Annotated in this window: 48 protein-coding genes (1 of these 48 running past the window's edge); 30 read left to right on the plus strand and 18 right to left on the minus strand. The window is 65.6% G+C overall.

Going from position 1 to position 57,671, the window contains the following annotated elements:
- Positions 1-112: 112 nt before the first annotated feature.
- From A5724_RS22525 to fabG, 4 genes are read right to left on the minus strand one after another with little or no spacing between them, the layout of a single operon-like run.
- Entirely contained in the window at positions 113-781 is a 669-nt protein-coding gene (locus A5724_RS22525) for a GntR family transcriptional regulator (RefSeq protein ID WP_067807445.1), read from the minus strand.
- A 2-nt stretch (positions 782-783) separates the two neighbouring features.
- Positions 784-1,977 carry an acyl-CoA dehydrogenase family protein gene (locus A5724_RS22530; protein WP_067807448.1) on the minus strand — a complete coding sequence of 398 codons (1,194 nt, stop codon included), beginning with the start codon at positions 1,975-1,977 and terminating at the stop codon, positions 784-786.
- Positions 1,974-3,188, minus strand: a complete 1,215-nt coding sequence (locus A5724_RS22535; RefSeq protein ID WP_067807451.1) for an acetyl-CoA C-acetyltransferase — start codon at positions 3,186-3,188, stop codon at positions 1,974-1,976. Before A5724_RS22535 ends, A5724_RS22530 begins: the two co-directional genes overlap by 4 nt.
- On the minus strand, positions 3,188-3,928 hold the full coding sequence (gene fabG / locus A5724_RS22540) for a 3-oxoacyl-ACP reductase FabG (RefSeq protein WP_067807455.1): 741 nt from the start codon (positions 3,926-3,928) through the stop codon (positions 3,188-3,190). The genes A5724_RS22535 and fabG overlap by 1 nt, the downstream gene beginning before the upstream one ends.
- Positions 3,929-4,104: 176 nt before the next feature.
- Here fabG and A5724_RS22545 point away from each other — a divergent pair, with 176 nt between their 5' ends.
- Both A5724_RS22545 and A5724_RS22550 read left to right on the plus strand, forming a co-directional pair.
- Entirely contained in the window at positions 4,105-5,271 is a 1,167-nt protein-coding gene (locus A5724_RS22545) for an acyl-CoA dehydrogenase family protein (protein WP_067807458.1), read from the plus strand.
- The gene (locus A5724_RS22550) at positions 5,268-6,089 is read left to right on the plus strand and encodes a mycofactocin-coupled SDR family oxidoreductase (RefSeq protein WP_067807461.1); all 822 of its coding nucleotides are present in this window, start codon (positions 5,268-5,270) and stop codon (positions 6,087-6,089) included. Before A5724_RS22545 ends, A5724_RS22550 begins: the two co-directional genes overlap by 4 nt.
- 41 nt (positions 6,090-6,130) lie before the next feature.
- Here the strand turns inward: A5724_RS22550 and A5724_RS22555 are convergent, their stop codons facing one another.
- Entirely contained in the window at positions 6,131-6,583 is a 453-nt protein-coding gene (locus A5724_RS22555; protein WP_067807657.1) for a MaoC family dehydratase, read from the minus strand.
- Positions 6,584-6,602: 19 nt separating this feature from the next.
- Positions 6,603-7,508: a formyltetrahydrofolate deformylase gene (gene purU, locus A5724_RS22560; RefSeq protein ID WP_369830657.1), complete on the minus strand. Its 906-nt coding sequence runs from the start codon at positions 7,506-7,508 to the stop codon at positions 6,603-6,605.
- Positions 7,509-8,008: 500 nt separating this feature from the next.
- Between purU and A5724_RS22565 the strand changes: the two genes are divergently transcribed.
- The 3 genes from A5724_RS22565 to A5724_RS22575 are packed head-to-tail and all read left to right on the plus strand — an operon-like array spanning position 8,009 to position 12,748.
- Positions 8,009-8,746 carry a hypothetical protein gene (locus A5724_RS22565; protein WP_067807464.1) on the plus strand — a complete coding sequence of 246 codons (738 nt, stop codon included), beginning with the start codon at positions 8,009-8,011 and terminating at the stop codon, positions 8,744-8,746.
- Positions 8,746-10,881 (plus strand): Rv1355c family protein, encoded by a 2,136-nt coding sequence (locus A5724_RS22570; RefSeq protein WP_067807467.1) that lies wholly within the window; start codon positions 8,746-8,748, stop codon positions 10,879-10,881. The genes A5724_RS22565 and A5724_RS22570 overlap by 1 nt, the downstream gene beginning before the upstream one ends.
- Positions 10,882-10,918: 37 nt before the next feature.
- A complete protein-coding gene (locus A5724_RS22575) occupies positions 10,919-12,748 on the plus strand; it encodes a bifunctional diguanylate cyclase/phosphodiesterase (protein ID WP_067807664.1) in 1,830 nt (609 codons plus the stop codon).
- Here the strand turns inward: A5724_RS22575 and A5724_RS22580 are convergent.
- Positions 12,695-13,624: an FAD-binding protein gene (locus A5724_RS22580; RefSeq protein ID WP_067807471.1), complete on the minus strand. Its 930-nt coding sequence runs from the start codon at positions 13,622-13,624 to the stop codon at positions 12,695-12,697. The genes A5724_RS22575 and A5724_RS22580 overlap by 54 nt on opposite strands.
- Before the next feature lie 566 nt (positions 13,625-14,190).
- Between A5724_RS22580 and A5724_RS22585 the strand changes: the two genes are divergently transcribed.
- Positions 14,191-14,871 carry a TetR/AcrR family transcriptional regulator gene (locus A5724_RS22585; RefSeq protein WP_067807475.1) on the plus strand — a complete coding sequence of 227 codons (681 nt, stop codon included), beginning with the start codon at positions 14,191-14,193 and terminating at the stop codon, positions 14,869-14,871.
- A gap of 59 nt (positions 14,872-14,930) precedes the next feature.
- Complete coding sequence (locus tag A5724_RS22590; RefSeq protein ID WP_067807479.1) at positions 14,931-15,590, plus strand: ScbR family autoregulator-binding transcription factor; 660 nt, start codon at positions 14,931-14,933, stop codon at positions 15,588-15,590.
- On the opposite strand, the gene A5724_RS22595 is transcribed toward A5724_RS22590, so the two are convergent.
- Entirely contained in the window at positions 15,591-15,953 is a 363-nt protein-coding gene (locus tag A5724_RS22595; RefSeq protein WP_156752415.1) for a PAS domain-containing protein, read from the minus strand.
- Positions 15,954-16,228: 275 nt separating this feature from the next.
- Here A5724_RS22595 and A5724_RS22600 point away from each other — a divergent pair, with 275 nt between their 5' ends.
- Positions 16,229-17,461 carry an acyl-CoA dehydrogenase family protein gene (locus A5724_RS22600; RefSeq protein ID WP_067807482.1) on the plus strand — a complete coding sequence of 411 codons (1,233 nt, stop codon included), beginning with the start codon at positions 16,229-16,231 and terminating at the stop codon, positions 17,459-17,461.
- Entirely contained in the window at positions 17,462-18,571 is a 1,110-nt protein-coding gene (locus A5724_RS22605; protein ID WP_067807486.1) for an acyl-CoA dehydrogenase family protein, read from the plus strand.
- A 69-nt stretch (positions 18,572-18,640) separates the two neighbouring features.
- Here A5724_RS22605 and A5724_RS22610 read toward each other — a convergent pair whose 3' ends face one another.
- Positions 18,641-19,105: a YbaK/EbsC family protein gene (locus A5724_RS22610; RefSeq protein WP_232004938.1), complete on the minus strand. Its 465-nt coding sequence runs from the start codon at positions 19,103-19,105 to the stop codon at positions 18,641-18,643.
- A gap of 18 nt (positions 19,106-19,123) precedes the next feature.
- Between A5724_RS22610 and A5724_RS22615 the strand changes: the two genes are divergently transcribed.
- The 4 genes from A5724_RS22615 to A5724_RS22630 all read left to right on the plus strand — a co-directional run bounded on the left by A5724_RS22615 (position 19,124) and on the right by A5724_RS22630 (position 23,766).
- Positions 19,124-20,017 carry a DMT family transporter gene (locus A5724_RS22615; protein WP_067807489.1) on the plus strand — a complete coding sequence of 298 codons (894 nt, stop codon included), beginning with the start codon at positions 19,124-19,126 and terminating at the stop codon, positions 20,015-20,017.
- Between the two features lie 101 nt (positions 20,018-20,118).
- Positions 20,119-20,985: a xanthine dehydrogenase family protein subunit M gene (locus A5724_RS22620; RefSeq protein WP_067807492.1), complete on the plus strand. Its 867-nt coding sequence runs from the start codon at positions 20,119-20,121 to the stop codon at positions 20,983-20,985.
- A complete protein-coding gene (locus tag A5724_RS22625) occupies positions 20,978-21,457 on the plus strand; it encodes a (2Fe-2S)-binding protein (protein ID WP_067807495.1) in 480 nt (159 codons plus the stop codon). The genes A5724_RS22620 and A5724_RS22625 overlap by 8 nt, the downstream gene beginning before the upstream one ends.
- Complete coding sequence (locus A5724_RS22630) at positions 21,454-23,766, plus strand: xanthine dehydrogenase family protein molybdopterin-binding subunit (protein WP_067807498.1); 2,313 nt, start codon at positions 21,454-21,456, stop codon at positions 23,764-23,766. The genes A5724_RS22625 and A5724_RS22630 overlap by 4 nt, the downstream gene beginning before the upstream one ends.
- Positions 23,767-23,776: 10 nt before the next feature.
- Here A5724_RS22630 and A5724_RS22635 read toward each other — a convergent pair whose 3' ends face one another.
- Positions 23,777-24,940: an LLM class flavin-dependent oxidoreductase gene (locus A5724_RS22635; protein WP_067807500.1), complete on the minus strand. Its 1,164-nt coding sequence runs from the start codon at positions 24,938-24,940 to the stop codon at positions 23,777-23,779.
- A 78-nt stretch (positions 24,941-25,018) separates the two neighbouring features.
- Here A5724_RS22635 and A5724_RS22640 point away from each other — a divergent pair, with 78 nt between their 5' ends.
- Positions 25,019-26,497 carry an NAD(P)/FAD-dependent oxidoreductase gene (locus A5724_RS22640; protein WP_067807503.1) on the plus strand — a complete coding sequence of 493 codons (1,479 nt, stop codon included), beginning with the start codon at positions 25,019-25,021 and terminating at the stop codon, positions 26,495-26,497.
- A gap of 131 nt (positions 26,498-26,628) precedes the next feature.
- Positions 26,629-28,158 (plus strand): PE-PPE domain-containing protein, encoded by a 1,530-nt coding sequence (locus tag A5724_RS22645; RefSeq protein ID WP_197518757.1) that lies wholly within the window; start codon positions 26,629-26,631, stop codon positions 28,156-28,158.
- Positions 28,159-28,161: 3 nt separating this feature from the next.
- Here A5724_RS22645 and A5724_RS22650 read toward each other — a convergent pair whose 3' ends face one another.
- Positions 28,162-30,513, minus strand: coding sequence for a CaiB/BaiF CoA-transferase family protein (locus A5724_RS22650; protein ID WP_156752416.1), 2,352 nt, complete (start codon positions 30,511-30,513; stop codon positions 28,162-28,164).
- A gap of 191 nt (positions 30,514-30,704) precedes the next feature.
- Between A5724_RS22650 and A5724_RS22655 the strand changes: the two genes are divergently transcribed.
- Genes A5724_RS22655 through A5724_RS22690 form a run of 8 tightly spaced genes read left to right on the plus strand, consistent with a single transcriptional unit; the run spans position 30,705 to position 37,355 of the window.
- Positions 30,705-31,868, plus strand: coding sequence for a cytochrome P450 (locus A5724_RS22655; protein ID WP_197518759.1), 1,164 nt, complete (start codon positions 30,705-30,707; stop codon positions 31,866-31,868).
- 2 nt (positions 31,869-31,870) lie between these two features.
- On the plus strand, positions 31,871-33,067 hold the full coding sequence (locus A5724_RS22660; protein ID WP_067807512.1) for an acyl-CoA dehydrogenase family protein: 1,197 nt from the start codon (positions 31,871-31,873) through the stop codon (positions 33,065-33,067).
- Positions 33,064-33,600: a MaoC family dehydratase N-terminal domain-containing protein gene (locus A5724_RS22665; RefSeq protein ID WP_067807515.1), complete on the plus strand. Its 537-nt coding sequence runs from the start codon at positions 33,064-33,066 to the stop codon at positions 33,598-33,600. The genes A5724_RS22660 and A5724_RS22665 overlap by 4 nt, the downstream gene beginning before the upstream one ends.
- A complete protein-coding gene (locus tag A5724_RS22670) occupies positions 33,600-34,010 on the plus strand; it encodes a Zn-ribbon domain-containing OB-fold protein (protein ID WP_067807517.1) in 411 nt (136 codons plus the stop codon). Before A5724_RS22665 ends, A5724_RS22670 begins: the two co-directional genes overlap by 1 nt.
- 9 nt (positions 34,011-34,019) lie before the next feature.
- Positions 34,020-35,123, plus strand: a complete 1,104-nt coding sequence (locus tag A5724_RS22675; RefSeq protein ID WP_067807521.1) for an acyl-CoA dehydrogenase family protein — start codon at positions 34,020-34,022, stop codon at positions 35,121-35,123.
- A 12-nt stretch (positions 35,124-35,135) separates the two neighbouring features.
- A complete protein-coding gene (locus A5724_RS22680) occupies positions 35,136-35,576 on the plus strand; it encodes a MaoC family dehydratase (RefSeq protein WP_067807524.1) in 441 nt (146 codons plus the stop codon).
- Positions 35,573-36,748, plus strand: a complete 1,176-nt coding sequence (locus A5724_RS22685; RefSeq protein WP_067807527.1) for a lipid-transfer protein — start codon at positions 35,573-35,575, stop codon at positions 36,746-36,748. Before A5724_RS22680 ends, A5724_RS22685 begins: the two co-directional genes overlap by 4 nt.
- 4 nt (positions 36,749-36,752) lie before the next feature.
- Entirely contained in the window at positions 36,753-37,355 is a 603-nt protein-coding gene (locus A5724_RS22690) for a TetR/AcrR family transcriptional regulator (protein WP_067807530.1), read from the plus strand.
- On the opposite strand, the gene A5724_RS22695 is transcribed toward A5724_RS22690, so the two are convergent.
- The 3 genes from A5724_RS22695 to A5724_RS22705 all read right to left on the minus strand — a co-directional run bounded on the left by A5724_RS22695 (position 37,356) and on the right by A5724_RS22705 (position 42,140).
- Positions 37,356-39,110, minus strand: a complete 1,755-nt coding sequence (locus tag A5724_RS22695; protein WP_232004939.1) for an endo-1,4-beta-xylanase — start codon at positions 39,108-39,110, stop codon at positions 37,356-37,358.
- Between the two features lie 195 nt (positions 39,111-39,305).
- Positions 39,306-40,655, minus strand: coding sequence for a hypothetical protein (locus tag A5724_RS22700; protein WP_067807536.1), 1,350 nt, complete (start codon positions 40,653-40,655; stop codon positions 39,306-39,308).
- Positions 40,656-40,685: 30 nt separating this feature from the next.
- Positions 40,686-42,140, minus strand: a complete 1,455-nt coding sequence (locus A5724_RS22705; RefSeq protein ID WP_067807539.1) for a condensation domain-containing protein — start codon at positions 42,138-42,140, stop codon at positions 40,686-40,688.
- Positions 42,141-42,434: 294 nt separating this feature from the next.
- Here A5724_RS22705 and A5724_RS22710 point away from each other — a divergent pair, with 294 nt between their 5' ends.
- Positions 42,435-45,374: an RND family transporter gene (locus A5724_RS22710; protein WP_067807676.1), complete on the plus strand. Its 2,940-nt coding sequence runs from the start codon at positions 42,435-42,437 to the stop codon at positions 45,372-45,374.
- A gap of 68 nt (positions 45,375-45,442) precedes the next feature.
- On the opposite strand, the gene A5724_RS22715 is transcribed toward A5724_RS22710, so the two are convergent.
- The 3 genes from A5724_RS22715 to A5724_RS22725 all read right to left on the minus strand — a co-directional run bounded on the left by A5724_RS22715 (position 45,443) and on the right by A5724_RS22725 (position 47,875).
- Positions 45,443-45,703, minus strand: a complete 261-nt coding sequence (locus tag A5724_RS22715) for a hypothetical protein (RefSeq protein WP_067807542.1) — start codon at positions 45,701-45,703, stop codon at positions 45,443-45,445.
- A gap of 79 nt (positions 45,704-45,782) precedes the next feature.
- Positions 45,783-46,721 carry an alpha/beta fold hydrolase gene (locus tag A5724_RS22720; RefSeq protein WP_369830655.1) on the minus strand — a complete coding sequence of 313 codons (939 nt, stop codon included), beginning with the start codon at positions 46,719-46,721 and terminating at the stop codon, positions 45,783-45,785.
- 134 nt (positions 46,722-46,855) lie between these two features.
- Positions 46,856-47,875: an alpha/beta fold hydrolase gene (locus A5724_RS22725; RefSeq protein WP_067807544.1), complete on the minus strand. Its 1,020-nt coding sequence runs from the start codon at positions 47,873-47,875 to the stop codon at positions 46,856-46,858.
- A gap of 295 nt (positions 47,876-48,170) precedes the next feature.
- On the opposite strand from A5724_RS22725, the gene A5724_RS22730 reads away from it, so the two are divergent.
- From A5724_RS22730 to A5724_RS22750, 5 genes are all read left to right on the plus strand, one after another.
- Positions 48,171-49,172 (plus strand): MFS transporter, encoded by a 1,002-nt coding sequence (locus tag A5724_RS22730; RefSeq protein WP_082965209.1) that lies wholly within the window; start codon positions 48,171-48,173, stop codon positions 49,170-49,172.
- A gap of 44 nt (positions 49,173-49,216) precedes the next feature.
- The gene (locus tag A5724_RS22735; protein WP_082965210.1) at positions 49,217-50,905 is read left to right on the plus strand and encodes a sensor histidine kinase; all 1,689 of its coding nucleotides are present in this window, start codon (positions 49,217-49,219) and stop codon (positions 50,903-50,905) included.
- Entirely contained in the window at positions 50,887-51,570 is a 684-nt protein-coding gene (locus A5724_RS22740) for a response regulator (protein WP_067807546.1), read from the plus strand. Before A5724_RS22735 ends, A5724_RS22740 begins: the two co-directional genes overlap by 19 nt.
- A gap of 52 nt (positions 51,571-51,622) precedes the next feature.
- Complete coding sequence (locus A5724_RS22745; RefSeq protein WP_082965211.1) at positions 51,623-53,539, plus strand: serine/threonine-protein kinase; 1,917 nt, start codon at positions 51,623-51,625, stop codon at positions 53,537-53,539.
- 66 nt (positions 53,540-53,605) lie between these two features.
- The gene (locus tag A5724_RS22750; RefSeq protein ID WP_067807550.1) at positions 53,606-55,495 is read left to right on the plus strand and encodes a serine/threonine-protein kinase; all 1,890 of its coding nucleotides are present in this window, start codon (positions 53,606-53,608) and stop codon (positions 55,493-55,495) included.
- 4 nt (positions 55,496-55,499) lie between these two features.
- On the opposite strand, the gene A5724_RS22755 is transcribed toward A5724_RS22750, so the two are convergent.
- Positions 55,500-57,176: a serine/threonine-protein kinase gene (locus A5724_RS22755; protein ID WP_067807553.1), complete on the minus strand. Its 1,677-nt coding sequence runs from the start codon at positions 57,174-57,176 to the stop codon at positions 55,500-55,502.
- Between the two features lie 279 nt (positions 57,177-57,455).
- On the opposite strand from A5724_RS22755, the gene A5724_RS22760 reads away from it, so the two are divergent.
- Positions 57,456-57,671, plus strand: the 5' end (the start) of a protein-coding gene (locus tag A5724_RS22760) for an MmpS family transport accessory protein (protein ID WP_067807556.1). The gene runs 228 nt beyond the window's last position; 216 of the gene's 444 nt are visible here — the first part of the coding sequence; its start codon is at positions 57,456-57,458; the stop codon falls past the right edge of the window.

Consider the following 57,671-nt stretch of genomic DNA (forward strand, 5'->3'; position numbering starts at 1 on the left):
ACCCGCCGAAGTCCTCGACGAACTACTCTCAGAACCACCCAAACCACCCACTGTTGCAATCACCGCGTGAAACCGCCGGCACAAAAGGGCAGTTTTGCGTCTGCTCACCGGGTTAATTGACCACGCCGCGGTGCGTGAGGTGCTCGATCAACGGTGCCGCACCGGCGGCGAGATGTTCGGACATCGCGGTACGCGCGAGGGTCTCGTCGTGTGCCTCCAGCGCGGCCAACAACTTCCGGTGATGTTCGGTCGACTGTTCCGGCCAGCCGGCGATGGTCGGGAACACCGACTCGGGCGCGTAGCGGGTGATCTGTGACATCAACTGGGCGAGCTTGGGCGAATCGGCCGCCACGTTGATCGCCTTGTGGAACTCGTGGTTGAGCCGAACGGCGCGCTCGTCGTCGTCGGCGATGTAGGCGTCTTCCAGTTCGGTCTGGATCTTCTCCAGTTCTCTGATCTGCGCCTCGGTGATGTTCGCGGCGGCCCGCGCGGCGAGTTCACCGCCGATGTGGGCCTGCACCTTCGCAACGTCAGCGAGATCCCGAGCGGTCACCGGGACCACCACGAAGCCGCGCCGGGGCTGCTGGGCGAGCAGGCCTTCCGCGCTCAGTACGAAGAGCGCCTCGCGCACCGGCGTGACGCTGACACCAAGTTCTGCGGCCAACTGATCCAGCCGGATGTATTGCCCCGCAGCATATGTGCCGTCGAAGATGCGCCTGCGGACATAGCGCGCGACGTCCTCGGCCAGCTGCGGCCGGAACGCGAACTCGGGTGCGGACATGGTCAGATCCGGTAGTCGGCGAGCAGTCGCTTGCTGATGATGTTCTTCTGGATCTCGCTGGTGCCCTCGCCGATCAACAGGAACGGCGCGTCGCGCATCAACCGCTCGATCTCATACTCTTTCGAGTAGCCGTAGCCGCCGTGGATGCGGAAGCTCTGCTGAGTGACCTCGGCGCAGAACTCGCTCGCCAGGTATTTCGCCATTCCCGCCGCGACGTCGTTGCGCTCCCCGGAGTCCTTGAGCCGGGCCGCGTTGACCATCATCAGGTGCGCGGCCTCGATTTTCGTTGCCATCTCCGCCAATTGGAACGCGATGGCCTGGTGGTCGGCGATCGGCTTGCCGAACGTCTGGCGTTGCTGCGCATAGCGCACCGCGAGTTCGAAGGCGCGGATGCCGACGCCACACGCCCTGGCCGAAACGTTGACGCGGCCCACCTCGATGCCGTCCATCATCTGGAAGAAGCCCTGGCCGGGTGCTTCACCGAGGATGTCGTCGGCGCTCGCCACGTAGCCGTCGAAGATCAACTCGGTCGTGTCGATGCCCTTGTAGCCAAGCTTGTCGATCCTGCCCGGAATCGTCAACCCTGGTGCGACTTCGCCGAAGCCGGTGGGCTTTTCGATCAGGAATGCGGTCAGATTGCGGTGCGGTTTGTCGGCGCCTTCGTCGGTGCGCACCAGCACGGCGACCAAGGTCGAGCTGCCGCCGTTGGTCAACCACATCTTCTGGCCGTCGATGGTGTAGGTGCCGTCGGCGTTGCGGGTGGCCCTGGTGCGGATCGCCGCGACGTCGGAGCCGAGTTCCGGTTCGGACATCGAGAATGCACCGCGGGTCTCGCCGGTGGCCATCCGGGGTAGGTAATGCTGTTTCTGACGATCGGTGCCGTGCTGACGGATCATGTACGCCACGATGAAGTGTGTGTTGATCACACCCGAGATGCTCATCCAGCCGCGGGCGAGCTCTTCGACACACAGCGCGTAGGTGAGCAGCGACTCCCCCAGCCCGCCGTACTCCTCGGGGATCATCAACCCGAACAGCCCCATCTCCTTCATCGCGTCGACGATGGCCTGCGGGTAGGTGTCGGTGTGCTCGAGTTCCTGTGCGGTCGGGATGATCTCTTTGTCGACGAATTGCCGGACCGTCGCGACGATCTCGGTCTGGAACTCCGTGAGCCCCAGCGTCTGCGCCAATCGCGTCATGGGCCGACCCTCTCGAACACGGCCGCCAGGCCCTGCCCGCCGCCGATGCACATGGTTTCCAGGCCGTAGCGGGCGCCGCGCCGGTTGAGCTCTCTCGCCAACGTCGCGAGCATCCGGCCCCCCGTCGCACCGACCGGGTGCCCCAACGAGATTCCCGAACCATGCACATTCGTCCGGTCGAGATCGGCCGGGCCGAACTGCCACTCCCGCATCACCGCCAGCGCCTGCGCGGCGAACGCCTCGTTGAGTTCGATCAGGTCGATGTCCGACAGTTTCAGCCCGGCCTTGCGCAGCGCCGCTTCGGTGGCGGGCACCGGGCCGATGCCCATGATGTTCGGCGCGACACCCGCGGAGCCCCACGACACCAACCGAACCAACGGCGTCAAGCCGAGTTCGTCGGCCTTCTGGGGCGTCGTCACGATGCACATCGACGCGGCGTCGTTCTGCCCGCTCGAGTTGCCCGCCGTTACGGTCGCCTCGGGATCCTGAGCCAGCAGAACAGGTTTGAGCTTGCTCAGCGACTCGACGGAGGTGTCGGCACGCGGATGCTCGTCGGTGTCAATCAGCTCCTCACCCTGGCGCGTATGCACCGCAACCGGGATGATCTCCTCGGCGAGGATGCCGTCCTTTTGCGCGGCGACCGCGCGTTGATGGGACGTCACCGCCAGCTCGTCCTGTTCGGCGCGCGTGATGCCGTACTGCCTGCGCAGGTTCTCCGCCGTCTCGAGCATGCCGCCCGGCACCGGGTAGTGCTTGCCGCCTGCGGTGGTGCGCCCACGCGCGAGACTGTCGTGCACCTTGACGCCCCCGCGGGCGCCACCCCACCGCATGTCGGTCGAGTAGAACGTCACGTTGCTCATGTTTTCGGCGCCGCCGGCAACGACGACGTCGTTGTCGCCGTTGGCGACTTGCAGCGCGGCCTGGATGACGGCCTGTAATCCCGAGCCACAGCGACGGTCGACCTGCATGCCCGGCACGGTCACCGGCAGCCCGGCGTCCAGCGCCACGACGCGTCCGATGGCGGGCGCTTCACTGCTGGGATAGCAGTGACCGAGGACGACGTCGTCGACCGCTGCGGGATCGATCCCGGTGCGCTCCAGCATTCCCTTCAGTGCGGCCACGCCGAGGTCGACGGCGGTCAGCGATTTGAACATGCCGCCGTAGCGGCCGATCGGCGTCCGAACAGGTTCGCAGACAACAACTTCACGCATCAGATGTGCCTTCCGCCGGTGACCTCGAGGACGGTGCCGGTCATGTACGACGACAGATCGCTGGCCAAGAACAACGCGACCTTGGCCACCTCGGCGGGCTCGCCCGCTCGGCCCATCGGCACCTCGGCCAACTTCTGGTCCCAAATGCGTTGCGGCATCGCTTCGGTCATCGCCGACCGGATCAGGCCCGGCTGAATCGCGTTGACCCGGACGCCGAGATGGGCGAGTTCCTTGGCGGCGGCCTTCGTCATGCCGACGATGCCCGCCTTGGCCGCCGAGTAGTTGGTCTGCCCGACCAGGCCGACCTTGCCCGAGATCGACGACATGTTGACGATCGCGCCGCGCTTGCTCTCGCGCATTATCGCCGCGGCCGCCTTGGTGCCGTTCCAGGTGCCCTTCAGATGTACGGCGATCACCTGATCGAACTGGTCTTCGGTCATCTTGCGCAGCGTCGCGTCGCGGGTGATGCCCGCGTTGTTGACCATGATGTCCAGGCCGCCGAACCTGTCGACGGCGGCGGCCACCAGCGCATCGACCTCGTCGGCCTTGGTCACGTCGCAGCGCACGGCAAGCGCCACCTGATCGCCGCCCAACTGCTTGGCCGCGGCTTCGGTGGCGCCGAGGTCCAGATCGCCCAGCACCACCCGCGCTCCCTCGGCGATGAACTGCTCCGCGATGGCATATCCGAGACCCTGCGCACCGCCCGTGACGACCGCGGTCTGACCGGCCAGTAACGACACCTGATCACCCCTTTTTGCTGGTCAAGGCCCGAGTTAAGGCCCCGTCAATCGCACATCATATTTCATATATGATCTCGGAAACCGTGGGCCAGCCAGCAGACGCAAATGGTTCCTTTTCCCGGCGTGTCGGGGCTTCCTACATCTGCTCGCGCCCAAAGAGCTGAAAGAGGAGCGCAATGACCGCGGACGTCAGCGACGACGATTTCCGGGAAATCCTGGCGCAGACCCGCCAATTCGTCCGCACCGCAGTGGTTCCCAGGGAGCAGGAGATCCTGACCGAGGACCGCGTTCCCGACGACCTGCGCGAGCACGCCAAGAAGATGGGACTGTTCGGATACGCCATCCCGCAAGAGTGGGGGGGCGTCGGACTCAACCTCGCCCAGGATGTCGAGTTGGCGATGGAACTCGGTTACACATCGCTGGCGCTGCGGTCGATGTTCGGCACCAACAACGGCATCGCCGGCCAAGTTCTCGTCGGCTTCGGCACCGACGAGCAGAAGGCGCGCTGGCTCGAGCCGATGGCCGCGGGACTCATCGCCTCCTTTGCGTTGACCGAACCGGGCGCGGGCTCGAATCCGTCCGGTCTGCGCACGAAAGCCGTACGCGTAGACGGTGACTGGGTCATCAACGGGCAGAAGCGTTTCATCACCAACGCGCCGATGGCCCACCTGTTCATCGTCTTCGCCCGCACCAGGCCCGCCGACGACGACGGCTCCGGCATCGCGGTGTTCCTGGTGCCCGCCGAAGCGGCGGGTGTCGTCGTCGGCGCGAAGGACGCGAAGATGGGCCAGGAGGGCGCGTGGACCGCCGACGTCAGTTTCGACGACGTCCGTGTGCCCGACGCGGCGTTGATCGGCGGCAGCGAAGACATCGGCTACCGGGCCGCGATGACGTCCCTGGCGCGCGGCAGGGTGCACATTGCGGCACTGGCCGTCGGCATCGCGCAGCGCGCCCTCGACGAATCCGTCGCCTACGCCGCCACGGCGACTCAGGGCGGCACGCCGATCGGCAATTTCCAACTGGTGCAGGCAATGATCGCCGATATGCAGACCGGCGTGATGGCGGGTCGGGCGCTTGTTCGCGACACCGCCCGACGCTGGGTCAGCGGCGAGGATCGCAGAATCGCACCGTCGGCGGCCAAGCTGTATTGCACCGAAATGGCGGGCAAGGTCGCCGATCTCGCCGTTCAGGTGCACGGCGGCAGCGGCTACATGCGGGAGGTTCCCGTCGAGCGGATCTACCGCGACGTGCGCCTGCTACGGCTGTATGAGGGCACCAGCGAGATCCAACGACTGATCATCGGCTCGAATCTGATCAAGGCGGCACAGAAGGAGACCAAGTGAGCGGACGGCTTGCGGACAAGGTCGCATTCATCACAGGCGCGGCGCGCGGTCAGGGCCGCGCACACGCCGTGCGGATGGCAGGTGAGGGTGCCGACATCATCGCCGTCGACATCGCAGGCGAGCTCCCCCCTTGCGTCCCTTACGATCCCGCGACGCCGGACGACCTCGCAGAGACCGTCAGCCTCGTCGAGGCGACCGGCCGCAAGATCCTCGCTTCCGTGGTCGACGTCCGCGACGCCGACGGACTCCGCAGCGCAGTCGACGACGGAGTCGCCGCGTTGGGCCGACTCGACATCATCGTGGCCAACGCCGGTGTATCGGCGCCGCAGACGTGGGATGCGATCACCGCCGACGACTTCCGCGACGTGATGGACATCAACGTGACCGGTACCTGGAACACCGTCATGGCAGGCGCGCAGAAGATCATCGACGGCGGCCGCGGCGGCTCGATCATCCTGATCAGCTCCGCCGCGGGCATCAAGATGCAGCCGTTCATGGTGCACTACACCGCGAGCAAGCATGCGGTCACCGGGATGGCGCGCGCGTTCGCAGCCGAATTGGGCAGATACTCCATCCGCGTCAACAGCGTGCATCCCGGTGCGGTCAACACCCTGATGGGCAGCGGCGACATGATCGGCTCGCTCGGCCGCGCCATCGAGACCTACCCGCAGCTGGCGCAGATGATCACACCGTTCCTGCCGACGTGGGCCGCAGAGCCGGAGGACATCGCCGACGCGGTGTGCTGGCTGGCCAGCGACGAGTCGAAAAACGTTACCGCGGCGGCAATCTCGATTGATCAGGGCATGACGCAGTACTGAATAGCAGACGCAAAATGTCCCGACACGCGCCGGAAGAAGTCTCAGCCGATGAACCGCACGATCGACTCGGCGACGGCCGCGGGCTTGGCAGAGCCCTCGATTTCCACGGTCGTCGTCAGCGTCGCCTGCACGGCCCCTTCCAGCTGGTCGACCTTGGTGATCTCGGCGCGGGCCCTGATCTTGGCGCCTACCTTCACCGGCGTGATGAAGCGCACCTTGTTGTAGCCGTAGTTGATCGCCATCGCGATGTTGGTGACGGTGTACATCTGCGACGTGAAATGCGGTAGCAGCGACAGCGTCAGCAGGCCGTGTGCGATCGTCCCGCCGAAGGGGCCGTTGGCCGCGCGCTCCGGATCGACATGGATCCACTGATGATCGTCGGTGGCGTCGGCGAACAGATTGACCCGCTCCTGGGTCACCTCGAGCCAATCCGTGGGACCGAGCTGGCTACCCTGGGCAGCGGCGAACTCTTCCAGCCCACTGAACTTCTTCACCACTTCTCTCCTTAACCGCCTAGAAGACGACCGTCTGGTTGCCGTATCGGATGATGCGATCCTCACAGTGCCATAGCACCGCTCGCGACAGAACAAGGCGTTCGACATCCGCGCCCAGCCGCGCGAGATCGTCGACGCCGTGACGGTGGTCCACCCGCACCACGTCCTGCTCGATGATCGGCCCTTCGTCGAGGTCCTCGGTCACGTAATGCGCTGTCGCGCCGACAAGTTTGACCCCACGCTCCTTCGCCCGCCGATACGGCGCGGCGCCGATGAAAGCAGGCAGAAATGAGTGATGAATGTTGATCAACGGACATCCGACGTCGGCAAGGAATTGCGGACTCAAAATCTGCATGTACCTGGCCAATACCACCAGATCGACGTTTCCGCGCAACAAGTCGAGTTGGCGCTGCTCCGCCTCCGCCCGATTTTCCTTGCTGACAGGCACATGCAGAAATGGCACGGAGAATGGGCGCACTTGATCGGCGAGATCGGGGTGGTTGGAAATCACCATCACAACCGACATGTCGAGTTCTCCGCGCCGATTACGCCACAACAGGTCGAGCAGGCAGTGGTCCTCCTTGGACGCCATGATTGCGACCCGTTTCGGCTTGGCCGCTTCGGTCAATCGGAAATCCATATCGAACCGCCCAGCCACCTGTTCGCGAAAATCGCGCTCCAACCCGTCGCGTGCTGCCGTCAGCCCGGGCAGGTGGAATATCGTCCGCTGCATGAACGTCCCGCCGGACTGCTCGGTGGAATGCTGATCCAGCGACACGATGTTGGCGCCTGCTCCCGTCAGGAATGCACTCACCGCCGCGACCAGGCCTGGCCGGTCGGCACACCGCAATAAAAGCCTGCCCACATCCTTCACTGGCAAACCCTCGGGACCTGCGGTCGGGTACTCCTCCTCCACGTGTGACAGGGTGTCACCCCAATACCGGTCCGGACGCAGAATCAGTACATATCGCCGCGATACCCGCCAGCAAGGATCCGCCGCGCCGGTATCGAAGGCGTCCGCAGGCGCGTCGGACGCGGGGCGCGGGTACCCCGCCGAAGGAATAGTTCGCGGCGCCGCCTGACCGGCAGCGCACAGCTCTTGTCGGGCTATTTCACTGGCTCAAAGATCATATAGCGAAAGAATCTCAAAATGTCTTACCCTCCCGCCGAACCAAATAATGGCACTGACTGTCAACTTCGCCATCCACCCCTCAGTAAGGTGATTACCAGTACCAATTCCGCATCCGATGATTGCCAGCAGAGCACTACCTCGACGCAGACGCGCAAGCAATTGACGTCCGCGCAGCTACGCGCAGGAAAAGTTTTTATTGCTAGCTGGAATCCGAGTTACTCGTGGCGTGATACTGATCTGCGTCAGCCAGCCACAACACCTTTGTTGACGTGCTGCCCTAGGAAGGGACAAGAATGACAGTTCCCCAGTCCGCGACTACCTGCCGCAAATTCGTCAGTCTAGAGCGAAGCCCGAGCTGCTGGGATCCAGCCAGTGAGTGCAGAATCGTATTCGCGCAGCCTTCGGTCGAGCGAGAACTTTGGCTGGATTATGTGCGGGGCGCGTGCCAGAGCTACCGCAAACACGGTGTCGAAAGGGCGCTCGACATGGAAGCGCTGCGAAGCGGCGAGGATACGGTGATCTTCGCGGCCTGCGTCAACGACGCAGGCCGCGTCCTCGCCGGCCTGAGAGGACGGGGTCCTTATCGGTCCGCCGATGAATGCCACGCACTGCTCGAGTGGAACGGCCAACCGGGTCAGGACGCGGTACGCAAGATGGTGACCGACCGACTGCCATTCGGCGTCGTCGAAATGAAAACCGCATGGGTGGCTGACGATCCCGACCGCGGCAGACAACTCACCAGCGCGATCTCCCGAACCCCGCTCCATGCGCTGAACCTTCTCGATATCCAATTCATCGTCGCGACCGCGGCAGAGTATGTCCTCAAGCGATGGCTTTCGTCCGGTGGACAGTTGGCGACCAAGATTCCGGCAACGCCGTATCCCGATGAGCGGTACCAGACCAAGCTGGCCTGGTGGGACCGCGCGACCTTCGCCAACCATGCTGACCCGAAACAACTTTCGATGTTCTTCACCGAGCAGAAGGAGATCGCAACACAAGTCACCGACGTCGCCACCGCGGGAAGCGTGTGATGACCTCGGCCATGGATGACGGCCAGCAGTGCAACGGAATAGTGCTCAGCGCAGGGGATCCGGCTGCCGATGCGATGCTGGCGGAACTTCGGGCCGACCGCAGTGTCGAATTCCTCGACACTGCGCCGCTACAGCTGGCCGCGCTGCACCGACTCAGGCCGCCACCCTCACCTGAGGTGGCCGACGAGGCCACCAGGTGGGTCTACTATCCGTGGCGCAGGACCGTCGTCAGTGCGCTCGGGCCGAAGGCCTTCCGGCTGGTTCGCCTCGACCGCAACAGGAATCTGATCACGACCGACGAGCTCGACCGCCTCAGCCGGCTTCGTGTCGGGGTCGTCGGCCTCAGCGTGGGCCACGCGATCGCCTATAACCTTGCCGTACAAGGGCTTTGCGGGAAACTACGACTCACCGACTTCGACGACGTCGAGCTGTCGAACCTGAACCGGGTGCCCGCGACACTTCTCGACTTGGGGGTGAACAAGGCCGTCGTGTGTGCAAGGCGGATCGCCGAACTCGACCCGTACCTTCCGGTCACGGTCATGCAGGCGGGCATCACCCCGCAGACGGTCGACGACTTCCTCGACGACATCGACATCCTCATCGAGGAATGCGATTCGCTGGACGCGAAAGTTCTTGTCCGCGAGGCCGCCAGAGCGCGCCGCCTGCCAGTGCTGATGGCCACCAGCGATCAGGGCCTGCTGGATGTGGAGCGGTTCGACCTCGACCCGGCGCGACCCATCATGCACGGCCTGGTGGGCGATCTGGATGCCTCGCGACTTGCGGGCCTGAGCAATAAGGACAAACTTCCGTATGCGCTTCGCATGACAGACGCCACCCGAGTCTCCCCTCGGATGGCGGCCTCACTGGTCGAGGTCGGTAAGACGCTGTCGACGTGGCCGCAACTCGCGTCGGAAGTCGCGCTCAATGTGGCCGTCGTTGCCGAAGCGGTGAAACGTATCGGGCTGCGCCAGCCGTTGCTCTCAGGCCGCGTGCGAATCGACACCGCTGCAGCACTCGAAATGCTTACAGAACCGCCGTTTGGTGTGCCGCAGCCAACCGACGAACCTGCCATTGACGTCGCACCGCAAGGGGCCGCCGAGAGTATCGCCGCTGCTGCTGCCCGAGCGCCCTCGGGCGGCAATGCCCAGCCATGGCACATCGAGGCGGGTGCCGGCACGGTGACGATCAAGCTGGCCCCCGAGCACACGACGGCGATGGACGTGCGTTACCGGGCCAGTGCGGTTGCGCTGGGTGCGGCGACCTTCAACGCCCGCGTCGCTGCGACCGCGCACGGTCTGGTCGGCGATGTGGACTTTCATCCCGGCGACGAGGCGTCGCCACTGATCGCGGTGGTCCAGCTCGCGCCGGGTGACGACCCGGAGCTCGCACCGCTCTACGACGCCATGTTGAGCAGGGAGACGAACCGACACCGCGGCGACCGCGTGGTCATCGCCGACAGCACCGCCGAAGCGCTCGGAACGGCCGCGCGAAACGAAGGTGCGCGCCTCGAGATCCTCAGCCAGACAGCAGACCTCGAACGAGCCGCGACCCTCCTCGCCGCAGCCGACCGCATCCGGTACCTGACGCCGCGGTTGCACGCGGAGATGTTCGCGGAACTCCGCATGCCAGGTGATCCGTCGCCGGAATCCGGTATCGACGTCCGCAGCCTCGAACTGGACCCTGCGGATCTGGTCATGCTCGACATCCTGCGGCGGCCGGACGTGATGGCCAACCTCGCGGCGTGGAACGCCGGATTTGCGTTGGGCGACGACACCTATCAGCGAGTGCGCGAATGCGCCGCGCTCGCCGTCGTGTCCGTCGCAGGCCGCAGCCTGACCGATTATGCGCGGGGCGGATCGGCCGTCGAATCGGTCTGGATCGCAGCACAACACCACGATCTTGCCGTTCAACCGGTTTCGCCACCGTTTCTCTATGCGCACGATGAGGAGGACCTCCGCGTGCTGTCCCCCGCTTTCGCCGGGGAGCTTCGAGATCTGCAATACAATTTCCGCAAGCTGGCCAACACCGCAGCGGACGAGTCACAGGTGTTGGTACTCAGGTTGAGTCGCGCACCGCGACCGTCGGTGGCAAGCCGGCGACGCGGACTGCATCGAATTTCGTCGCCGCGGGGCTGACGCCGATACGGAGGATCAGGTGCCGAGCAGCCTGGACATGGTCGTCACATCAGTGGCCACCGAACTGATGGGAGTCAACGCCGCCACGTCGGTCGAGGTGAGCCAGAACGTGCTCGCCGATCTCGTCGCGTACTTCGATGTCGATGTCAGCTTCCTGCGCCGCAACGATCACCGCATCCGCGCGTCCATCCTCGTCGCCGAGTGGCCGGTCCGGCCCGGTATTCCCGACCCGGATCCCCTCGCCGTCGTCTACTTCGCCGACGCCGACCCGGTCTTCGCGCTTTGTGAGCATCAGAAGGAACCGATCGTCTTTCGCCCTGAGCCTGCCACCGACGACTATCAGCGCACGATCAACGAGAGCAGACAGGTCGCGGCGACTTCGATGGCGTGTGTGCCGCTGCTGTCCGGTGACGTCACCACCGGTGTGCTCGGTTTCGTCAAGTTCGGCGACCGTGACTGGTCGCCGGAAGAACTCAACGCGCTCAAAGCGATCGCCTCGTTGTTCGCACAGGTGCAGGCCCGCGTGCTTGCCGAAGAACAACTCCGCTACCTCGCCGAGCACGACGATCTGACCGGACTGCACAACCGCCGCGCATTGCTGGCCCACCTCGACGCCAGGCTCGCCCTGGGAGAACAAGGGCCGGTGTCGGCGTTGTTTTTCGACCTGGACCGGCTCAAGGCCATCAACGATTATCTCGGCCACACCGCAGGCGACTGGTTCATCCGCGTCCTCGCCGAACGGCTGCGCGAAGGCGTCGAAGGACCCAGTTTGATCGCCCGCCTCGGAGGCGACGAGTTCGTCGTGGTGCCCGCCGCGCCGATGGACGCCGAGACCGCGGAGGCGCTGGCCTACCGCCTGCGGTCGACGCTGCGCGAACGGGTCGCCATCGACGGTGAGATGCTCACTCGCACCGTCAGTATCGGTGTGGCGCTTGGCGTTCCGGGCCGCGACACCACCTCGGATCTGCTGCGGCGCGCCGACCAGGCGGTGCTGACGGCCAAGAGCTCCGGCGGCAACAAGGTTGCGGTGTTCTCCGACGAGATGTCGCTGGACAGCGAGTTTCGCAACGACATCGAGCTTCACCTGCAGAGTGTGATCGAGAACGGCTTGCTGGTGCTGCACTACCTGCCGGAGGTCGACATGCGCACCGGGGAGATCCTGGCGGCCGAGGCACTGGTGCGGTGGGACCACCCCACTCGCGGGCTCCTGTCCCCCGACTCGTTCATCGGCGTTGCCGAATCGATAAATCTCGCAGGCGAATTGGGCCGTTGGGTGATGCGCGCAGCGTGCGCCGAATTTGCCCAGTGGCGGTCGCGTGGAGTGGGACACGAAACGGTGCTGCGCATCAACGTCTCACCGGTTCAGTTGGTCACCGACGGTTTCGTCGACACCGTCGCGGACATCATCGCCGAATTCGGGCTCGACGGTGGCTCGGTCTGCCTGGAGATCACCGAAAGCGTTGTGGTGCAGGACATCGAGACCACCCGCATCACCTTGGCCGGGCTCAAGCGGGCTGGCCTTCAGGTTGCGATCGACGACTTCGGCACCGGATACAGCGTGCTGTCACACCTGAAGTCACTTCCAGTCGACACGCTCAAGATCGACAGGGGGTTCGTGCGCGATCTGGGCTCCTCCCCGGGAGACCTCGCGATCGTGCGGGCCATCATCGCATTGGCGGAAGCGTTCGGGCTGCAACTGGTCGCCGAGGGCGTGGAGACCGAGACAGCCGCCCTCACATTGCTTCGGCACGGCTGCTACCGGGCGCAGGGGTTCCTGTTGTCGCGGCCGGTGGTCGGAGACGTGATGGAATCCCTACTGGCCAGGGGCCGGATATCCGTCGACTTTTCCGCAGCGCCACGTCTGTAGGCGGGTGTGCGCCTCGCGCATGTTCGCGGGCAACCGCCTGCTCATTGCCCGGCATGTGGAGGCGACGCTTTTGGGAAGCGGCTCAGAGCTCAGCAGTTCCAGACGGCCGAAGCGGCTGGCGGGTCGGCTGACCAGACACAGGCGCAGGGCGGCGTCGGCGGGTAACGGCCGACCGGCACCGGTGGCGGCCTGCGGCCCGCCTGCGGCGACCGTCACCCCGTGCCGCGCACGCACGGCCAGTGGACCGTCGGGCGTCATGAATTCGGCGCCCAGCACCTCGCCCTCCTCGAAGACGATGCGCTCCAGTGACGTCGCGTGAGAAATCTCGATTTCGCGGTCACGCGCCTTGGCGGTGAGCCACTCCATCACTGAGCCATTCACGTTGTCCGGATCCGGCGCGATCGATCCGATCTCGGCGACCTCGATCGCCTCGCCGTCGGCAGTACGCAACGTGGTCGACTGCCAGTCCACCACCCGGGTGGAGAGATAACCGTAGGGCGACACCAGGCAACGCGCCGCCCAGTCGCGCAGCCGGGCGCCGACGAAAGGTGGGACGGTGCCGCGCGCCTGCACCGGTTGGGCCTGATCCACCACGCGGATAGGCAGGTCGACGTCACCCGCGAACCTGGTCAGCGGACCCAGGTCGGATGACAAGGCGGCGAAGTATTCGTTGGTCTCCGGATCCGACACGTGCAGATCGAGCCAGTGCAGTCGGTCGACACGCGACCGGACGGCTACCGGTGTCCCGCCGGATCGGGCGTCGTCGGCACTGGCGACGAACACCTCGCCGTCCATGTCGACAACCGCCACCGAGTGCGCCAGCCCAGCAACCCCGGCGCCGGTACACACCACGTCGACTTCTAAGTCCCAGTTCACCGTTAATTACCTCGGTATTGCTAAATCGGACGATATCGATACCGCCGGCGAGTGTTCCGCCGCGGTTTTGGACGTGATGACCGGTGAGTTTGGGCGGACACGCTCGACAAATCCCGCGGTAGTTCAAACGGCCGACACGAAGTTGCCACAGCCCGCGCAGGGGTTCGAGGGGGTTTGCCAGCGCGAACTATGGCAACGGGAAGAAAATACCACTGGGATTTGCACGGCGATAGCGTTATGGGCGCGTAAACGCACGCGCTGACCTTGGGATCAACCCTTTGGAGCCGCCCCCCGTTGACCGGACCGCCAGTCATCACAATGTGTACCTTACATACTTTTTGGCTGATATGCAGGTCAAAAAATGACTTAAAGTATTGCCCGTCAGCTTTGCCTCGCCAGCACAGCCGAAGTTCGCCGAGGAGGGTCGTGAGGGGTTTGCCTTGCAAAAGTGGGACGCCCGAACCTGCCGGTAATGCGCATCGGGTGAAAGAATCGGCAGAATTGAGTTATTTACCGAAAGCACGATTACTCGACCGGCGCCACCGTCCAGATTTCGAGGCTGGGATGTGACCGAACAGCTCGACAGGCGAGCCGACACCACGCGGCAACAGATTCTCCGCGCGGCGTCTCGACAGTTCGCGCGCAAGTCGTACAGCCTGGTCAGCCTCGACGACATTCTGGCCGACGCGGAAGTCACCAAGGGTGCGATGTACTTCCACTTCCGGTCCAAGCACGCGCTGGCGGCGGCGATCGTCGAGCACCGGTTCGAGTTGGCGTCGGCGTCCGTCGACGGCCTGCTGGCCCGCAAACTGTCGGGCCTGGAGACCCTGATCGACATCGTCTATCTGGTCGCCGTCGAAGACATCGGAGACGAGATCGCCCGGGCCGGGTTGAATCTGCTCGAGTCCGTCGGCCGCAGCGACGGCCTACAGACTCACGTCCTCGGACAGTGGGCGGACGCGTTCACGGCGATCGCCGAGAAAGCCATCCGAGACGGGGACATCGTCGAAGGGCGCGACCCGCGCAGCATCGCGAAGCTCCTGGTGTCGATGTACCTGGGGCTGCGTCAGACCAGCAGCCTGGCACAGCCTGCGCAGTTCTTGAGCGACCTCGAGAATCTCTGGGTGTTGGCGTTGAACGGATTCGTCAAGCCGGACCGGATCGACTACCTGCTCCAGTTCCTCAAGCGGCGCACCGCCGTCGCGCAGAAGAACGCGACGCCGATCGAGGAAACTGTTCTAGGTTAGGATGCCGTGGGCCAGGCCGATCCAGGACGGTCGACGGAGTTTCTGGAGGTACTCGGACGATGGTGCGCCAAGCGCGGTCCGAGGCCACCCGCAGACGGATCATCGCCTCCGCGGTCGAGGTGTTCAACGAAATCGGTTATCAGGCCGCGGGATTGGGCGACATCATCGAACGTGCCGAGATGACAAAAGGCGCGCTGTACTACCACTTCGAATCCAAGGAGTCGCTGGCCACCGCGATCATCACGGAGGCCAACGTCCGTCTCGCCGAGGCGTTTCGCAGCATCGCCACCTCGTCGGCGCCGGCGCTGGAGAACATCATCCACGGCGTCTTCGTCCTCGCGGACCTGATGGCCGCCGAGCAGATCGCTCGCAGCGGAACGCAACTCCTGCGGGCCTTCGGTGAATTCAACGAGATCGCGTCCCGCACCTATAACGGCTGGACGGCGGAGATGACGCGGTACACGCGGCAGGCGATCGATGAAGGCGACGTACGTGAAGACGTCGATCCGCAGGCCGTCGGCGAGACGATCGTCGGCGCGTTGCTTGGGGCGGAACTGCTGGCCAGTGCGATAACGGCGGGGGCCGACGTCTTGGTCCGCGTGACCAGGGCCTGGGAAGTGCTCTTGCCGGGGATCGTGACCACCGACTCGCTGCCGTACTTCAAACAGTTCCTAGCGCGCGAGGTGATGCGCCGCTCCCCCACTCCGGTGGCTGACTGACTACAGTTCGTCAGCCCACAGTCGCTCGGTCAGATCCTGGAAGGTGGCAAGCGCCACCGGATCGTCGCCACGCAACAGGGCCGACTTGCTCATCCGCGCGCGCACGATGGACCGGTCCTGATGGACGAGTTCGACAATCAGATTCGCGTGCGCACGTACGACCGAAACAGCGGAATCGTCTGCGGGCAGAGTTTGAAAGATCTCGTGGAATTTCAACGCCGTGACCGTCTCGGCTGGGTAGCCGAGCATGTCGGCAAAGGCCGCGTTCGCGAACAGGATGGTGCCGTCTTCGGCGATGGCCAACACCGGCACCGGAAACCGTTCCAGCACCACCAATGCCGGTAGCTGCATGAGCAGCGTCATCGGATCCTGACCGTCCAGGTCATCTCGCCGCCGCTCCACCTCCCCGATTATGGCCGTTGCGCCCTGCGTCGTCACCGTGATCCGGGTATAACTCCGGGGCAACCCGGGCTGCGAACAATAGCTTGCGCCGCGCCGTCGGGTCCATCGGCCGCATGCGCGAAGCGCTGACCGGGCGCAACACCTGAACAGCCATTAACTTGACTGTCACCCACCGTAGCCCACATAACTAACTAGGTTTACTGTGTCTGCAGTGCTCCGACAGACAGGGGAGAGCCATGGACCTCAATTGGTCGGCGAGCGATTTGGCGTTTCGAGACGAGGTGCGCGCCTTCCTGAGGGAAAAGTTGACGCAGGAACTGCGACAGGCCGGCCGCCTGATGACCAGCGTGTACGCCGATCACGAGGCGAGCATGCAGTGGCAGCGGATCCTGCATGAGCGGGGCTGGGCGGCGCCCGCGTGGCCGGTCGAATACGGCGGCTGCGACTGGAGCCTGACCCAGCACTACATCTTCAGCCGTGAGTCACAACTGGCCGGGTCGCCCTCGCTGTCTCCGATGGGCATCCGGATGGTCGCCCACGCCATCATCAAGTTCGGCACCGACGCCCAGAAGGACTTCTTCCTGCCCCGGATCCTCACCGGCGAGGTGTTCTTCTGCCAGGGCTACTCAGAACCCGAGGCGGGTTCAGATCTGGCGGCGCTGTCGATGGCCGCGGTCGACGACGGGGACGACCTGGTGTGCACCGGAAGCAAGATCTGGACGACGCACGCGGGTGAGGCGAATTGGATGTTCGCCCTCGTCCGCACGTCGAGAACACAGAAGAAGCAGCAGGGCATCACATTCATCCTGATCGACATGACCACACCGGGCATCGAGATCCGGCCGCTGGTGATGACTTCGGGTGAGGAGATCCAGAATCAAGTCTTCTTCGACGAAGTGCGGGTACCGAAGGCCAACGTGCTCGGCCGGATCGACGACGGCTGGACCGTGGCGAAGTATCTGCTGGAGTTCGAAAGAGGCGGCGGCGCAGCATCGCCTGCGCTGCAGGTGATGGCGGAGGAAATCGCGGCAAAGGCCGCCGATCAGCCGGCCCAGGGCGGTGGCCGACTGATCGACGATCCGGCGTTCGCACGCAAGCTCGCCGATGCCCGCATCCGCACCGAGGTCCTCGAAATCCTCGAATACCGTGTGCTGGCCGCGCTCGCCGGAGGCGGTCATCCCGGACCCGGCGCGTCGATGCTCAAGGTGCTGGCCACCGAGCTGAGTCAGTCACTCACCGAACTGACGATGGAGACCGCCGGTCCGCGCGGACGCGTCTACCAACCGCACGCGACATGGCCCGGCGGTCCCATCTCGGAGTACGAGCCGCCACCAGACGGGTACGTCAGCGGTGAGCCATGGCAGGCGGTGGCGCCACTTCGCTACTTCAACGACAGGGCCGGCTCAATCTACGCCGGCAGCAACGAAATTCAGCGCAACATTCTCGCCAAAGCGGCCCTGGGGTTGTAAATGGACTTCAATCTGACCAAGGAACAAGAACTGCTGCGCGACGGGCTCGGCAAGTTTCTGTCGACGCGGTATGCCCTCGAAAAGAGCCGCGCCGCCGCCAAGTCCGGCGCTGGCTGGCAGCCAGACATCTGGCGCGGATTCGCCGACGAGCTCGGCATCCTGGGTGCCGCACTGCCGGAAGAGGTGGGCGGAATAGGCGGTGGCCCAGTCGAAGTCATGGTGATCGCCGAAGCGCTGGGGCATGCGCTGGTGGTCGAGCCGTACGTTGACACGGTGGTGGTGGCCGGTGGTCTGTTGCGCCGCGCCGGTGGCGCGGAGGCCACCGCACTGCTGGAGAAGGTGGTGGGCGGGACCGCGATCGTGGCGTTGGCCGCCACGGAAGCCGACACCGGTGACCATTGGCAACAGGTGTCGATGGTCGCCGAAAAGACCGGGGCCGCATGGTCTTTGCGCGGCGCGAAGATCGTCGCGATGAGCGCGCCGCTGGCGACACATTTGCTGGTCACGGCGCGCACGCCTGGCGGATTGTCGCTGTTCCTTGTCGACGCCGATTGGTCCGCGATCGAGGCGCACCACTACCGGACCGTCGACGATCGGCGCGCCGCCGACCTCCGATTCGACGGCGTTCCCGCAACCTTGCTCGGCGAGGAGGGACAAGCGTGGCCGTCGCTGGCGCAGGCACGTGACGAGGGCGCGGCGGCGGTCTGCGCCGAAGCTGTCGGGTTGATGCAAAAAGTGTTGGCCGACACCGTCGAATACTGTAAACAGCGCCAGCAGTTCGGCCAACCGATCGGCAGCTTCCAGGTGCTGCAACACCGGATGGTCGACATGTACATGGAGGTCGAACAGGCTGTCGCAGCGGTATTCCTGGCGGTGTTGAACCTCGAGGCCGATGTCGACACCCGTGCCAAAGCGGTGTCGGCGGCGAAGGCCACGATCGGGCGGGCGGCGCGCTTCGTCGGTCAGCAGGCGGTGCAGTTGCACGGGGGGATGGGTATGACCGAGGAACTGGCGATCGGCCACTACTTCAAACGACTCACCGCGCTGCAGTACGAATTCGGCTCGACCGACTACCACGTCGCACGCTACGCGGAGCTGACCAAGAACTGAGCGCCGAACGTGGGTTACCCGCACACTTTCTGCGCTTGAAGCGTGCGGGTAACCCACGTTCGCCGACGGTCAGCGCACCGGCATCGCCTTGCCTCCGGTCAGCACCAGCAGCTGTTCGTACGTCATCGACATCACCGAGTCGGCGGTGCCGGCCGCGGTCCAGATCACCGGATACTGCGCCAGTGTCTCGTCGACAACGGTGCGTAGCGGGCTCGGGTGCCCGGTCGGGGCGACCCCACCGATCACCTGACCGGTCGCGCTGCGCACCAACCGCGGATCGGCCTTGCGCATCGCGGCGGCGCCGAGCGCACGGGCCACCAGGTCGGTGTCGACGCGGTGCGCGCCGCTCGACATCACCAGCAGCGGTTCGCCGTCGCAGTCGAACACCAAGCTGTTCGCGATCGCTCCGACCTCGCAGCCCAACTGGGCTGCCGCCGCGACCGCGGTTTTCGCGTCGGCATCGAGGATCCTGACATTGGGCTCGATACCCGCCGCGGCCACCGCCTCGGCCACGCGGGAATTTCGCTTGTCCACGTCTCGTAGGGTAATGACGTGAGCTCTCGCGGCTGGATCCTGTTCCTCGCGATGAGCATCATCTGGGGTATCCCCTATCTGATGATCAAGATCGCCGTAGAAGGCGTTTCGGTGCCGGTGTTGGTGTTGGCCCGAACCGCGGTCGGCGCCGCGGTGCTGCTGCCCCTGGCGTTCTCGCGGCAGACCATGACGATAGTGCGGAACCACTGGAAGGCACTGCTGGGCTTCGCGTTCTTCGAGATCATCGCCGCGTGGTGGCTGCTCTCCGACGCCGAACGCCACCTGACCAGCTCGATGACCGGGCTGCTGATCGCCGCCTCACCCATCATCGCCGCGGTCTTGGACCGTTTCACCGGCGGTGAGCGCCTTGGCTACAAACGCGTCATCGGCCTCGGTGTCGGCATCGCCGGCGTCGCCGTGCTGGCCGGCCCGCACATAGGCGGAAGCACCTGGCCGATCATCGAGGTGCTGCTGGTCGCGACGTGCTACGCGATCGCGCCGTTGATCGCCGCGCGCCATCTCGCCGACGTGCCCGCGCTGCCAATGACCGCGGTCTGCCTCGGCTTCGCCGCCCTGGTTTACGCCGGGCCCGCGGCGGCCACCTGGCCCGACGAGATGCCTTCGACCCGTGTGCTTTTGGCGCTCGCTGGGCTCGCGATCATCTGTACCGCGCTGGCGTTCATCGTGTTCTTCGCCCTCATCCGCGAAGTCGGGGCCGCCCGCGCGCTGGTGTTCACCTACATCAACCCGGCGGTCGCGTTGGCCGCGGGCGTCATCGTGCTGCACGAGCCGTTGACGGCGCTCAACGTCGCCGCGCTGGCCCTCATCATGGCGGGTTGTGTGCTGGCCACCCGACGACACCAGGAGCGCGAACCTGACATCGTGACCGAGGCCAACGCCGCGCCGCGGTGAGCTGACGACCTTCGTGATCTGTGCACCTGGCCGTCCGGGATGTGCGATGCTTCGCTCGGGCGTGAATCGATTCGTTATCCAGGGGAACCTGGGGGGACTTTGTGAAGCCGGCGGCCTTCGACTACCACTGCCCGGGAGATCTCACCGAGGCGATCGGGCTGCTACAGCAGCACGGCGACGAAGCCAAGGTCCTCGCGGGCGGTCAGAGCTTGATTCCGCTGCTATCGTTGCGGCTTTCACGCTTCGAGCACCTCATCGACATGCGGGCGATAGCCGACCTGCGCGGTATCACGGCGCAGAACGGGTCGGTACGCGTCGCAGCCATGACCACGCAGTCCGCCGTCGCCCGCAGCGACGACGCCGCCGCGGTGCCACTGCTCGCCAAGGCAACCTCGCACATCGGCCACTACCAGATCCGCAACCGCGGCACGGTCGGCGGCTCACTTGCACATGCCGACCCGGCCGCGGAGTATCCCGCGGTGGCGCTGGCGCTCGACGCCTCACTCGAGGTCGCGGGCCCGACCGGCCGCAGGAGCATCCCGGCTTCGGACTTCTTCCGGTCGACGTGGACGACGGCCGTCGAACCCGACGAGGTGTTGGTGGCGGCGCAGTTCCCGGTGTGGCCCGGAAGCTGTGGTTGGGCCGTTGCTGAGGTGGCTAGGCGCGCGGGCGATTTCGCGATGTGCGGTGCGGTGTGCGGTGTCCAACTCGACGGCCAGCGGGTGAGCAAAGCGGCATTGGCGCTGTTCGGCGTCGACAGTGTGCCGGTACGGGCTCAGACAGTAGAAGCGGCGGTCACCGGGTCCGCGGTGGACGACCTGGACCTCGCCGAGCTGGGCGCCGAACTGGCATCCACCCTCGATCCGCCCGATGACTTGCACGCATCGGGTCAACAACGCAAACGAATGGCCAAAACACTTGTCCCACAAGTGCTTGCGGCGGCGATCGACGAGGCGAAGCATGCGTGAAGTCGCAGTGACCGTGACCGTCAACGGTGAACGATGTTCCCGGACAGTAGAAGCCCGGCGGACATTGGCCGACTTCCTGCGCGACGATCTGTGCCTGACGGGCACCCACCTCGGCTGCGAACACGGTGTCTGCGGGGCATGCACGGTGTTACTCGATGGCGAGGCGGTGCGCTCCTGCCTGATGTTCGCAGCCCAGGCCGACGGCGCCGAGGTGACGACAATCGAAGGCCTGTCCGAACGCAACGGCGAACTGACCCCGATCCAGGCGGCCTTCCAGTCCGAACACGGGCTGCAATGTGGTTTCTGCACACCGGGGTTCGTGGTCTCGGCGCACGCGTTCCTCAAAGAGCATCCACACCCTTCGGATGACGAAATCCGCGAGGCGCTGTCCGGAAACCTGTGCCGCTGCACCGGATATCAGGGCATCGTCGCCGCGGTGAAACGCGCGGCGAGCAACGGGAGTCCGGCATGACCGCAGGGAGATTCATGGGGCAGGCCATCGCCCGCTCGGAGGATCCGCGGCTGCTGTCCGGTCGCGGTCGCTTCATCGGCGACGTGGTGGTTCCCGGCGTCTCGGATGCCGCGTTCCTGCGCAGCGAGGTGGCACGCGGCCGCATCGTCGGACTCGACGTGGCGGCGGCCCGGTCGGCGCCGGGGGTGCGGGCCGTGTACACCGCCGCCGACCTGAACCCGCTGGTGCACAACACATCCCTGGCCGCCTTGCCGAAAGCACCGTATCCGCCGAAGTATTGCCTAGCCGAGAACGACGTCCGCTACGTCGGCGACCCGATCGCCATCGTCATAGCCGAGAACCGTTACCTCGCCGAGGATGCCGTCGAACTGATCGGGTTGGACATCGAGCCCCAGGATCCGGTCGTCGACCTCGACGCCGCACGCACCGACGACAGCGTGCTGGTGCATCCGGAACTCGGCACCAACACCCCTTCCTCAATCCCGTTCTTCGGCGCCCCCGATCTCGAGCAGGCCTTCGCCGACGCTGCACACGTCGTGCGCGACACCATCGTGATGCACCGCTACGTGCAGGTGCCGATGGAATGTCGCGGCATCATTGCCGACTGGGAACCCTATGGGCAGACCCTGACCGTGTGGAGCGCCACCCAAGGCGCGCACGAGGTACAGGCCTTTCTCGCCGGATTGCTCGATATCAACAGCAACCAGATACGGGTAATCCAACCGGATGTCGGTGGCGGATTCGGCCAGAAGATGGCCTTGGGCCGCGACGAATGGGCGGTCGTGCTCGCCGCTACCCTGCTTGGTCGTCCGGTGCGCTGGCTCGAGGACCGCCGCGAAAACCTGACGGCGGCAGCACACGCCCGCGACGAGAAGATGGACCTGTCGATGGCGTTGGACGCGAACGGCACCATCACCGCCATCCGCGGTGAATACGTCGAGAACATCGGCGCTTACCAGGCCATGGGATCGTCGGGCATGGCTGCCTTCGTGGCGCCGTTTCTGTCGAACGCCTACAAGATTCCCAAGACCGGTTTCGCGGGTGAGGCGGTGTACACGAACACCTGCGGCAAGGCCCCGTACCGCGGCCCGTTCCTCATGTATGCGGTGGGCATCGAGCAGTTGATGGACACCGCGGCACGCCAGGTCGGCGTCGACCCGCTGGAACTGCGTCGCCGCAACATGATTCGTACTGAGGACCTGCCGTACACATTGCCGAGCGGCATGTGCTTCGACTCGATCACCCCGTCCGAGACGCTCGAGCAGGCCGCGACGATGATCGATTACGACGGCTTCCGAGCCGAACAGGCGTCGGCCCGCGCGCAGGGGCGCTACCTCGGAATCGGTATCAGCCTGTGCGTCGAACCGTCGGCGATCGCCGTCGGCGGGCTGGGCACCGAGGCCGCGGTGGTGCGCATGGATCACCGCGGCAAGGTCACCGTGTTGCTCGGTAGCTGCAGCACCGGCATGAGCATCGTGTCGACGATGAAACAGGTGGTCGCCGAACATCTCGGCTGCAGACCCGACGACATCACCGTCATCCAGGGCGACACCGCAGCCACCCCGTACAGCGGAGGCACCGGGGGCAGCCGCACCGCAGTGCTCTGCGGCAACGCGGTGGCCCAGGCGACCATCGAACTGCGGTCGAAATTGCTCGAGATCGCCGCCGACGCACTGGAAGCCGCGGTCGAGGACCTCGATGTCGACGACCGTCGAGTGTTCGTGCGGGGCACGGCGACCAAGGGAATCAGCTTCGCCGAACTCGGCCAGTTGGCCTATATCGGGCACGACATGTTGCCGGCAGGCACGGCGCCGGGACTCGAGGCATCGCATCGCTTCAAGGCGCCGCCGTTCACGTTCTCCAATGCATGCCATATCTGCACCTGCGAGGTCGACGTCGATACGGGACGGGTGACGATCCTGCGCTACGTCGTCAGCGAGGACTGCGGCCGGATGATCAACCCGAAAGTGGTCGAAGGTCAGGTGTGCGGCGGCGTGGTGCAGGGCGTCGGCGGTGTGCTCTACGAGCACATGGTGTACGACGACGACGGCAACCCGCTCAGCAGCACCTTCGTCGACTACCTGGTGCCGACCGCTGCCGAGGCGCCGACCATCGAGATCGGCCACATCGAGTCACCGGGGCCGAACCCCTTGGGGGTCAAGGGGATGGGTGAAGGCGGTGCCATCGCATCACCTGCGGCGGTGGTCAACGCGGTGGCCGATGCGCTCGCACCGCTCGGCGTCGCCGTGTCCGGATCGCCGCTGGGGCCCAAGCAGATCCTCGACATGCTGGCCACGGCGGGTCACTAAGCGCCGCAGGTCATTTCGCGTCGACTTCGTCCTGATACTTCTTGGTCATGTGGTCGATCGCCTGAAGCTGGGTCTGAGCCAGGTCGTCGCGCACCTCGCTGGCGCGCGCGGCGGCGTCCAGTGTTGGTTGCGCCTGACCCTGGAAGTGCGGCATCACCTCAGCGGCGAACAGCTCAGCGGAGCGCTTCGTCGCCGCAGGATTCGCCCATTCGTGACCCATCTGCAGGAAGCAGCCGAAGCCGCCCGATTGATCCCACAGCCGCTGCACCTGTGCCCGCGCCTGATCGGGCGTGCCGATGACGCCGGCCCCCGCGTCGTTGATGATGTTGATCATCTCGTCGATCTGGTCGCCGGGGATCGTCATCTGCGGGAAGGCGGCAACCTTTTGGAAGTACCGGAACCACGGCTCGATGCCGAATCGCACGTCGGCGCGGGCCTGTTCCTCGGTCTCGGCGATGTGCATGGGCCCGACCAGTGTCCAGTTGTTGCGGTCGACCCGCGTGCCGAACGTCGCGGCCCGCTCTTCGACGATGCCCCAGTGAAACGCGAGCGCGTCGAACCCTTCGACCACCAGTGTCGCCCCGATCGACAGCAGACCGATGCCGTGCTTACCAGCCAGCCGCGCGCCTGTCGGTGACGCGACGGCCGCCACCGCCAACGGAACGCCGCCCTCGGAGTACGGCGCCAATTGCAGGCGTGCGTCGATCAATTCGTGCGTGGGTGTCTTCGCCGACACCGTCTCCCCCGCCAGCAGGCGCACCACGATGTCGAGGTTGGTCTCCAGTAGTTCACGGGTGTCGGTCGGCGTCAGGCCGATCATCGCGCTGTCGCTGGGCAGCGACCCTGGTCCCATTCCGCCGACGACGCGGCCGTGGGTCAGGTGATCGAGCAGCATCAGCCGGTCGGCGACCCACAGCGGGTTGTGGTAGGCCAGCGAGATCACGCCGGTGCCGAACCGGATCCGCTTCGCCCGTTCGGCCGCGGCGGCGATGAAGATCTCCGGTGAGCTGATGATCTCGCTGCCTGCCGAGTGATGTTCGCCGTACCAGACCTCGTCGAAGCCGAGTGCGTCGAGATGCTCGGCGAATTCGAGGTCGCGCTGCAACGCCAGCGTCGGGTTGGTGCCAGCACGGTGAAACGGTGCGATGAAGTAGCCGAACCTTAATCTGGGCATGCCTCACTGTCGCACGGCATGACCGTGAGTCGACGCGTCTTGCGGACAAACAGATCGCCGACGTGCGACAGTTCGCCGATGACGCGAAGCGTCGCCGTGATCGGCGCCGGCCCCGGCGGGCTGGTCGCGGCGCGCTGGCTGGCGTCCCAGGGATTCGAGCCGACGATCTTCGAACAGGCTCCGACGCTGGGCGGGCAGTGGAGCGGACTGCCCGGTCATAGCGGGGTATGGCCGACGATGCACACCAACACCAGCCGCGTTTTGACGGCCTTCAGCGATCTCGAGCATTCGACCGACGTCGTCTACCCGTCGGGCCGCGACGTCTTGGAGTACCTGCACCGGTATGCCGAGATGTTCGGCCTGATGTCACGCCTCCGGCTCGACGCGCGCGTCGAGGGGCTCAGCCGAAGCGAAGCCGGATGGCTGGTCGAGCACTCAGGCGTGATCGAGCACTTCGACCGCGCAGTGGTCGCCACCGGCAGGTTCCAAACCCCTGTCATCCCAGAGGTTCCCGGCCTCGACAGTTTCACCGGCCAATCGGGAGTCACCTCCACCTATCAGTACCGCAGCCCGGAGCCCTTCATCGGCAAGCGCGTGCTCGTCGCGGGCGGAGCGATCAGCGCGCTGGAGATCGCCGCCGAACTCGCGCACATCGGCGCGGCCCGCGTCGTCCTCGCCCAGCGACGACAGCGGTACGTCCTGCCGAAGTTCGCCGCCGGCGTTCCGTCCGACCATCGCATCTTCACCCGCTACGGCACGATCGCGACCGAGCACCTGCCCGCCGCGGAGATCGACAGGCAGCTGAAGGAGATCGTCGTCGAGGCCGGCGGCAGCCCGGAGCAGTACGGCGCGCCGGCCCCCGACCCGTCGCTGTTCGCCGCGGGCGTCACCCTGAGCCAGCACTACCTACCGCTCGTGGCAGAGGGCAGGATCACCGTCATGCCGTGGCTGTCCGACCTCGCGGAGTCGGCGGTGACCTTCACCGACGGGACGACCGAGGAGTTCGACGGAATCGTCTTCGGCACCGGGTTCGAGCTCAGCCTTCCGTTTTTGAGCAGCGACATCCGCGCGGTCATCGACATCGACGCGGTGCACCTGGACGCGGACCGTTACACCTTTCACCCCGAGCTGCCGGGCCTCGCGTTCATGGGCATGTGGGAGCAGTCGGGCGGGTATTTCGTACCGCTGGAGTTGCAGGCGAGGTGGATCGCGTACGCGTGGGGTGGCGTCGCGCCCGCGATGAGTGAGGCCGCGCAACGCGCCGCGATCGTCGCGTATCGGGCCCGGCGCGGACAGTCACAGAAGACCCGGATGAACCTGGTCGCGATGGCCTTCGCACGTGCTGCCGGTGTCGAGCCACACGTGAAGAACTGGCCGCAGCTGCGCCGCGCCCTGTTGTTCGGCCCCCTGGCACCGAGCTGCTTCCGGCTCGAGGGGCCGGATGCGCTTCCCGATGCCCCGACCCGGCTCGCCCGCGACGCCGCGGCGTTCGGTGCGATCACCTCGAACGAGCTGACCGAGCGGGAGCAGACGTATTGGTCGCAGATGAACCGCTGAGCTAAGTGGCAGCCGGTGCTTCAGCTAAAGAAATTCCCGGCCTTATCGAATCATTTCAGCCGTCGAATTCAAGGTCGTGCGATAGCCTTCGACCCGCGCCGCTTAACCGCGGCGACGGGGAGGAGCAGGCTGTGGCAAAGCATCGTAAACCCAGCAAACGTCGAGCATCGTCGACAAGCCGGGCAGCCGAAACGTCAAAGTCGCCGTCACGAGTCCTCGTCGGTACGACGGCCGCAGCGCTGTCAGCCGTCCTGGTATTCGGTCACGCGACCGACACCACGGCCGACAGCCCGCAGGTGGAACTGACCGCGGCGACCATCGGTATCGGCGGACGTGGCGACCCAGACGCCGTCAACATCCCCAACAAGCTGCAGGGCAACGTCGTGCCATTCGGCGCGACCTTTCCCCATTACGTAGGCGTGCAATATCCGGCTGGCTTCGACATCGACAACAGTGTGAATGCCGGCGTCCCGGTGCTGGACCAGACAATCAAGAACAATTCGGGCCAGTACCTGATGGTGGTCGGGTATTCGGAGGGTGCGCTCGTCGCCGAGCGGGTGCGGCGTGATCTCGATCCCAGCGATCCCGGCGCACCACCGCTCAATCCCGGCAACGACCCGACGAAGCCCGGGTTGATCTGGGTGATGATCGCGTCGCCGAATTTGCCGAACGGCGGCCTGGCGGCGCGGTTCCCGGCCGGATGGGGCATCCCGTTCTTCATCACGTCCAACGGCCCGGCGGGTTCCTCGGCGTACGACACCCAGTACGTGACGAACGAGTACGACACCTACGCCGACTTCCCCGCGTACTTCAACCCGCTGTCACTGGCGAACAGCCTGGTCGCCGTCTTCTACGTCCATCCGGACGCGTACTACGACACCGTCGACTACGACCCGATCACCCGCACGTCGAGTGATCCGAATGTGTTGATCAAGACGGTGACCCACACCGTGGACGGCGAAGAGGTCTCAGACACCTATGTCTTCGTCAAGTCCGAGCACCTGCCCTTGTTCGCGCCGCTGCGACAGGTCGCGGGAATGGCGCAGTTGACACCGTTCACCGAACCGTTGCTCGGCGCCATCGAACCGCTGGTCCGGTTGATCGTCGACATGGGCTATACCGATCGCCAGAACCTGAATCCCGAGAAGCACGTGCAGTTCTCGTTGATCACCCCGCCGGGCAAGGTGCTCGAAGCCGTGCTGGGGGTGCCGGGTGCGCTCGGCCAGGGCGTGTCCAACCTCGTCGGCGGGGTCGGCGCGCTGCCAGGCTCGATCCCGACGCCACTGGCCCCGACCAGTTCGCCGTCGAACAACGCGAAGCCGGCGCCGCAAGAGGAGCCGAAGGCGGCAGTCGAGGACGATCCTGCGGGAGAGCCGGCCCCCGGGTCCGATTACACCGCGAAGCCGCAACCGCCGGTGGCCACGCAGTCGGACGAGGAGCCCAAGGCCGCGGAGCTGATCGAGGACGGCGACCAGAGCACACCGAGTACGCCTGTCCAGAAGACGCGGCCGAAGAAGAATCCATTGACGCAACTGACCGACTCGGTGAAGAAGTTCTTCAGTCCGAAGAAGCCGGCACCGAAGAAGCCGAAGGCACCGGAGCCGACCGAGTCGACGCCGAATGAGCCTGCCGCACAAGAACCTACGAGCAACGCCGCCTGACGATCACGCGTTGAGCGCGGTGTCGCCGATGATCCGCCGTGCGCGCAGATCGGCGATCTCGCCAGCACTGACGCCGAGTTCGGCCAGCACGTCGTCGTTGTGCTGGCCGAGCGTCGGCGGCGCGAACCGGTGATGGCGGTCGGGTCCAGGGGTCATCCTGAACGGCCAACCGGGGTAACGATGTCTCCCGGTGATCGGGTGCTCGATCTCGTCGTAGAATCCGCGCGCGTCGAGTTGCGCCAGGTCATACATCCGGTCCGGCGGCAGCACCTGTTCGATCGGGATACCCTGCGCCTCAAGGCTTCTGATGATCTCGCCCGCGGTGCGCGTTCGCGTCCACCCTGCGACGAGGGCGTCGAACTCGTCGTGGTCGCCTGGCACGGCACCTGAGACTCCCATCGCAGCGGCCAGGCCCTCCGAGTCGGCGTCGCCGCGCACGCACAACGCCACCCACTCGTCTTCATCGACCGTCGGGTACACCCCCTGCAGGTGACCCCGGCACCGATTACCTTCGCGTGCCGCCACCACCGTGTTCATCGAGTGTTCGATGACCGGTTCGGCGGCGACGCACGCCGCGACCTCGATCTGCGCGATCTCGACGAGTTGTCCCTGTCCGGTCCGCCGCCGATGTTCCAGCGCGGCGAGTAGCGCGACACCGGCGTGCACACCGACGATCGGATCGGCGGGACCCTGTAAATTGCACGGCGGACCGTCGGGATAGCCGGTGACGGCCGACATTCCCGACGTCTGTTCGAAGTTGAGCGCCCAGCCGACATAGTCACGCCACGGCCCCTGCAAGCCGAATCCCGGCATCCGCACCATGACGACGCCGGGATTGATCTCCTCGAGGGACTGGTAGCCCAGCCCGAACTGCTCGACCACCCGCGGCGAGAAATTCTCGATGACGACGTGCGCGTCACGGGCAAGCAGACGTGCCAATTCCGCACCGCGCTGCGACGTCAGGTCCAGCGTGACGTCGCGCTTGTTGAGGTTGGTGCCCTGCCACATGGCGCTGCGTTCATACCAGCGGTCGCCCTCCGACGACCATGCGCCCGAGTAGCGGTGGCCGTCTGGCCGCTGAACGGATTCGACCTTGACGATCTCGGCACCGAATGCGCCCAGATAACAGGTCAGGTAGGCACCCGCCCAGAACGTGGTCAGATCGAGAACTTTCAGTCCTGCGAACGGCAGCAACGGATTTGCGCCTGCACCGCCACGTCGCCAGTCGTCGGTGGTGGCCGGTTCCAGGTTGGCTTGTGCACCGAACCCGGGCGCCGGACGTGGCGCCAGGGCGGGCGTGCGCGACAGCCGAAACGGCGCGCCCGGCCTGCGAAAGGACCAATCCTCGCCACCGGCGTCGACGAAGAACCCGCGCTCGACGTACTGCGGACACTGCAACACCGTCGCGCCATCGTTGACCGGCGACGCGGGAATGCGGAATGCCTGACTCAACTCCAGGATCTCGGTGACGGACCGCGCCGCCAGCCAAGGTTCGGCGTCGGCGAAGAACTGCGCACGCTCGGGACCGCCCATCATGATGGAGACCTGGTGCTCGCCGTACTGCGGCAACTCCAGCATCGTGCACACATCGAGCCAGTGCTGGCCGGTCAGGCAGTTGATGCCGATCCACCCGTCGGCGGCGCGCACGATACCCAACAGCAGCGCGGCGCGCGTGTTCGTGGGCAGGCCGAGCCTGCGCATCCGTTCGGCCATCAACATCGGATACGGCAACGCCGACAGCAGCGACTCGAGAACCGAAACATCCACTACCACAACATCGTTCGCATCGGCGCTGTGGGTACGGAGCGCGGTCAGAGCGCCAAGAGCGGCGTAGCCGCCCGCCACATACTCGGAGATCCGCGCGCCTGCCTGCACCGGGGGTCGATCCGGATCCCGTCTGTGTATCCAGCCCGAGGCCGCCTGCATGGTCAGCGGCGTGGTGACCCGGTCACGCAGTGGTCCGGACTGACCGAAGTTCGAGATGCGGACGACAACGAGGCCGGGGCGTAGCGCTTGCAGAGCAGGGACGTCGAGGCCCAGGCGTTCGAGCGATCCCGGCGCAAGGCCATCGACGAGCAGGTGCGCGTCCGCGATCAGCCGGCGGACAGCGCCCATGTCGGCATCGAGATCGACTGTGGCGCCGTGCTTTCCCGCGTTCACGTACTCGAACAGGCCCGAACGGTTGACATCGGGCACCCCGCCGGGAAAAGGTCCCCACCGTCGCAGTGAATCGCCATGCGGAGGCTCGATCTTGGTGACCTCGGCGCCGAGATCGGCAAGCAACTTGGTGCAATACGGGCCTGTGATGTCGCCCGCGACCTCGACAACTCGCAGTCCCGCCAGCGCCGACATCACACACATGATGTACACCTGTCGGACAGCGCGCGTCAATCGATACAGCCTCAACTCGATTGAGTGCTGCGGTATTTCCGGCTATTGACAGCTGCATGCGTGTCAAGTAGACACAGGGGATAATCGGACATATCGAGCTGATATGTCCGATCAACACCGGTTCGAGGGAGGCCGCGCTGCGTACCTCGATCCCGCTGCACTCCCCCGACTTCTACGCCGGTGACCCCTACCCCGCTTATCGGGAACTGCGCGCGAAAGCGCCAATGTGCTGGAACGACGACACCGAGTTCTGGGCCCTGCTGCGGTACGAGGACATCCGGTACGTCTCCACCAACCCGGACAAGTTCTCCTCCACTAAGGGCATCACGATCCCCGACCCTGTGCTGCCGAACCCCGTACAGGAGGGCAACCTCATCTTCACCGACCCGCCGCGGCACCGTCAGCTACGTAAGCTGATCAACACCGGGTTCACCCGACGGCAGGTGGCGATGCTGGAACCCAAGGTCCGCGAGATCGTTCACGGAGTGCTCGGCAGCACCCGGGCCGGTGCCACCCATGACTTCGCCGAAGAGTTGGCGGCACCACTGCCCACACGGATGATCGCCGAGTTACTCGGCGCTCCACCGGATGACTGGGAGAAGTTCCGTCGGTGGTCGGATGCGTGCACCGGCAACGCCGATCCCGAGATCGAGTTGGACTCGCTGACCGCGATCGGCGAACTGTTCGAATACTTCCAGCAGTTGATCGCCGCCCGGCGCACCGAACCGCGCAGCGACATGCTGTCGGTGTTGACCACCGCCGAGATCGACGGCGCCAAACTGACCGACGACGACCTGCTGAACTTCGCCTTCCTGTTGCTCGTGGCGGGCAACGAGACAACCAGGAACCTGATCTCGCTCGGCACCTTGGCGCTCATCGCGCATCCGGAAGAGACCGCGAAGTTGACCGCGGATCCCACCCTGATTCCTGCCGCGGTCGAGGAGATGCTGCGCTGGACCAGCCCGGTGACGCATATGGCGCGCGCAGCGACCACAGACGTCCAGATTCGCGGGCAGCGCATCCGCGAGGGTGACATCGTGGTCATGCTCTACGGCTCGGCCAACCGCGACGAGGAGATCTTCGGTGACGACGCTGAGGAGTTCAAGGTCACCAGGCATCCCAACCCGCACATCGCATTCGGCTGCGGCGAACATTCCTGCATCGGCTCACAACTGGCCCGACTCGAAGCCCGCGTCTTCTTCGAGGTGCTGCTCGGCCGCTACCCTCGGCTCGAACTCGTCGGCGACGTGGACCGGATGCGGGCCACGATGGTGCCTGGCGTCAAGCGGATGCCGGTACGGCTGGGAACGCAAGGCTGAGCATGTACCTCGACTTCACCCCGGAACAACAGCAACTGCGCGCCGACATCCGGGCGTCGCTGGAGTCGGTGATGACACCCGAACGCAGCGCCGCGGTGGCCGGTCGGATGGAAGGCGACGTGGTGAAAGAGTGCGTGCGTGCGCTGGGCGCCGCGCACCTGCTCGGCGTGGGATGGCCGAAAGAGTATGGCGGGTGCGGCTTCACCGCGCTCGAGCAGTTCATCTTCTACGAAGAAGCGCAGCGGGTGAACGCGCCCATTCCCCTGGTCACGCTCAACACGGTCGGGCCGACGCTCGCGCAGCGCGGCACCGACGAGCAGAAGCAGACGTTCCTGCCTGCGATCTTGACCGGCACCGTCGAGTTCGCGATCGGCTACTCGGAGCCGTCGGCGGGAAGCGACCTGGCGTCGCTGCGCACGACGGCGGTGCGCGACGGCGATCACTACGTCATCAACGGCCAGAAGATGTTCACCAGCGGCGCCGCGTACGCCGACTACATCTGGCTGGCTGCGCGCACCGACCCTGAAGCCAAGAAACACAAGGGCATCTCGATCTTCATCGTGCCGACGTCGTCGCCGGGCTTTTCCTGGAAGCCGTTGCACACCATGCCGGGTGTGTCCACGTTCTACACCTTCTACGACGACGTGCGGGTGCCCGCCAGTTCAATCGTCGGCGGTGAGAACGAAGGCTGGGGACTGATCACTACGCAGTTGAACTTCGAACGGGCCGCCCTTGGCAACATGGGCGCGCTGGAGCCGCTGTTCGAAAAGACGCTGCACTGGGCGCAGACCACCGGACGCCACGGCGGCCGTGTCATCGATCAGCCGTGGGTACGGCATGTGCTCGCCAGGGTCGAGGCACAGGTCGCGGCGTACAAGATCATGAACTTGCGGGTCAACGCGGCGATGACGAAAGGCGCGCTCGGCATGGGTGAAGCGTCCGCGGTCAAGGTGTTCGGCACCGAACTGACCCAGCAGGTGGCGCGCGAACTGCTCGAGGTGCTCGACGCTGCGGGCATCCGCAAGGGCGAGGACGCGCCCCTGCGCGGTGCGCTCGAAACGGCCTACCGCGTCGCCGTGATCAACACCTTCGGTGGCGGCGCCAACGAATTGCAGCGCGACATCATCGCAATGGCAGGGTTATTCATGCCGCGCGCGCCGCGCGACCTTCGGAGTTCACAGAATGGGGACAACAGGTGACGAACTTCCGCGAGAAACTCGACGCGTTGATCGGCCAGCCCACCGGCGGGTCGAACAAGCCCACCGTCGCGCCGGATCCGGTGAATCAGCCGATGATTCGGCACTGGGCGCACGCGCTCGGCGATATGAACCCCGTCTACCTCGACCCCGAATTCGCGGAGAACTCGCGGTTCGGCGGTGTGGTGTCGCCGCCGGTGATGCTGCAGACGTGGACGATGCCCGCACCCAAGATCGAAGGCATCGCCGAACGCGGCGGCGTGCCCGTCGAAACCGGCCGAAACCCTGCGGCGTTCATCGAAGAGGCCGGATTCACCGGCATCGTAGCGACGAACTCCGAGTTCGAGATCGAACGCTACCCCCGCCTTGGCGACGTCATCTCGGTGACGCAGGTGTTCGAGGACATCTCCGACGAGAAGAAGACATCGCTCGGCACAGGGCATTTCATCACGTGGCTGTCGACGTACACCGACCAGAACGGCGAGGTGCTCGGCAGGCAACGGTTCCGGGTCTTCCGATTCAAGGCCAACGCCTGATGGCGACCAGACTGGCGCCGGCGATCGGCATGGACAACGAGTTCTTCTGGAACGGGCTGCGCGAGCACAAGCTGTTGATCCAACGCTGCGGTGGGTGTCAATCCCTTCGTCAGCCGGCCCGGCCGATGTGCCCGATGTGCAATTCACTCGAATGGGACACCGTCGAGTCCTCTGGCCGCGGAACCGTTTACAGCTACGTGATGCCGCAGCATCCGCCCATGCCGCTGATGGAATACCCGTACATCGTCGCGCTGGTCGAGCTCGACGAGGGCGTCCGGCTGGTTTCGAACCTGTGCGAGATCGCGCCTGACGAGGTCGAGGTCGGCATGCCGGTCGAGGTGTTCTACCAGACGTTCGACACGCTGGACGGCAAGGATCTCGTCCTGCACCAGTTCCGGCCGGCCCGGTAGGCGCAACCCATGGACTTCACGTTCACCGAGGAGCAGGAGACGGTCGCGAAGGTCGCCCGGCAGCTGTTCGAACACCGCGCGGCACCCGAACACCTCACCGAACTCGAAGGCGGCGACGTGCGTTACGACGCCCCGCTCTGGCGTGACCTCGCGTCGGCCGACCTGCTCGGTATCGCGTTGCCCGAGAAGGTCGGCGGCAGCGGGCGGGGCTTCCTCGAGTTGACCCTGGTCCTCGCAGAGGTCGGCTGGAGCGTGGCCCCGGTGCCGGTCTACGCCACACTCCTGCTCGGTGCGGACACCATCGCCCGCTACGGTGACGCGGCCCAGCAGCGGCGGTACCTGCCGGACGTAATCAGCGGCGCTCACGTGCTTACCGCGGCGTTGACCGAGCCGGGACGCTCCGCGCCGACCGCAGTGACCACCACCGCGCGCCGCGACGGCGACGGCTGGCGCTTGGACGGGGTCAAGGAGTTGGTGCCCGCGGCGCAGATCGCGCACACGATGCTGGTTCCCGCCGCCGTCGAGGACGGCGACGTCGGGCTGTTTCTGGTTGATGCCGACGCCTGCGGTGTCGACATCAAACCCGCGACGACCACCAACGGTGAGCCGTACGGCGACGTATTCCTCGACGGCGCAGTCGTTTCCGGCCATGACCGGCTGCCCGGGGACGGCACGGAGATGCTCGAGTCGCTGCATACCCGCGCACTGGCGGGCCTGTGCGCGATCCAACTGGGGGTGACCGAGCGTGCGCTACGGATCGCCGCGGCGTATACGACCCAACGCGAGCAGTTCGGCAGGCCGATCGGGAGTTTCCAGGCCGTCCAGCAGCGGATGGCCGATGCGTTCATCGATGTCGAGGCAATCAGGTGGACCACGTGGCAGGCGGTATGGCTGCTCTCCCAGGGCCGGCCCGCATGGCGCGAGGCGGCGATTGCGAAGTTCTGGGCAGCCGAGGCCGGCGCGCGGGTCGTCGCCACAGCTCAGCAGGTGCACGGGGGCATCGGCATCGACATCACCTATCCCCTGTTCCGCTACTTCCTGTGGGCCAAGCACAACGAACTGATGCTGGGCTCGGCGCCCGCGCAGTTGGCGCGGCTCGGCGCGACGTACTGACAAAGGAGAACGATGACGACGACCGAACACCGGAGAACGACGCTGGATTGGCGCGATATCAACGTCGGCGACGCGGTCACGCCTCTGGAGGTGCCCGTGACGGCAACCGTGATCGTCGCGGGAGCGATCGCATCGCGCGACTTCATGCCGGTCCACCATGATCCCGAGTTCGCGAAGAAGCAGGGTTCGCCGAACATGTTCATGAACATCCTGACCACCAACGGCCTGTGCGTCCGCTTCCTCACTGACTGGGCAGGCCCCGAAGCGATGGTGACCAAGTTGGCGATCCGGTTGGGCGTGCCGTCCTTTCCCAACGATCCGCTCGTCTTCACCGGCAGCGTGACCGGCAAGTCCGAAGGCGCCGACGGCGAGGGCTTCGTCGAGGTCACGTTCAAGGGCAGCAACAGCCTCGGCGACCACGTGTCGGGTACGGCGACTCTGAGCCTACTGTGACGTACCTGGGCGGAAAGGCGGCCATCGCAGGCATCGGGCAGACTGAGTTCTCCAAGGAGTCCGGCCGCAGTGAACTGCAATTGGCTTGCGAGGCGGTCAAAGCCGCGATCGACGATGCGGGACTGAGGCCCGCCGACGTCGACGGCATGGTCACCTTCACGATGGACACGAGCGATGAGATCGAAATCGCGCGCAATGTCGGCATCGGCGATCTGACCTTCTTCTCCCGCGTGCACCACGGCGGCGGCGCGGCAGCGGGCACCGTCGTGCAGGCGGCGATGGCCGTGGCCACCGGCACAGCCAACGCGGTGGTGTGCTACCGGGCATTCAACGAACGGTCCGGGTTCCGGTTCGGCGGCGCGACGGCGCGACCCACCGGCGATACGCCGCCGTTCATGGCGAATTACGCGCCGTTCGGGTTGTTGACCCCCGCGGCGTGGGTCGCACTGCACGCGCAGCGGTACATGTCGACATACGGGGTCACCAACGAGGACTTCGGCCGCATCTCCGTCGTCGACCGCGCCCATGCTGCCCGCAATCCCGACGCATGGTTCTACGAACGGCCGATCACCCTTGCGGATCACCAGAATTCGCGGTGGGTCATCGAACCCGTTCTGCGCCTTCTCGATTGCTGTCAGGAAAGCGATGGCGGGGTGGCTCTGGTGGTCACCACCGTCGAACGCGCCCGCGACCTGCCCCGCCCGCCCGCCGTGATCACCGCCGCGGTGCAGGGCGCAGCCGCCGAGGGCGAGATGATGACCAGCTACTACCGCGACGACATCACCGGACTTCCCGAGATGGGCGTCGTCGCCGAAAAGCTCTGGCGCGATTCCGGACTCAAGCCGGCTGACATCCAGACCGCGTTCCTCTACGACCACTTCACCCCTTTCGTGTTCGCGCAACTCGAGGAGTTGGGGTTCTGCGGGCGCGGTGAGGCGAAGGACTTCGCGACCGTCGAAAGGCTCTCGCTCGGCGGGGAACTGCCGATCAACACCAACGGCGGACTGCTCGGTGAGGCCTACATCCACGGGATGAATGGCATCACCGAAGGGGTACGCCAGGTGCGCGGCACGTCGTACAACCAGGTGGCGAACGTCGAGCACGTGCTGGTCACGTCGGGTACCGGCGTGCCGACCAGCGCGCTGATCCTGGCACCGGACGACAGAAGCTGACGCCGTGACCGTCGACACGACCGCGACCGACACCCGTGAGGCCATCATCACCGCCGCCATGCGCTGTTTCGGCAGACAGGGTTTGACCAAGACCACCGTGGTCGACATCGCTCGCGCGGCCGACGTGTCGCGGAGCACGGTGTACGAATACTTCCGCGACAAGTCCGACATCGTGGAGGCCTGCGCCGAGCACTCGTCGCAGCGGTTTTACCGCGAGATGGCGCGGGCGATGGCCCGGGGCGAATCGCTCGAGGACAAGCTGACGCTGGCCGCGGTGTTCGTCACCAAGGCCCGCCGCTTCGTCGAGCCCGAAGTGTATTTCGATGCTGATGAAGTCAGCTTGCTGCTCACCAAGAACGCTGCGGCGCTGTTAGGGGAATGCAGTGAGTTCCTCGCGCCCTACCTCGCCGCGGCGAAGCTCACCGGCGAGGTGCGCAAGGATCTCGACGTGGCCTCTGCGGGTGAGTGGTTCGCCCGCATGTTGTTCTCGTTGTTCAGCACACCGTCAGCGCACCTGGACACGGACGACGACCGGGTGGTCGCGGATTTCGTGCGGACCTATGCGGTTCGCGGCTTCAGCACCGAGCGTGCAGGCCGGTCGCGGTAGTCACCGTCCGCCCAGTGAGCCGAGCAGGCCGCTGAGCAACGTCAATACCGCGACGATCGGATTTCCCGCCGGTTTCGGCGTCGTGGTGGGCGCTGTGGTGGTGACCGGCGGCGTCGTGGTGACCGGTGGCGTCGTAGTCGGGACGGTGGTCGCGGTTGTCGGGATGGTCGTGGTGGTGGTCGTGGATGTCGGCGTCGTCCCGGGGCCATGACCGTCGGCCCAGATGACCTTCGCGCCGGTCAACGGGTTCCAGGTGATCTTGCCGTACTCGAAAGAGGTGTAAGTGCCGGTGGGGCCGCCCGTTTCGTCGGTGGTGGCCAGGCCGAGTTCGGGCACCCACACCTTGGCGGTGTGCCCCGCAGCGGAATGCGCACCGGTGGCCTCCGAGTACCAGACCCGCAGCCCGGTGGACTTGTTGAAGTCCTGGTAGCCGTTGGTGAATTGCGTCGTCGGAGACAACAGGTAAGAGCCTGCCTTGGCAGCAACGGGATTCGGTGAGCTCACGAACCCGTTGCCGGTCTGGAAGACGGTGCTGACGGTCCGCACCTGCGCCCACTTGCCGTCTGTGGTCTTGTACACCGGCGACAGAACGGTGCCCAGCGCCGCATCGTTGATGGTCGAGAACTGCTGATATTCAGCTGATTTCGCAATCGTGCCCGAGGCGCCCGCCCGAACCGTCTGCGCCGCGGCCTTCGGAGTCCAGTCCGTTCGGTAGATGCCGAACGTGGACTGGCTACTGACGCTGCCTGTCGCGCGGTCGCGGGTGGTGTAGATGAACATCGGACCCGCGTAGGGCAGCTCCTGCCACTTCAACAGGATGTCCGCGATGTACTCGTTCTCTCTTGCCTCGCCACCGCTGGAGGACGGCTGGCCGTACTCCGTCGCCCAGATCTTCTTGTTGTCATCGCCGTTGGCGATCATCACTTTCCGGACGTCCATCAACTGCTGAAGCGGTGAGTTCGCCTTGCCGACCCCGCCGGAGAACTTCAGCGTGTACAGGTACGGATGGAAGCTCAACGCGTCGAAGTATGGTTTGGCGCCCGCGGCATACATCTGCGTCACGTATGCGACCGGGTTGATCGTCAGCGACCCGACGCTCTGGATGGCGCCAAGCCCGGCGCTGATCACGACGACCGACGGATCGATCGCTTTGACCTTCGGGTAGGCGGCCTTGAGCAGTTCGGTGTAGGCGGCCGGGTCCGGCGTCGGCGTCCAGAACGTCACCGAGTTCGGTTCGTTCCAGATCTCGACGGCCGCGATCTTGCCCGCGTAGCGCGCCACGAACTTCGCCACGAAGTCGGCGTAGGCGGCCGTCGACGCGGGCCGCGAGCTGAGGTACTGACCGCCGCTCACCACCGCCCACCGCGGAGTCGCGTTCACCATGCCCACTACTGCGATGTTGCGCGCCGCGGCCGAATTCACCGTCTTGTCGATGCTGCTCCAATTCAGCGTCCCTTTGGTGGTTTCGACAGCTGCCCAGGGAATCATCAGGCGCACTGCGGAGACGTTCGTCGCCTTGATCATGTCCATGGTCTTGTCCACGCCTGCCTGATCCAGCCCCCACACATCGGAGTCGGCGATGGCCGTCGTCGTGGCTGCCGGGTTTATGGTTGCGGTGGCGGTGACGAACACGTCGCGGGGCCGGTTGTGCACGAGGTCGCGGCTGATCGTGGTGGTGCACACCAACCCGACGATCACGGCCATGGTCGTGGTCAGAAAGGCTCGCCGGTAGCCGCGACGTCTGCTCAGGCCCACGGTCCACCCTTGAGGTCGGTCCGCGCGAAGCGGAGTTCAACATCCACCCGATCTTTGCTCTGCGACGATCTTGACGGACAAAGCGGCGCATGTAACGGATGCGGCCGGTGTGTCGTATGTGCTGAGTTTGCCTACGCAAGCAACCGTCCGCGGTACGGCCCCAGCCGCGAAACTGCACGCCTCTACTCGCACTCTTCACGCCGGAATACAGTTTCGGCGCAAGGTGCCAGGCGTCTCCCACTGCATGGTGGCATTGAGCGAGAACGCAGCGAAGGTGCTGGCAAGTGTCTGCCGCAGATGGGCATTCGAGTTGGTCTGACCCGGCTGATACGACAGCACCGAGATCCCGACCTTGCCGTTGACCCGACCGCAAATGAATCCGAGAACGCCACCGGTGCGGTGCATCGTCGCCGTGGTCACGCCCGGATAGACAGAGCGTGCCGTGCAGTAGTCGGCGTCGGAGCCGTCCAGGCGGGTGACCTCCGCGGGCACCTCACCGAGATGGGACGACACCACACTCGCCCCGTCGCCGGTCGCGACGCTGACCATCCTTTTCATCAACCGCCTGGGCACGAAGGGAACCATCGGCAGCAGCGCCGCCCGCTCGTCGGGAACGGAATTGTGGTTGACCAGCGCTTGCTTGATCGCAGCGCGGACGCCGCGCAGATCGCTGGACACGTCCGCGGGATCGACGGTGACGTCGACGTTGGTCACCGCGTTGGCGCGGGTATCGCCCTCGGTGCGCTCGCTGACCGGAATCGACAGCAAGACGGCTTTATCGGCGACGCGGCCCATCCGGTGTGCGGCGTCGGCGGCCAAACCCGCGAGCAGCGCGTTGCTGGTGCCGCCGAGCGCCTTGGCGCAGGCATCCCACTCGCGCGCATCAATGAAGGCCGTCGCGCTCGGCAGCGCGATCTGCTCATCGGAGCCTCGGAATCGTTTGGGGGTTGCCGCGCCGGCGCGACGGCGCCGTGCCATCCGGATCGCCGCCCGCGCAGCGCGGCCGACGGCGGCCAGATCGCGCGCGGTCTGCCGCGCGTCTTCGCGGAGTGCGCGCCAGCGCCGGCGTGACTTCGCGGGCGGGAAGGTGAGCGCGCTGTCGACGCCGGAGGTGGCCTCGGCCAACGCCATCGCCAATCCGACGCCGTCGATCAGGGAATGCGCGACGACGAGGCTCACACCTGTGCCGCCGTCGGTGAACGGCAGCACCGCGAGGTGCCAACCCGGGCCGTGTTCGGCGTCGAGCGGCGTGTGCGCCTGTTCGATGAGCCAGTCGTCGAATTCGTCGCGCGGACGCGGTGTTTGGGTGACTTCGAGGTCGGATGCATCACTTGCCCGCACCCAGCGGTGCCTGCCGAATGGCAACGGTGACCGTTCGATGCGACGGGCCAACCGGCCCCGCTGCAAATGGTGATGGAAGCGGCGCAGCCCGTCGACGTCGATCGGTCGGTTGTAGATCCAGATGCACTGAATCGCGCTGGTGGTTCCTGTCGCCCGCTCGCCGAGGAACAATGCCTGGTCGGTCAGGTCGAGAATGTTCGTCATTTCGTCGCTTTCTTGTGTTCGTCGTTTCCGTCATCGGCGCGGAGCGCACACCACGCACGACGTGCTCGAATTCGCATGGTGGGCAAGCTCTTCGATCCAATCCGCGGTGATCTTGGCGACATCGGCGAAGGCTTTGCTCAACGCCGCGATGTAGCGGTGCACGGATTTGCGCGCAACCGAGTTGTCCGGGAACGAGATCGTCACCGTGGTGCGTGAGGTATGCCGGTTGATCCACATGTTGATCCCGCCGTGCGAGAGGTTGTCGCCGTAGATGCCGTAGCCGGTCTGCTCCCAGAGTTCGGCGACGGGAATCTTGCGAAAGTCCAGGAACGACACCATCATTCCCGGTTTTGTGGGCAGCTTGATGCCCAGTTCGTCCACCGACGCCAATTCGAGGACCCGTTCGAACGGCACGTTCGCCAGGTACTTGCCTGCGTTGAACGAGTCCTGCGCGGCGCGAGCGATGCCGGCGAATTCGCCGTCGCCGATCGGCACGGTGACCGGGAAGAGGCTGGCGAACCATCCGACGCTCATGGCGTCGACGTCCGGGGTGCGGGTGTCCGACGGGGTGAACCCGTGATAGGTGGTGTTGCCGGTGAGTTGGTGCTCGGCCAACGCCGCGCATGCCAGCACGCCGCCGGAGAACCGAGCGCCGGCCTCGCGGCATGCGGTGTCGAACGCCTCGGTGTCGTCTTCGTTCAACAACTCGACGGTGACGAAGTCGCCCTTGCTGCTTGCCCAAGTGTCGCCGAGTTCGAGCGGAAAGCTCGGCCAGTCGCCGTCGGTGCTCCTGGCGAAGTCAATCCAATCCTTGATCTCCCGCGACGACAGGGTCATGGCGGCGACCTTGTCGCGCTGACGGGCGGTGTAGTCGGCGTAACCGCCGACTGCGGGCAGGGTGGCTGGCTGCCCCTGCGACAGGTTCTGATACATCAGGTGGATGTCGACGAAGATCAGGCCCGCCGACATGCCGTCGATGTGCAGATGGTCGACGCTGGCGTAGAAGGTGAAATGGTCATCGCTTTGAATGACGCCGAAGCTGAAGCAGTCCCACTGCAGGGTCTGCGCGGTCGTCGCCAGCGCATGGGTACGAATCTGCTCGGGTTCCATGGCGCCGAAAGATACTGGCACGAAATCGATTTCACTCGGGTCGTCGATGGTTCGCCGGTAGATGTTGCCGTTCTCGACTTCGAACGTGCTGTGGTAGGTGTCATGGCGGCGCAGATGAGCGTTGATCGCCTCGGTCATCAGCGCGATGTCGCACACCCCGGGGATGTCCCAGGCGACCACCATCAGCCGGGGCAGTTCCCGCCCGAGCGCGTTGCCGTAGAAAGCGCCCCGCAGGTGCGCCGCCTGCTGAAAGCTCGCGGGCAGATCACTTCGGGTCGCCCTCGCGGCGCTTTCCCGCGCGGCAGGCGAAGCGGTCCACGTGGTGACGATGCCTGCAGCCGGCTGCCATGAATGAATGGGACCGAGTGCGACCATTTCAAGACTCCTTTGTATTCGGGTGCCGAATCTCGTTGCGACCGAAGTTATGGCGGCGTCAGCGAAAAGGCTCGGTTGTGCTCGCTAACGGCGAAGTGAGCGATTCAACCGGTTTTTCGCATTCTGCTCAGCCCCTGACCAGGGGTTTCAGGCCTCAGGCACCCTTGAGCAGAACGCGCAAAAGGCGCTGAATCGCTGCTTGTGCGGGTTGTGCGCACAAGAGCGCGACAACAGAAAAGCCTCCGTAGCTTCAGCGATGCCCGCATCAGGAATTCTCATTTGAAGGACGCCACCGTGTTGAAGAAAGCCACCCCGCAGACCGCGAAGAATTTCGATGTTTTCTCGCTGTTGGGCCGCACCGTGGTGCGCCTGCCCTGGCTGGTCATCTCCGCGTGGATCGCCTTGGTGGTCGTGTTGTTCGTGACCTTCCCGGCGCTGACCAAGGTCGTCGAGAACCAGACGATTCAACCGCTGCCGTCGCAGGCGATGGCGGCCACCGACCAGATGGCCAAGGACTTTCACGAGTCGGCGCAGAACATCCTTGTCGTGGTCATGACCAACAAGCATGGCCTGACACCCGCCGACAACGACACCTACCGCGCGGTGGCCGACAAATTCCGCAGCGACACCACTGACGTGTCCGCTGTGCAGGATTTCGTCAGCACTCCCCCGTTGCGGCAGCTGATGGTCAGCAGGGACAACCAGGCGTTCTACATGGCGGTGACGTTTAAGGCGCCACCCGGATCCCCCGAATCGTCGGCGGCGTACCAACGCCTCACGCAGATGGTCAAACAAGCCACCGCCCGCTCCGACCTCACCACCCATGTCACCGGATCGGCGGCCGTCATCGGAGACCTGTCGATCGTCACCGCCCACGACATGCACGTGATCGAGATCGCCACCGCCGCACTGGTGTTGCTGATCCTACTGGTGATCTACCGGCGCCCCGTCACGGTGCTGCTTCCGCTGATCACGATCGGGATCTCCGTCGCGTCGGCGCAGGGACTGGTGTCGGCGTTCACCGAGATCGGCATGAGCGTCTCTGCCCTGACCATCGTGTTGATGACGGCGATGATCGTCGGTGCGGGAACGGATTACGCGGTGTTCCTGATCAGCCGCTACCACGAGTACATCCGCGCCGGAATGGATTCCGACGTGGCCGTGCAGAAAGCGCTCACCTCGATCGGCAAGGTGATTGGCGCTTCGGCGGCCACTGTGGCCGTCACCTTCCTCGGCATGATCTTCACCCAACTGCCCGCGTTCACCAGTGTGGGTCCGGCGCTGGCGGTTTCGATCGCGGTGGCGTTCCTCGCGGCGGTCACGCTGTTGCCCGCGGTGCTGGTGCTGGCGGGCAGACGCGGATGGATCGCACCGCGTCGACCGCTCACCGACCGGCTGTGGCAGCGCTCGGCGATCCACATCGTCCGCAAGCCCAAGGCGCATCTGGTGGTCAGCCTGACGATCCTGATCGCGCTCGGTGCCTGCGCACTGTTCATGAACCCGACGTACAACGACCGCATGCAGTTGCCGGGCTCGGCGGAAAGCAACTTGGGGTATTCAGCTATGGCAGACCACTTCTCGACGAGTGCGTTGCTGCCGGAATACATTTACATCCACTCGCCTCGCGACTTGCGGAATCCCCAGTCGCTGGCCGACATGGAGCAGATGGCGCAGCGGGTGGCGCAGTTGCCCAACGTCGCGGCGGTGCGCGGCGTCACCCGTCCGACGGGTCAGCCGATCGAGCAGACCAAGGTCAGCTATCAAGCCGGTGCGGTCGGTTCGAAACTGCATGACGCGTCGTCTCAGATCGCGGACAAGTCAAGCGATCTGGACAAGTTGAGCGGCGGCGCTCACCAGTTGGCCAGCAGCCTCGCTCAGGTGCGCGACCAGGTCAACGGCGCCGGGCGCTCGATGACGGCGATGACGGCGACGTTGAGCCAGGTGCAGAACCAACTCGAAAATCCGCAGACGACGCAAATGTTGAACACCGTCCGTACCTACGCCAACACCGTCGACGGCGATCAGCAGGCAATGACCGGGGTCGCGAACTCCGCGTCCGCGATGCTGAACGCACTGAACAACAATCCGCAGTGCGACGCCGACCCGGTGTGCAGCGACGGCCGCGCCAAGCTGCAGCAGCTGTCATCGTCGGGCTACGACGCGGCGCCCGCGCAGCGCATGCTGTCCTCGTTTCAGCAGCTGACCTCGATGATGCAGTCGGCGGGCAGCAGCCTGCGCTCGGCCGGGATCAACAGCCCGCAGGGCGCACAAGCCAAGATCGCGCAGATGCAGCAGGGCGCCGACGCGGTGGCCAACGGCAGTGCGCAACTGGCCCAGGGTGTTCAGGTGCTCGTCGATCAGACCAAGAAGATGGGCGGAGGCCTGAACCAGGCGGCGGATCTGCTGCTGTCAATCAAGCACGACGCGTCGTCACCGTCGATGTCGGGCATGTATGTGCCGCCACAGGTGCTGACGACGAACGACTTCAAGAACGCCGCGAAGGTGTTCATCTCGCCGGACGGGCACAGCGCCCGGTACATGGTCGAGACGAAGTTCGATCCGTTCAGCACCGACGCGATGGACCAGGTGCAGACGATTCTGGACACCGCGCGAGGTGCACAACCGAACACGACGCTGTCGAATGCCACGATCTCCATGGTCGGCACCACCCCGATGTACAGCGCGATCCGCAGCTACTACGACCATGATCTGCGACTGATCATCGTCTTGACCCTGGTGGTCGTCTTCCTGATCCTGGTCGCCCTGCTGCGCGCGATCGTCGCGCCGCTGTACCTGATTGCCTCCGTGGTGGTCTCGTACCTGTCCGCGTTGGGGCTGGGCGTGGCGTTCTTCCAGTTCATCTGCCATCAACACATCTACTGGAATGTGCCTGCCACCGCCTTCATCGTGTTGGTCGCGGTCGGTGCGGATTACAACCTGCTGCTGATCAGCCGCATCCGGGAGGAATCCCGCAACGGCATCCGGTCGGGGATCATCCGGGCCGTGCACTCGACCGGCGGTGTGATCACCTCGGCCGGCATCATCTTCGCGGCCTCCATGTTCGGTCTGATGTTCGGCAGCGTCTCCACCATGCTGCAGATCGGGTTCATCATCGGCGCCGGCCTGTTGATCGACACGTTCGTGGTGCGCACCATCACCGTCCCCGCACTGGCCGCGATGATCGGGCGGGCCAACTGGTGGCCGACGAGGTCTCCCAAGTCCGCGGCCAGGTAGCCGCAGCCGGCGATTGGCGTGCGATCGGGAGCGCTCACCGCTCTCGTCCGCACGCAAATCGCTGTTTGTCAGAGGGCCCGGAGTTGCTCGCTGTCGACGAAGACGAGGTCGCCGGAGTTCAGCCGCACCGCCCACCGCCGCGCGGCGCCGACGATCCGGTTCGAGCCCACTTCGACGGGCTGACCTGCTGACGGTCCGAAATCTTCGAGGATGACGCCGCCCTGCTGCTCGTCGGTCTCGGGATAGACCAGGACCGGGGAATTCACCGCCAGCCCGGCCTCTTCGTCGCCGGTCTCGCCGCTCTTGTCGCCCTTGTCGCCCTTTGCCACCTTCAGCCCCCTCTACTCCCTCAAATCAGTAGAGCACAGGGGTTGACCTGCGAGGGCGGAAACGCGACAGGGATTCGTACTAGGCGGCCCGGGGGGCGTGGTCGGTGGTGGTGGCCACGAAATCGTCGATCAGACGAGCGACCGCTTCGGGGCGTTCCGTCGGCGGGTGATGGCCGACGCCGGGCATGATGTGCAGCCGGCTGTTCGGCAGTGTCCGGTGGGCGGCCAGGGCGTGGTCCACCGGGATGACGCGGTCTTGGTCACCGCTGATGATCAACGCGGGCAGGACTTCGTTGAAGGTCAGCCGGTTCACCGCGGTGACCGCCTGTCCGCGGAAGTCGACAACCGAGCGCAGTGTGCGCAGGAACGCCTGCCGGTGGTCGCGGTTCGACAGCGACGGGCGAGCCTTGAAGCGGTCGGTGGAGCCCATCAACGCCCGCACCGCGTTACCCGCGACGATGGCGGGCCGCGAGGCGATCACCGGCAGCACGAGCTCAGAACCGGGCAGCGACAGCAGCCGCAGCACGCGGCCGACGTCGCCGCCGAATCCGCCGCTGCTGATCAGCGCGATGCGCTCGCAGTACTGGCTGTGCTGATGGGCGAACTGCATGGCGATGCCGCCACCCAGAGAGTGACCGACGACGGTGACACGCGAGACGCCGAGTGCGTCCAGCAGATCGCGGAGCAGGACGGCGAAGGCGCCCACCGAGTAGTCGCCGCGCGGCTTGTCGGAGTCGCCGTGGCCGAGCAGATCGGGGGCGATGACGCGGTATCTTTCGGCCAGCACCCGTATTACGCCGCTCCACGTCGCTGAACTACCGCCCATGCCGTGCACCAGTAACAGGACCTCGCCGGCGCCTTCGTCGCGGTACGCGACGCGATCACCGTGCAGCGTGATGGTTTTGAGGTTCGAGTCGGTGGTCGGGATGTCCGGAACCGAGTCACGGCCCGGCCGGGAGACGACGGCGGGGCCGGCGAGGGCCGCGCAGGCGGCCGCGCCGACCAACAGACTCTTCATGGCGTTCATGAGGTGGCTCCGGTGAACTGACGTTGGCGTTTACTACGTCATACGGTATGGCTTGTGTCGCACCGCTTCTCGCTTGTGCTCACTAATCACTACAAGCGACGATCTCTGCGTTCTGCGCATATTGTTCAGGACACGACGACCGCGAGTTGCGCTGCGGAGGAACGGTTTCTGGACCTGCGTGCGCTCACCGGGCGACGGGATCCCCGACGCATGCCCATGGCGCGGCCGATCGTATTGCTCACACACTCGGCGGCTTCCTGGAGCAACATGTGACCGGCAGTCGGGTGGTGGTAATGCACGGCGCCCGGGATGGCGGCGGCGAGATCGCGCGAATGCGAGGCCGGTGTCAGGACATCGGTGCCGCCGCTGACGATGAACGTCTTGGCGGTGATGGACTCGAGCGCCCGGTATGCGTCGTAGCGCTTCAGGCTCGGCAGGAACCCGGCCGCCGTGGTCAACGATGTGGTGCGGATGGCTGTCGCCGCGACCGCCGCGACCGCGGTGCCATCCCCGGCGAATCTGCTCAGCACGTCGCCGAGTGGCTGAATGAGCCTTTGGACGGCCTTGTCCGCCGCGCGTTGCGGCATCCGGTGAACCAGCCCGAACAGTGCTTCTGTCGCGGGTGTTGCGATCAGGCGACCGATGCCGCGCGCGGCGAGACTGCCCGCCGCGGTGCCGACCAGCACCAGGCCCTGCGGTTCCACTGGGCGCTCGGCCACCGGGCGAGCGAAGTACGCCAGCGCCGTCATGCCGCCCATCGAATGGCCCGCCAGCGTGAGCGGACCCGTGATCCGCATGGCGGCCAGGACGTCCGCGAGATCGGCTGCAAGTTGGCTGATTTCGTACGTCGGCATCGGCGCGCCCGTCGATCGACCGTGGCCGCGATGATCGTAGGTGATGACCCGGATGGCGCGGCCGTACCGACGCCGCAGCTGGCACACCTGCGTCTGCCAGCTGGCTTGTGAGAGCAGAAGGCCGTGCAGCAGAACGACTGTTGGCGCATCGGCGCGCTCTGCGGTGTAGTCGGTCACCGCAATCCGCACGCCGTCTTTCGTGGTCACGGTGCGCTCGACGGGACCGTCGCCGACGGACGCCGTCGGGGGAAATGCGGCGGGTGTCAGATCCGAATCGGGCGCAACCGTCATGGCGGACTCCTCGGTGGATGCCGATGCCGGGACGGTCCCGGCTCGCTGATGCCAAGAAGCTACGGTCGATATCCCGGTGGGCACTCGCTTGTGCGCACAAGCCGCGCAAGCGGCGATCTTGACCTTCTGCGCATTCTGCTCAGCGTGGCGTACCGGTTGAAGTTGTTGCCGCGCAGCACTATTGGCCAACACCAGACGGTCCTGAGCACAATGCGCAAAAGCGTCACAACGATCATTGCGCGGGTTGTGCGCACAACCGCGCCGGTGTGGGGGCGACTACATATGGTCGTCGACGATGACTACTCAAACCGCGCCATCCGCCGATGCGCTGCGCGACATCGGGCATCGCCTCGACCACCTCGCCGTCGGCCCCGTCCACCGCAGGGTGGTCGTCGCGTGGGCTTACACCTGCTCCTTTCTGGCCGTTCCGGCGCTGGGTTTCCTGTCACTGTCGCTCAACGACCGCAGTGTGTTCGGATTCGAGGGTTGGCGGGTCCTGTTGCTGATCGGTGCGATCGGCGCGGTGGTGATCACCGCGCTGCGGCGTGGGCTTCCGGAGTCACCGCGGTGGCTGGCCAGTGTGGGCCGTGTCGACGAGGCGCGGGATGCGTTGCGGGCGTTCGGATCCGATCAGGATCCGAACTGCACCGTCGAGACCCATGAGAGCACGCCGGCCCCGAAACCTGTCCCAGCGCTGCAGCGGTTACGCGTGTCGCCCTATCGGCAGCGACTGGTCATGCTGGGGTTCTTCCATCTCTTCCAGCCGTTCGGCTACTACGGATTCGGCACGCTGGCGGTGCTGGTGCTGGTCACCCGCGGTTACGACGTCACGTCGTCGCTGCTGTTCACCGCCGTGTCGTTCATCGGGTATCCGGTCGGATCGCTGATCTCCATTCCGTTGTTGAAGCGGTTCGAACGCAAGTACCTGATCATCGTGATGGTCGCCGTCATGGCGGCAAGCGGTGTCCTGTTCGCGACGGCGACCGCCCCCGCGCTGATCGTCGTGTTCGGAGCGTTGATCACCACGTCGAGCAACGTCTTCTCGAACATTTACCACGTGTATCAAGCGGAGATCTTCCCCAGCGATGTGCGAGCGACCGCCGTCGGTTGGACGTACTCGGCGTCGCGACTGTCCAGTGCGGTGCTGCCGTTCATCCTCGTCCCGGTCCTGAACTACTACGGCGCGACGGCCATGTTCGCCACGGTGCTCGTCGCGCTCGCCGCGACCATTGCCGTGATCGCCCCGCTCGGACCCCGCACGGCGGGCAAGAGCGTCGACGAAATCAACCCGACATGACCGGTTTTGCTCATTCTGCTCAGGCGGACGCGTACGCTCGGCCCATGGCGAGAAGGCTGCGTGTGGACGTGCGGCTCGCTACCCAGGTGCTGCTGCTTCAGGTCGCAGTCGTGACGCTCACGCTCGGCATCGCGGGTGGGCTGCTCGCCTTCATGAGTCACGAGCGCCTCGCCGCCCAGTACGAAGACCGGTCATTGGACATGGCACGTGCGATCGCGTTTGCCCCGGCGGTGCGCGCCGACGTTGCACGCTACGACGCGACGCCGCTGACACCTGGGCCCGCGCTCACTGCGCAGTTGGCCGAGGGGCAGCTTCAGCAGTTGGCCACCGAGATCCAGCGGCGCACCGGGGTGCTGTTCGTGGTGATCACCAACAACCAGGGTCTACGACTGTCTCACCCGAATCGCGACGAGCTCGGGAAACACGTCAGCACCGATCCGTCCGAGGCGCTAGCCGGCCACGAAGTGGTGACGAGGCAGTCCGGCACGCTCGGGTCGTCGGTCCGCGCGAAAGTGCCGATTCGTGCGCCGAATTCGGATCAGGTGGTCGGCGAGGTCAGCATCGGTATCTCCACCGCGGCCGTCCACCGCCAGCTGTGGACCGACGTGCGCACGGCGGCCGTCCTGGTCGGCGTGGCACTTCTCATCGGCGTCGTCGGTTCGGTGTTCCTGGCCCGGCGGTGGCGGGGTTTGACGATGGGGCTGCAACCCTCTGAGATGGCCGAGTTGATCCGCGGCCAGGCGGCGGTCCTGCACGGAATCGACGAGGGCGTGCTCGCCGTCGACACCAACTGGAAGACAACGTTTGTCAACGACAAGGCGTGCCGGCTTCTCGAGATCAGCAACGAACCGGGCAACCCGCTGGAAGACGTCGGGCTGACGCAGCGTGTCCTCGAGGTGTTCAAGTCGGCGGATCCGACGCCGACGCTGGCGACCGTCGGGGATCGGATCGTGGTCGTGTCGGCCCGGCGGGTGGCGCACGAGGGGCGGGATCTGGGCACCGTCTTGGTGATCCGCGACCGCACCGACGTCGAATCGTTGACCCGCCAACTCGACGCGGTCCAACTGATGAGCACGGTCCTGCGCGCTCAGCGTCACGAATTCGCCAACCGACTGCACCTGCTCAACGGCCTGCTGCACAGCGGCCACGTCGACGAGGCCGCGCAGTACGTCGAGGAGTTGTTGGGCTCAGGCCCGCTGGGTTCGGCGTTGCCGGGCATCGACGCCATCCGCGATGCGTTCCTGCAGGCGTTCCTGGCAGCCAAGGCCGCCGCCGCGCGTGAAGCCGGGGTGACGCTGACCATCGGCGAGAACACCTGGGTGCCTGGGCGACTCGCGCTGCCGGTCGACGTCACCACCGTGCTCGGCAATCTGCTGGACAACGCCATCTACGCCGCACGCACCGGCGCCAACAACGTGAAGATAGTGGAAGTCGAACTGCTGCAGGATGGTTCGACACTGCACATCACGGTGGCCGACACCGGGGACGGGATTCGGCCCGACTTCGTCGAGCATGTGTTCAGCGAAGGCAAGTCGACCAAGCCGGATTCCGGGATACCGGGCGGTCGCGGTATCGGAATGGCGCTGTCCCGACAGATCACCCGCGCGCTCGATGGCGACATCCGGTTGTCGAGTCCCGGCAATCCCGACGCGGAGTTGTGCGGCGCAGAGTTCATCGCCCGGTTGCCGGGTGTCATGGTGGAGGAGGAAGCCCAATGGGTGGCACAGAATTGACCGTCCTCGTGGTGGACGACGACTTCCGCGTCGCCAACATGCACGCAGGCATCGTCAACGCGCTGCCGGGTTTCGCCGTGACCACTACCGCGACGACGCTCGCAGCGGCCCGAAAGGCCGAACCTGTCGACCTCGCACTGGTCGACGTCTATCTTCCCGACGGGTCCGGGATCGACTTCGTCCGCGAGTTGCGCTGCGACAGCATGGTTTTGAGCGCCGCGACGGACGCCCCCACCATCCGCGCCGCCATTGCCGGGGGAGCGTTGAGCTACCTCGTCAAACCATTCGCTCCCGCCGATCTGGTCGCCCGCCTCTCGGGCTATGCGCGCTACCGCAAGATACTCGCAGGCACCAACCTCGGCGGCAAAGAAGTGGACTCGGCCATGGATGCCCTGCGTCCGCGCATCGCGCCCGCACCGTCACCTACCGCGGTGGCGTCCCCCACGAAGCAATTGGTGCTGCAGGCCCTTCGCGCGTCGGGTCAGCCGATGTCCTCGGCGGAGCTGTCCGCAGAGATCGGCGTGTCACGGGCCACTGCGCAACGGTATCTGTCCACCTTGGCGAACGCCGGCGAGGTCAGGATCCAACTCCGCTACGGCACGACGGGCCGTCCCGAACAGGAATTCGTCGCCGTGGACAAACCACCGAGTCGGCCTTCACGCTGAACTGTCCTGCGGTTCTGGCCCACGTTCGGCCAGCGGGTCTTATCGTGAGCCGGTGGAGGGCACGCCTTTTGGCCGCTACCGCCTGATCGAATTGCTTGGCCGCGGCGGGATGGGCGAGGTGTGGCGCGCTCACGACACCACCATCGACCGCGTGGTGGCGATCAAGATGCTGCTTCCCCACTACGCCCAGGATCCCGACTTCGACAAGCGATTCCGTCGTGAGGCTCGCGCCGCAGCCCGCCTCGACGACCCACATGTCGTGCCGATCTACGACGTCGGAGAGGTCGACGGCCGCCTCTACGTCGCCATGCGGCTGATCAACGGCACCGATCTGCAAACGGTTCTCAACGCAGGGCCGCTCGAACCCGCCCGCTCCGTCCACATCGTCGATCAGATCGCGTCGGCGCTGAACAGTGCGCACCGGGCCGGGCTGGTGCACCGCGACGTGAAACCGTCCAACATCCTGCTGGCCGCGAACGACTTCGCCTACCTCATCGACTTCGGCATCGCCCGCGGCACCAGCGACACCGCGCTCACCTCGGCGAACACCACGATCGGCACCTGGGCCTACATGGCCCCGGAACGCTTCCGCAGCGGCGAAATCCAACCCACCTCCGACGTTTACGCGCTGGCGTGCGTGCTCTACGAGTGCCTCACAGGTCACCCGCCCTACCCCGGAGACACCCTCGAACAAGTCGCCGTCGGCCACATGGTCACCCCGCCGCCGCGCGCCTCGGAAGAGCACCCGACCGTGCCGACGGCGCTGGATCAGGTGATCGCCACGGGGCTGGCCAAACAACCCTCCCACCGCTATCCCACCGCCGTCGACTTGGCCGCCGCCGCCCGCCGTGCCGTCGATGACAATCCGCCCGCCGTATGGCAGGACGCCGCACAGACTCAGCCGTGGCAACCGAATCAAGTTGTGCCACAGATAGATCCGGCCTATGCAGGGCAAGCGCCACCGTGGCCGCCCTCGCAGCAGCCCGATACCGCCGAACCACCGGTGCAACAACCCGCACGCCGCCGCGGCATCGTGATCGGGGCGGTGGCTGCCGTGACATTGCTCGTCCTAGGCGGCGTCATCGCGGCGGCGAACCTCTCCGGCAACGACAAGCCCGCCCCCGCGCCGAACACCCCGACATCCGTGGCCGCAACACCCAATACCGGACCCTTCACCGGCACCTACCGCGCCGACTTCGGACCGATCAGCACGCTCGGCGGTGTCGCAGACCCGGGCGGCACGTCGTCGAAGGCGACCTATGGGTTCCGGTCGGTGTGTCGGCCAACGGGATGCGTCGCCACCGGGTCGCGGCTCAGCGGCGATCCGTCGTTCGCGCCGACGGTGGAGTTCGACGAGGTGAACGGGATCTGGCTGTCAGTGTCCCTCGCCTCACAACAGTGCCGGGAGAACTCGCGCGCCGAAAGTTGGCAGGTGTTCAAGCTGCAACCGCAGCCCGACGGCACGCTCACCGGCGAATTCACCGCAACCGCCGGCAACTCCTGCTCGGCGAAACACACCGTCACCTTCACCCGCACAGGCGATGTCGACGTCGAGAGCCTGCCCGACCCGGCCAACCTGCTGCCTCGAGTGGTGTCACCCGCCGAGGCCCTCTTCGGCCGCTATCACCAGGCGCGCACCTTCACCAACGGGCAGAAGCAGGAGACGGACTTCGTCGTCGCCACCGACTGCCTGCGCGCGGGCAACCGGTGCATGAGCTTCTTCTACGAATCCTCGGGAATCGTCGAACCTCTGGTGTTCGCCGACGGTTCCTGGTCGTTGGCCACTGACTTCGAGTCGACCTGTCCGGGCCGAGGCCCGATGCGGGTGAAGAAGACCGGTCAGTACCCCTTGCCCCAACCGCCGCAGAGCCCCATCACGCTTCTCACCGGCCACGGCAACCAGGAGCAGTCGCAACCCTGCCCGGTCACCATCGTGTTCGACGAAACCTTCACGCGCACCGGCGATTAGCACCTGGGCACACACGAAACGGGCATTCACGCCCACGCACCGGGCAGTTGACCTTATCGTGAGCCGGTGGAGGGCACGCCTTTTGGCCGCTACCAGCTGCTGGAGTTGCTGGGCCGCGGCGGGATGGGTGAAGTCTGGCGCGCCAACGACACTGAGATCGGCCGCATCGTCGCGATAAAGATGCTGCTCTCGCACTATGCGAAGGATCCCGACTTCGAGAAGCGCTTCCTGCGTGAGGCCCGCGCCGCAGGACGCCTGGACGACCCGCACATCGTGCCGATCTATGACGTCGGTGAGATCGACGGCCGCCTCTACGTGACCATGCGCCTGATCAACGGCACCGATCTGCAGACGCTGCTCGACGCGGGCCCGCTGGATCCCGCGCGGGCGGTGCACATCGTCGAACAGATCGCTTCGGCCTTGAATTGCGCCCACCAGGCCGGGCTTGTGCACCGCGACGTCAAACCGTCCAACATCCTGCTGGCCGACAACGACTTCGCCTACCTCATCGACTTCGGCATCGCGCGAAGCGCCTCCGACACCGCGCTGACGTCGGCGAACACCACGATCGGCACCTGGGCCTACATGGCGCCCGAACGTTTCCGCAGTGGCGAGAGCGAACCGGCCTCGGACGTCTATGCCTTGGCGTGCGTGCTCTATCAATGTCTGACCGGGCATCCGCCCTATCCGGGCGACACCCTGGAACAGGTGGCTGTCGGACACATGGTCGCGCCACCGCCGCGGCCGTCGGAAGACCACAGCACCGTGCCGACGGCTCTGGACCGTGTCGTCGAGATCGGGCTGGCCAAACAACCCGCCGACCGTTATCCCACCACCATCGACATGGCCGCCGCCGCTCAACAAGCGCTGCGCACAGACCCGTTCGGCGCCGCCCACCCGACGCAACCGGCGGCGCTGCAGGCGCCTCAGCGACCAACCGACGGTGGTGCGCCGACGGCATCGCCGCCCACCGGCAGCAACGGACGGCGCCGAGGCGTCCTGATCGGCGCCCTCGTCGCCGTCGCGGTGCTGGTCGCCGGCGGCATCATCGCGGCTGTGAACATGTCCGGCAACGACAAGTCGACGGCCGCGACTCCGCCGTCCACCGCCGCACCGAACACGCCGACCCGCACACCGAATACCGGCCCCTTCACCGGCATCTACCGCGTCGATTTCGGCCGTGCGACGCGGTTGGACGGGGTCGGTGATCCGAACGCAGCGCCGTCGACCGGCACCTACGGGCTGCGCTCGGTCTGCCGGCCTGCAGGCTGCGTAGCGACCGCCGCTAAGTTCAAAGGTGACGTCGCATTCGCGCCGACGATGGTGTTCGATCAGGTCGGGGCAAGCTGGATGGCGGTCGCCCTGGCGCCGAGCCCATGCAAGAACACCACCGTCGACACGTGGCAGGTGTTCACCCTGCAGCCGCAACCCGACGGCTCGCTCGCCGGTGAGTTCATTCGGCTCACCGCGAACCAGTGTCAAGAGAAGCGAGCCGTAACCTTCACTCGCACAGGCGATGTCGATGTCGACGCCGACTTCAAGGGCTTGCCGGATCCCGCCAAACTATCCCCCCGCGTGGTGTCGCCTGCCGAAGCGTTGCGCGGCCGGTACCGCATCGCGCGCACGTACTCGGGCATGGGTACCCAACAGCTCGGCGACTCCGCCGTCACCACCTACTGTCTGCGCGCAGGCGACCGGTGCATGAGCTACTTCTCCGTCGCCGCAGGCGATCTGCCACTGATCTTCGAAGGCGGGAACTGGACCTGGAAGGACGAGACGGACGGTCCGTGCCCGAACGGCGACATGTCGCACCTGAGCGCCAATGCGTTGTTCCCGCTGCCGCAGCCACCGCAGAACCCGATCGCAGAACTCAACGGGCAGGGCACGTGGGTGCAGACGGGATCGTGCGCCGTCGACCTCGATATCACCGAAACCTTCACGCGCACAGGCGATTGAGAGGTTACGGCGGAAACACCTTCTTGATTGTTCCATCGGGGTTGACCTGCATGTAGCCGGTGCCGGGGGATGCCGAGTGGATCGCCAGTTCGAGGACCCCGCCTTCGGCGCCCGAGACGATCAGATAGGTCTGGCTGCCGTCGGGAGCACCGAGAGTCTGCGGCGCGCCTGCCAACAGGCCCGCAACCGCATCTGCGTTGAATGCGCTCAAGTCGGCCAGTACATCGAACGACGATGTCGTGGTGTCCGAGCCCCAACTGCTCCACTGGCCGCCCCGGTACATGAAGTCCTGTTCGACGTGGCTGTTGGTCGGTGAAACACGCTCGAGCACAGCGTATTCCGGGTAGATCACCAACTGGAATCCCATGGTGTCCCCGAAGTGGCCACGCATGGTGTCGAGCAGTCCCTTCAACCCGTCTGCGGTCTGCAGCTGTGACGGACCGGTCGGTGTGGATTGAGTCGAGGCCGGCGCGGAGGTCGTGGCGCTCGGTGCGGTCGAGTTGGTGCTCGGTGGCGAAGGTTTCGTGCTCGGGGCCGACGGCAGCCCCTGTTGGGTCGGCTGGGCCCGCGTGGTCGGCCGATCGGAGGGACTCCCGTCCGGCCAGATGATGACGGCGACGACCGCGATGACAATGACAGCTGCGATGGCGAGGCCCCCGAGAATCCAGACCGCCGGATTCTGCCACCATGCGGACGACGACTGGGGCTGCTGCGGGATGCCGGGCGGTGACCACGTCGGGGGCTGTCCGGGTGCGCCGTACTGGGTGGGCGCGACACTCGCAGCGTGTGTGCGCGGTCCCGTGTCGGGATACGGGACCGGCGCGGGCCAACCCGGCGCCGCGACCGCCGCGGGCGGGCTCTGCGATACGGGTCCGGCCAGCGCGGCGCGGGCGGCGACCGCCAAATCCTTCGTCGTGGCGTAGCGCTGATCGGGGTCCTTGGCCATGCCGATCGCGATGACCTGGTCCATCTGCGTCGGGATGCCGGGCTGCATGGTCGAGGGCCGCGGCGGCGGCATCGTGAGGTGGTTGGTGATCTGACGCTCGAGGCTGTCGCCGGGGAACGGTTGGGATCCGGTCAGACATTCGTGCAAGACACACGTCAGCGCATAGATGTCGGCGCGGGCGTCGTCGCGGTCGGTGGTGAACCGTTCGGGCGCCATATAAGCCAACGTGCCGATCGTGGCGCCCGTGCTCGTCAGTTTGGTCGCGTCGGCGGCGCGGGCGATACCGAAGTCGATGAGATAGGCGAAATCGTCCTCGGTCACCAGGATGTTCGACGGTTTGACATCGCGGTGCACCAACCCGATTCGGTGCGCTGCGCCGAGGGCCGCGGCGATCTGCTCGACGATCGAGACGGCTCGCGGCGGCGGCAGCGGACCGTTGACGACCAGTTCATTGATGGTCTTGCCGTCGATGAGCCGCATCGTGACGTAGAGCCGACCGTCGATCTCACCGAAGTCGTGGATCGGCACGATATGCGGTTCGTCCAGGCTGGCCGCGGCCTGTGCTTCGCGGCGGAACCGGGCCTGGTACTGCGCATCGTCGGCGAGGTTCGACGGCAGCACTTTCAGGGCAACCACCCGGTTCATGGCGGTGTCGTAAGCCTTCCAGACCTCGCCCATTCCGCCGCGGCCCAGCATCTCCACCAACCGATACCGGCCGAACGGGGTCCCATCCACCGGCTAACCATAAAAGGCAGTGGCCTTGGCTGGCAGCAGATCCGCGGTGCGCCGAGGTTCCCAGCAGATTGGCAGCTTGGCGGGTCGCCGCTGCTGACAGGGCCGGCCGGGCTGTGTTGACGCTGTGCGCGCGGTGCGAATTCTCCTCGGTTCCTGGTAGCGTTTTCACGGCACAATATCAATCTTATTGATATACGGCCACACTCGCCGCCGCGCGCGAATGCCGGAAATCGAGCGAGACACGAAGCCTAAGTAGCGGATTTCGGAAGGTGATATCGAGTGAGCCCTCGTTCCGTCGGGAGAACCGCGCTCGCGCGAGCCTGGCTACCGTCGGTGGCCGTCGTCGCCGTCTTGGTGGGTGCGCTGTGCATGTCGAAGGTGCATCAGGCGTCTGCCCCGGGGCCTGTGCTGACGGTCAACGGCCCGCAGGCGCCCGAAGAGTTCGTGCCCAAGCAACTGACCTATGAACTGGATGGCGACCTCGGCGATGGAGGG

Origin of the sequence: Mycobacterium sp. ACS1612 (genome assembly GCF_001667505.1) — a bacterium.
GTDB lineage: Bacteria > Actinomycetota > Actinomycetes > Mycobacteriales > Mycobacteriaceae > Mycobacterium.

Excerpts from the sequence above, each read along its gene's own strand:
- A5724_RS22525 (WP_067807445.1), bottom strand. The coding sequence starts at position 781 with ATGTCCGCACCCGAGTTCGCGTTCCGGCCGCAGCTGGCCGAGGACGTC.
- A5724_RS22530 (WP_067807448.1), bottom strand. The coding sequence starts at position 1,977 with ATGACGCGATTGGCGCAGACGCTGGGGCTCACGGAGTTCCAGACCGAG.
- A5724_RS22535 (WP_067807451.1), bottom strand. The coding sequence starts at position 3,188 with ATGCGTGAAGTTGTTGTCTGCGAACCTGTTCGGACGCCGATCGGCCGC.
- A5724_RS22545 (WP_067807458.1), top strand. The coding sequence starts at position 4,105 with ATGACCGCGGACGTCAGCGACGACGATTTCCGGGAAATCCTGGCGCAG.
- A5724_RS22565 (WP_067807464.1), top strand. The coding sequence starts at position 8,009 with ATGACAGTTCCCCAGTCCGCGACTACCTGCCGCAAATTCGTCAGTCTA.
- A5724_RS22570 (WP_067807467.1), top strand. The coding sequence starts at position 8,746 with ATGACCTCGGCCATGGATGACGGCCAGCAGTGCAACGGAATAGTGCTC.
- A5724_RS22575 (WP_067807664.1), top strand. The coding sequence starts at position 10,919 with ATGGTCGTCACATCAGTGGCCACCGAACTGATGGGAGTCAACGCCGCC.
- A5724_RS22590 (WP_067807479.1), top strand. The coding sequence starts at position 14,931 with ATGGTGCGCCAAGCGCGGTCCGAGGCCACCCGCAGACGGATCATCGCC.
- A5724_RS22595 (WP_156752415.1), bottom strand. The coding sequence starts at position 15,953 with ATGACGCTGCTCATGCAGCTACCGGCATTGGTGGTGCTGGAACGGTTT.
- A5724_RS22600 (WP_067807482.1), top strand. The coding sequence starts at position 16,229 with ATGGACCTCAATTGGTCGGCGAGCGATTTGGCGTTTCGAGACGAGGTG.
- A5724_RS22605 (WP_067807486.1), top strand. The coding sequence starts at position 17,462 with ATGGACTTCAATCTGACCAAGGAACAAGAACTGCTGCGCGACGGGCTC.
- A5724_RS22625 (WP_067807495.1), top strand. The coding sequence starts at position 20,978 with ATGCGTGAAGTCGCAGTGACCGTGACCGTCAACGGTGAACGATGTTCC.
- A5724_RS22630 (WP_067807498.1), top strand. The coding sequence starts at position 21,454 with ATGACCGCAGGGAGATTCATGGGGCAGGCCATCGCCCGCTCGGAGGAT.
- A5724_RS22635 (WP_067807500.1), bottom strand. The coding sequence starts at position 24,940 with ATGCCCAGATTAAGGTTCGGCTACTTCATCGCACCGTTTCACCGTGCT.
- A5724_RS22640 (WP_067807503.1), top strand. The coding sequence starts at position 25,019 with ATGACGCGAAGCGTCGCCGTGATCGGCGCCGGCCCCGGCGGGCTGGTC.
- A5724_RS22660 (WP_067807512.1), top strand. The coding sequence starts at position 31,871 with ATGTACCTCGACTTCACCCCGGAACAACAGCAACTGCGCGCCGACATC.
- A5724_RS22670 (WP_067807517.1), top strand. The coding sequence starts at position 33,600 with ATGGCGACCAGACTGGCGCCGGCGATCGGCATGGACAACGAGTTCTTC.
- A5724_RS22675 (WP_067807521.1), top strand. The coding sequence starts at position 34,020 with ATGGACTTCACGTTCACCGAGGAGCAGGAGACGGTCGCGAAGGTCGCC.
- A5724_RS22680 (WP_067807524.1), top strand. The coding sequence starts at position 35,136 with ATGACGACGACCGAACACCGGAGAACGACGCTGGATTGGCGCGATATC.
- A5724_RS22700 (WP_067807536.1), bottom strand. The coding sequence starts at position 40,655 with ATGACGAACATTCTCGACCTGACCGACCAGGCATTGTTCCTCGGCGAG.
- A5724_RS22705 (WP_067807539.1), bottom strand. The coding sequence starts at position 42,140 with ATGGTCGCACTCGGTCCCATTCATTCATGGCAGCCGGCTGCAGGCATC.
- A5724_RS22720 (WP_369830655.1), bottom strand. The coding sequence starts at position 46,721 with ATGAAGAGTCTGTTGGTCGGCGCGGCCGCCTGCGCGGCCCTCGCCGGC.
- A5724_RS22725 (WP_067807544.1), bottom strand. The coding sequence starts at position 47,875 with ATGACGGTTGCGCCCGATTCGGATCTGACACCCGCCGCATTTCCCCCG.
- A5724_RS22730 (WP_082965209.1), top strand. The coding sequence starts at position 48,171 with ATGACTACTCAAACCGCGCCATCCGCCGATGCGCTGCGCGACATCGGG.
- A5724_RS22735 (WP_082965210.1), top strand. The coding sequence starts at position 49,217 with ATGGCGAGAAGGCTGCGTGTGGACGTGCGGCTCGCTACCCAGGTGCTG.
- A5724_RS22740 (WP_067807546.1), top strand. The coding sequence starts at position 50,887 with ATGGGTGGCACAGAATTGACCGTCCTCGTGGTGGACGACGACTTCCGC.